The organism is Aeromonas sp. A35_P (genome assembly GCF_002259925.1).
Taxonomy (GTDB): domain Bacteria; phylum Pseudomonadota; class Gammaproteobacteria; order Enterobacterales; family Aeromonadaceae; genus Aeromonas; species Aeromonas dhakensis.
The window spans coordinates 1-43,659 of the sequence record NZ_NEVB01000099.1 but is presented as its reverse complement, the minus strand read 5'-3'; the positions used below and the strand labels follow the sequence as shown (position 1 = coordinate 43,659).

Genomic DNA, 43,659 nt, shown 5'->3' with positions numbered 1-43,659 from the left:
GGCTATATGAATGAAGTGCTACTGGCGATGGCAGCCGGCTTTATCGTTGGCTTGTTGTTTTCTTTCCTCAAATTGCCGATCCCGGCCCCGCCCGTACTGTCCGGGGTAATGGGGATCGTTGGAGTCTACCTGGGGGGCCTGGCATACTCCTGGATACTCACCCGTTTCTTCTCTTAACGCACTTTCCAGTACCGGATTTGCCAGATGTGAGGTACCTCTGAAAATGGCAAATCCGGCTTGCAAACAAGGGGTATCTCGGCTGAAATAGGCATTGCCAGCAGGGTGCTGGCATTGACTAATGCCCGATGAAATCGGGTGTTGGCGGTCAAATGGAATTGATTGGGAAGTCGGGTCAGACCTTGTCTGCCTTTCTCAAGTCTTCATGGAACCAAGTCCGCACTTTTGTAAGAAAGTGACAGGGCTCTTGCCTTATTTGCAGCCTATTGCCCGTGCAGTTGCGCTGCAATTCCATTCCCGTTTTTCCGGGAGTCGCGTCTTGCCGGTTGCGTTGCGACAGGCAGCACCATGCCCTGGAATTCGGACTACATCGAGACTTTGGAGAACAGAATGACTGATCTGAAACTGGCCGCCCAGCGCGCCCTGAATCTGATGGACCTGACCACCCTGAACGATGACGACACCGATCAGAAGGTGATCGACCTGTGCCGCAAGGCCAAGTCTCCGGCCGGCCTGACTGCCGCCGTCTGCATCTACCCCCGTTTCATCCCCATCGCTCGCAAGACCCTGCGTGAGATCGGCGCTGCCGACGTGCGCATTGCGACCGTGACCAACTTCCCGCACGGCAACGACGACATCGAGATCGCCGTGGCCGAAACCCGCGCCGCCGTGGCCTACGGTGCCGACGAAGTGGACGTGGTGTTCCCGTATCGCGCCTTCATGGCCGGCAATGAACAGGTCGGCTTCGATCTGGTCAAAGCTTGTAAGGAAGCCTGTGGCGCCAACGTGCTGCTGAAAGTGATCATCGAGACCGGCGAGCTGAAAGAGGAAGCGCTGATCCGCCGCGCCTCCGAAATCTCCATCGACGCCGGTGCCGACTTCATCAAGACCTCCACCGGCAAGGTGCCGGTCAATGCGACCCCGGAAGCGGCCCGCATCATGATGGAAGTGATCAAGGCCAAGAACCCGAAAGTCGGCTTCAAGCCGGCTGGTGGCGTGAAAGACGCCGCCGTGGCGGGCCAGTACCTGGCCATGGCCGAAGAGATCCTGGGCAAGGACTGGGTATCCGCCCGCACCTTCCGCTTTGGTGCATCCAGCCTGCTGGCCAGCCTGCTGGCCACGCTGGGGCATGGCGACAAGCCGGCCAACACCAGCGGTTACTAATAGGTTGATGAGAGGGCGGACCGCTGTCCGCCCTGTTGCGCCCCACCCGTGTGGGGTGCGGGCAAGGATTCAGACTTGTGTAACGCCAGCAATGGCGGAGGGAATGAAAGATGTTTTTGCCTCAAGAAATCATTCGCAAGAAGCGCAACGGTGAAGCGCTCAGTACCCAAGAGATTCAATTTTTCGTTCAGGGCATTACCAACAACACCATCGGCGAGGGCCAGATTGCAGCGCTGGCGATGGCGGTCTACTTCAAAGACATGACCATGGATGAGCGGGTTGCCCTGACCTGCGCCATGCGCGATTCCGGCATGGTGCTGACCTGGGACCACCTCAATCTGGGCGGCCCCATCGTCGACAAACACTCCACCGGCGGCGTGGGTGACGTCGTCTCCCTGATGCTTGGCCCCATGGTCGCGGCCTGTGGCGGTTTCGTGCCGATGATCTCCGGCCGTGGCCTGGGCCACACCGGCGGAACCCTGGACAAGCTGGATGCCATCCCCGGCTACCAGACCTCGGTCGACAACGACCGTTTCCTGAAAGTGGTGAAAGAGGCGGGTGTCGCCATCATCGGCCAGACTGGCGATCTCGCCCCGGCCGACAAGCGTATCTATGCAGTACGCGACATCACCGCCACCGTCGAATCCATCGCCATGATCACCGGCTCCATCCTCTCCAAGAAGCTCGCCTCCGGGCTGGAAGCGCTGGTGATGGACGTGAAAGTGGGCTCCGGTGCCTTCATGCCGACCTTTGAAGCATCCGAGGAGCTGGCCAAGAGCATAGTTGCGGTGGCCAACGGTGCCGGCTGCCGCACTTCAGCGCTCTTGACCGACATGAACCAGGTGCTGGCCTCCAGCGCCGGCAACGCGGTGGAAGTGCGCGAAGCGGTGCGCTACCTGACCGGTGAATACCGCAACCCGCGCATCCATGCCGTCACCATGGCGCTGTGCGCCGAGATGCTGATCTCCGCCGGCCTGGCCAGCGATGACAGCGATGCCCGCCGCAAACTGCAGGCGGTGCTGGACAACGGCAAGGCGGCCGAGATCTTCGGTCGCATGGTGACCGGCCTCGGTGGCCCGAGCGACTTCATGGCGCGCTACGATCATCACCTGCCCAAAGCCGCCATCGTGCGCCCCGTCTATGCCGCCAACAGCGGTTTTGTGATCGCCATGGACACCCGCGAACTGGGTCTGGCCGTGGTCGCCATGGGCGGTGGCCGTCGCGCTGCCGGTGACAAGCTTGATTATGCCGTCGGTCTGACCGACTTTATCCGCCTGGGTCAAAGTGTTGAGGCAGACAAGCCGCTCGCCCTGATCCACGCTCAAACTGAAGAGCAATTTGCTCAGGCCGCCAGCATGGTGCAGGCTGCCGTCAAGATCGGTGATACCCAACCGGAGGCGCTGCCCGAGGTTTACCGTCGCATCGGTCTGGCTGATTTGTAACAAGGGGAAGTCCCATGAAACGTACCTTTATTCTGATGATGGACTCTTTCGGCATTGGCGCAGCCGCCGACGCCGACAAGTTCGGCGATGTGGGCGCCAATACCCTTGGCCATATTGCCAAGGCCTGTGCCGCCGGCGAACTCGAGGGTCGTGGCGCCCTCAATCTGCCGAACCTCAGCAAGCTGGGTCTGGGCCACGCGGGTGAACTCGCCAGCGGCACCTTCCCGGCTGGCCTGAACAAGGATGTCGAGGTAGTCGGTGCCTACGGCTTTGCCCAGGAGCTCTCCTCCGGCAAGGACACCCCGTCCGGTCACTGGGAAATTGCCGGCGTGCCCGTGCTGTTCGAGTGGGGCTACTTCAAGGATCACCACAACAGCTTCCCGCAGGAGCTGCTGGACGCCATCGTCGAGAAGGCCGGTCTGCCAGGCTATCTGGGCAACTGCCACGCCTCCGGTACCCAGGTGCTGGACGATCTCGGCGAAGAGCACATGCGCACCGGCAAGCCGATCCTCTACACCTCTGCCGACTCCGTGTTCCAGATCGCCTGCCACGAAGAGACCTACGGCCTCGAGAAGCTCTATGAGCTGTGCCACATCGTGCGCGAACTGCTGGAGCCCTACAACATCGGCCGCGTCATCGCGCGTCCGTTCGTGGGCAGTGGCAAGGGCAACTTCAAGCGTACCGGCAACCGCCACGACTACTCCGTACTGCCGCCGGCACCGACCGTGCTGGATTACATGAAGGAAGCGGGCGGCCAGGTGGTTTCCATCGGCAAGATCGCCGACATCTATGCCCAGCAAGGCATCACCAAGCAGGTGAAGGGCACAGGTCTGACCGAGCTGTGGGACAGAACTCTGGAAGAGGTGAAAGCGGCCGGTGACCAGACCATCGTCTTCACCAACTTCGTCGACTTCGACTCCTCCTACGGTCACCGTCGCGACGTGAAGGGCTACGCCGATGCGCTGGAGTACTTTGACTCCCGCCTGCCGGAGCTGTTCGAGCTGATGCAGGATGGCGACGTGGTGGTGCTGACCGCCGACCACGGCTGTGACCCGACCTGGAGCGGCACCGACCACACCCGCGAGTACATCCCTGTGCTATTCTACGGCAAGCCGGTCAAGGCCGGTTCCGTCGGCCGTCGCGAGACCTTTGCCGACATCGGCCAGAGCATAGCGGCGTACCACGGACTGCCCAAACTGGCGTACGGTACCAGCTTCCTGTAAGTTACCCGCCCGTCGCCTCGGCGGCGGGTAACCAATAAAGACAATAAAACTCAACCTAGTGTGAAGGAATCAAGAGAATGGCAACTCCTCATATCAATGCGAAAGATGGCGCCTTTGCTGACACCGTGCTGATGCCGGGCGACCCCCTGCGCGCCAAGTACATCGCCGAAACCTTCCTGGAGAACGTCGAACAGGTGTGCGACGTGCGCAACATGTTCGGTTTCACCGGCACCTACAAGGGTCGTCGCATCTCCATCATGGGCCACGGCATGGGCATCCCGTCCTGCTCCATCTATGCAAAAGAGCTGATCACCGATTACGGCGTGAAGACCCTGATCCGCGTCGGCTCCTGCGGTGCCGTGCGTGAAGACGTGAAACTGCGTGACGTGGTGATCGGCATGGGTGCCTGCACCGACTCCAAGGTGAACCGTCTGCGCTTCAAGGATCACGACTTCGCCGCCATCGCCGACTTCGATCTGGTTGCCAATGCCGTACAGGCCGCCAAGAACAAGGGCGTTGCCGTGCGCGTCGGTAACATCTTCTCCGCCGACCTGTTCTACACCCCGGACCCCTCCATGTTCGACGTCATGGAAAAATACGGCATCCTGGGTGTCGAGATGGAAGCCGCCGGCATCTACGGTGTGGCCGCAGAGTACGGTGCTCGCGCACTGACCATCTGCACCGTCTCCGACCATATCCGTACCGGTGAGCAGACCACCTCCGAAGAGCGTCAGTTGACCTTCAACGACATGATCGAAATCGCGCTGGATTCCGTCCTGCTGGGCGACAACTAATCCCCCTCGCGCATGAATAATGAAAACGGCGGCCCTTGGGCCGCCGTTTTGCATTTCAAGGAGGGAAGATCAGAGGTCGAGGGCGAAGCGCCCCTTGCCGGCTTGTTTGGCCCGGTACATGGCGCTGTCGGCCCGGTGCAGCAGGTCGTCGATGTGACAATATTGGCCCGAATGGCAGAGCGCACCGCCGATGCTGCCGGCGAGGGGCAACAGGTGGCCGGCCACGTCGGCGGGTACCGCCATGGCCGCCAGCAGCCGCTTGCACAGGGCGGGCAGCTCCAGCTCCGGCTGGCGCAGGGCCGGCAGTATGATGGTGAACTCGTCGCCGGCCAGGCGCGCCACCATGTCGCCGGGGCGCACCTCGGCACTGAGCACGCTGGCAAAGCGCTGCAACAGGGCGTCGCCGACATGGTGGCCGAGCTGATCGTTGATCCGCTTGAAGCCGTCTAGGTCGAGAAACAGCAGGCCCAGGGTCTCGGCATTCTGACGTACTCGCTCCAGCTCACGGGAGAGACGCAGGGTGAAGGCGCGCCGGTTGGGCAGGCCGGTGAGGGGGTCGTGGGTCGCCTCGTGCTCCAGCTGGTTCTGCAGCGCCTTGAACTCGGTGATGTCGCTGCCGAGGATGTAGACCCCGGGCTCGTCGCCCCGACTCGGGATCATGGTGATCCTGAGATCCCGTGGACCTATGGGCAGCGCGAAGCGGTTCTCGAAGCTTACCTGCTCGCCGGCGAGGGCCCTCTCCAGCTGGGCGATGGCCCGGCCATAAGCCGCTTCGCCGATCACCTCCCGTACGCTCATCTCCCGCATCTGCTCGGGATCCAGCCCGAAGTAGCGGCAGTAGGCCTGGTTGGCAAACAGGTAGCGCCCCTCGGGCGAGACCATGCTGATGGTGACCGGCAGGCCATCGGTGATGGCCCGCAGCCGGGCCCGCCCGCGCTCAATCTCGGCCAGCACCTGGCGGCGGGCGCTGATGTCGTGCAGGAACAGGGCGAGGCGCACCTTGCCGTCGAACTGGTAGCGCTCGGCGCTCACCTCAACCGGGATCTGGCGACCGCTGCGGGTGCCGATGTCGCACTCCAGGCGGCGCTGTGCGCGCTCGGGATGGGTCAGCAGCGCCAGCAGAGGGTGAGCGCTGCCGAGCAGGGCGGGCAGGGTGCGCCCCAGCATCTCCTCGGGGTGCCAGCCGAGCAGGGTGGTGGAGGCCGGATTCCAGCCGGTGATGGCCAGCGCCTCGTCGAGCTCGAGGAAGGCGTTGCTGGTGTGCTCCAGCATGTGCTGCAGCCGGCGCTGCTCCTGCCACAGGCGCTGCTGCATGGCACCGCGCTCGCGCATCTCGCCATGCAGTTGCTCCACCGTGCTCGACAGCTCGCGGGTGCGCTCACGCACCTGCTGCTCGAGCCCCTGCTGCAATTGCAACAGCTCGGCCTCGACCTGCTTGCGCTCGGTGAGGTCGGCGAACACGGCGATCATGTGAGGTGCCATGGTGCGGCCCTGGCACAGGGTCACGCTGAGCTGCACCCAGCACAGGCTGCCATCGGCCCGGATCATCCGCTTCTCCAGCCGGTAGTCTTGCCGTTGCCCTGCGAGCAGGGCGTTGAACAAGGAGAGCTCGCGCGGCAGATCCTCGGGGTGGGTCATGGCGTGCCAGGTGCGTGTCAGCATCTCCTGTTCACGGTAGCCGAGCAGTCGCTCCAGCCCCGGGTTGGCTCGCAGCCAGCGACCTTCAACCGATGAGAGGGCCATGCCCACCGACGACTGGTTGAAGGTGAGGGTGAACAGGTGCTCCTTGTCCTCCAGCACCTGGTTGAGGCTGCGCACCTGATGGCGCCGCTCCAGATCGTGCAGGGTGTTCTCCACCAGGCGGCCGAAGTCGTCGAGGTCGCGACAGGCCTCCTCGTCGAGGTGGCGCGGCGCATGATCCACCAGACAGAGGGTGCCGAGCACCACGCCGTCCAGCGCCCGCAGTGGCCGGCCGGCATAGAAGACCACGTGGGGCTCGCCTGTCACCAGCGGGTTGTCGGCAAAGCGCGGGTCGAGCCTGGCATCCTGCACCTGCATGATGTCGGGGCGCAGGATGGCGTGACCGCAGAAGGAGTGCTCCCGGCTGATCTCGCACAGGGTGACCCCGGTGCGGGCGAGAAACCACTGCCGGTTCACGTCGGTCAGCGAGACCATGGCGATGGGCAGCGAGAAATGGCGGGTGATGAGCCGGGTCAGTCGATCCAGCTGATCGATGGGCTCGCGGTCAAGCAAGCCCAGGATGCGGAGCCGTTCCAGTCGGCTCTCTTCATCCAGAGGAAGAGGGGGGGCAATCATACAGCGCTCCTGCTGGTGGCATTGCCTGGGTTGTATACAAGGCGATGAGGTCGCACCGCCTTATTGCGGCTCGACCGGTTTGCTTTTCTTCTTGTGCTTGCGCACCCGCATGTAGTTGCGGCGTACCCCGTAGGAGATGAGCAGCCCCGCCAGCAGGGCGACCAGCAGCATCAGCCGCTGTTTCTCCTGCACCACCTTGAGGCGGGTGTCCTTGTCCGCCAGCATCTGCTGCTCTTCCAGGGTAATGCGCAGATAGCCCAGCGTCAGCTCCCCATCCAGGATCTCCTGCACGAACTGGATGCGCCCCTTGCCTTGTTCGGGAACCGATTTGTTGTTGTCGCCGATGGGCAGCAGGCTGTCCAGCGGCACTGCATTGTCCGACTGGGCGAGGGGAATGCCGCGTGCATCGTAGAGGGTGACATCGAGGATCTCGGGCTCGGCGGCCAGATCCCGGGCCAGCCGCTCCAGCTCGCTGTTTTTCTCCTCCTTGATCCAGCGTTTCATGTCCCTGGCGGCATAGGCCACCAGTGCCTGGGCCCGGTTGCGCGCCTCGCTGTGCAACGAGGCCTGGCTCTCGCTCTGCATATGAATGAGCACGGCAAGCACCCAGAGTCCGAGCAGGACACCGGCGCCCAGACTGAGCACACGTTTGATGGGGAGATGACGCAAGCGTTGAGCCTTTTGCTGACAAGGGGTGGCGGGATCTTGGCGCTTGCCTGTACAAAAAGCAATACGCTACTCTGGGCCAGCTTTGTTAACCCCATGATCACCAAGGAAGGCGTTATCCCTATGTTGTTGTCCCAATTGCCCGCAGAGATTTCAGAGTGGCCCGAGTGCCTGTCCGGCGCCCCCTGGTGGGAGGCGACGCCGCAGGCGCTGCTGCCCGCCGCCAGTGCGCTGGATGGCGCCTGGCTGGTGCTGTTCGGTCGGACCCTTGGCGGCCACCATCTCGGCCGGCTGGCCGGGCTGCTGGCGCGGCACGGGCTGCAGGCACGGCTCTATCCACCCGCCATGCCGGCCGGGGTACCCTTGCTGCTGCTGGGCACGGATCGCTTCTCACCCGCTCTGGTACAGACGCTCAAGGGGGAGGAGTGGGACATCGATCTGTGTCATCTGCCAGCCCTGCCCAGCCTGGCCGAGCCCGGCCTGCTGGTGATGGACATGGACTCCACCGCCATCCGCATCGAGTGCATCGACGAAATTGCCCGTTTGGCCGGGGTCGGCGAGCAGGTGGCGGCGGTCACGGCGGCTGCCATGCAGGGCCAGCTGGAGTTTTCCGACAGCCTGCGGGCCAGGGTCGCCCTGCTGGAGGGGGCACCGGTCACCATTCTCGACCAGGTGGCGGCCAACATGCCCTGGATGCCGGGCCTGCAACTGATGGTCGATACCCTCAAGCAGGCTGGCTGGAAGGTGGCGATCGCCTCCGGAGGTTTCACCCGTTTTGCCGGCCAGTTGCAGCGGGAGCTGGGGCTGGACGCCATCTTCGCCAACGAGCTGGCGGTGGAGGGGCAACGGCTGACCGGCAAGGTGAGCGGGCGCATCGTCGATGCTGCCGTCAAGGCCGAGGTGCTGCAGCAGCTGGCCCTTGAGTACGGCATCGCCATTGGCCAGACCGTGGCTGTCGGCGATGGTGCCAACGATCTCAAGATGATGGGGGTGGCCGGGCTCGGCATCGCCATCCACGCCAAACCGCTGGTGCGGGCCCAGGCGGCGGCCACCCTCAACCATCACGATCTGGAAGGGGTGATCTGCCTGCTCGGCGCCCTGGCCTGCCGCCAGCAGCGCTGGGATCGGTGCTGAGCCCATCGGGCTGGACTCAACCCCACGTCACGGAGGACGTAGTCTCAAAATGGAACTGCTACAGCAATCCCTGTTTATTCCCTGCGGCGAACATCGGCTGCACGTGCGCCACATTCAGCCGCGGGTCGCGGTACATGGCGAGCCGATCCTGATGGTGCACGGCGCCATCGAGAACGGCCGCATCTTCTATACCGAGTCGGGCAAGGGGCTGGCCTGTTTTCTGGCCCGCCATGGCTATCAGGTCTATGTGGCCGATCTGCGGGGACGGGGGCTCAGCACGCCAGCCATCGCCGAGCAGGCCGAACATGGCCAGCACGAGCTCATTACCGAGGATCTGCCGGCCCTGCACCGCTGGATTGCCGCCCGTCATGCCGGCTTCAAGCTGCACTGGATGGCACACTCCTGGGGCGGCGTCATCATGGCGTCGACCCTGGTGCGCTTTCCCGAGCTGGCGGCGCAGGTAGCCAGCCTGGTGTTCTTTGGCACCAAGCGCGGCGTGTCGGTACAAAATCCGGAGCGCTGGCTGAAGGTGGATCTGATCTGGAACCGGCTGGCCCCCTGGCTGGCCAGCCGCAACGGCTTCCTGGCTGCCCGCAGATTGAAGATAGGGGCGGATGACGAGCCGCTGCGCTACCTGCAGGAGACTATCCCCTGGGTCAAGTGTGGCCCCTGGCAGGATCCCAGCGACGGGTTCGCCTATGACGAGGCGGCCGTCCGGGTCAACTGGCCACCGCTCTGGATGATCTCGGCCAAGGCGGACAAGGTGCTGGGTCACCCGACCGACGTGCGCCGCTTCAGCGCCGAGATGGGCTCGGCCGCACGCCATACCCGGCTCGGCCGGGACAACGGCAACCGGCTCGATTACGACCACATCAACATGCTGACTGCACCCCAGGCGCAGGAGGATCACTTCCCGCAGATCCTCGAATGGCTGCTCAATCCGCAGGCGGCCTGATGGGGGAACCCCGGGGGGCTGGTAACCGCAAGAATGCGAAAAAAAATGGCGGACCCAGGGTCCGCCATTGCTTGTTGCTTGGTATAGCGCCGCCTCGAGTCGGCGCCCTCTTCTTTACTTGATGGGCGCCGTGATGCCGAGCCGGAACAGAGTTGCCTGGCTGGTATCGGTCAGCTCGCCAACCCCCACCACGCTCCACAGCTCCTCTTCCAGCTTCTTGGCCTTGTGAATGGCGAACTTGGCAATGTAGTCCAGCTCGTTGGCGATGAAGTTGGTATCTGGGCGACCGGTACGGGATATGCCGACCAGCACCGAGTAGAACTCCCCCTGGCGCAGCGCCTGCTCGATGAAGCTGCGCTTCTCCGCCACGTTCTGGAAGCTGCTGGCGAGGCGGCTGGTGAAGATGGGCAGGCCGGTCGCCGTCTGCAGACTGGCGATATAGACCTCCTCCTCCTGAGGCTGATCCTCCCGCTCGATGGCCCGCAGCGGGTTCATGATGAGCTGCTTGAGCAACTCCCCCTGGAACAGCGGGTAGAGGTTGTCCTGATCGCCCTGTTCGGCACAGGCCTTGAGCAGCCGCGACAGGCTGCGTGGCTGCGGCGCATGGCCGACCGAGGCCGGCTTGGGGGCCCCCTTGAGCTTGTTGATGTAGACCGGGGTGCAGAAGACGTGGTGGGTGTAGATGTTGCGCAGCGCCCGCGCCATACCGCGATAGCGGCGCTGCTCCTGGGCCGCTTTGAGCTTGTTCTGGTTGCTCTCGATCAGCAGCTTGAAGAACTGGCGGCCGGTGTGGCGCTCGGGATCCCCCTCGATGCACAGGTGCAGCACGGTGCGGGTCAGGTTGATGCTGACCAGCCGGTAGGGGAGGCGTTGCAGATCCATGCTCTTGGAGAGTTCCTGCAGGCGCGGCAGGGCGATGGTGACTATGTCGTCCTTCGCCCCCTCGAACGGCTCTTCCAGCTCGATTTGCATGCCGTGGGCCGAGATGTCGCGGGTCCAGCCAAGCCAGGCCCGGCCATTGTGCTTGATGGCGACGGCGGTCTTGTGGATGTAGCGAGCCTCCTTGCGCAGCTGGACATAGTGCAGCGTCTCGATCTCGAAGGGGGCGGCACTGCTGTCGTGACCGAAGCGCTGCAGCTCGTTGGCGTTGTGCTGGCTGCTGGCGTCGAACTGGAACTCTTCCCGCTGGCTGTCGAGACCTATCTGCTGCAGCAGACCGACGTAGCTTATCTGCTTGAGCCGCTCCTGCAGCAACATGTCCTGTAGCTGGGGGCTATCCTTGCCCTGCTGGCTGGCCAGGTCGGCCTCGTGCAGGTCGCAGCGCTCCAGACTGAACTTGTAGACGCGCCAGCTGGGACGCCGGGCTCCCACCTGGAAGAAGAGCGACATCAGGCCGCTTTGCAGCAGCTCTTCCCGGGTGGCGGAGAAGAAGTAGAGGTGGCTGCGCACCGAGTGGGTAAAGCAGTAGATCAGGGTCTCTTTCACTTCTCCCTTCGCCGGCAACAGGGCCTGCATGCGGGTGGCCGAGAACAGGCTGGCGAGCATGTCGCGGTTCTTGGCGTCGCGCCAATACTCCAGGATGTGCTGGTTGTTCTCGGTACGCAGGGCGATCTCGAGGCTGGGGCTGTCGCCCGAGCCGAAGAACAGTGGCATGCCGGTCATGCGGGGCAGGTAGAACTGCTCATACCCCTTGATGATGGCAGCGGAGAGCAGGTAGTCGACGCTGACCCGATAGCGGCTCTTGTTGCTCTCGATGAAGTCATTCAAAAACTGGTCGAAATTGGGATGTTCGCCGGTCTTGATCAGCCTGAGCCAGTATTTCCCCTCCTTGCTCTCTTCCCCGAGGATCTGGTAGCTGACCGAATGGTGCAGGACGGGGTTGGGGTGATCCCGCTCCAGCCCGGTGAAGAACACCTCGACCTGAGCGCCGGTCTGGTAGTTGGGCAGATAGGGCACCAAGACCCGGATCCCGCCCAGAGAGAGATCGGAACTCTTGGCGAACAGCTTGTCGCCATCGGCGAACTTGATCACCACGGGGGAGCTGAAGTGCATCCGCTCCTGGCGCCGGCCATAGTAGCTGGCAAAGGTGATGGGATTGACGTCGTATTGGCGAAAGGGGCTGACGGGGGGCTGGAGCTGGCCATCGTTCTTGCCATGCTGGTATTTTTGCCAGTATTGCAGCGCTTCGTAGACCCCCAGGGTGTAGTCATCCTTGTAGAGGTAGCACTGGGACTGGAACAGGCCGATGGCCTCTGCCGGCATGAAATGGGTGATCCCTTCGAACTCGTGCACCAGGCACTCATCGCCCAGCTCGTCGCGCATGTCGATGACCCGGCGGCAGGGGGTGCATTTGCGTTTGAGCTCCATCTTGATCAGAAAACGGCTGTTGCTGTTCTCGTCCTGGGTCAGGCGATTAAAGATGTCATCAAAATCCTTTTCTCTGAGCAGAGGAATAAGTTGTTCAATCAGGTGCTGTTGTTGTTCTGATTCCATGTGTTCCTGCCACGGAAAGTCACTTTTCCGATTCTGGGTTTGATCTGTCGGTCGCAAACAAGTATATCAAGCAGGAATTCATCCTGTCCCCGAGTTATCCATGGCCAAAAACAAAACTGCCTATGTTTGTACCGAATGTGGCGCCGACTTCACACGCTGGCAGGGCCAGTGCAGTGAGTGCAAGGAGTGGAACACCATCAGCGAGGTGCGCCTCGGCTCGGTGACCCCGGGCAAGAGCGCCCGCTACAGCGGCTATGCCGGCGCCGTCGGCAGCCAAGTCCAGACGCTGGCGGAGATCGCCACCACCGAAATCCCCCGTTTCTCCTCCGGCTTCAAGGAGCTGGATCGGGTGCTTGGCGGCGGCGTGGTGCCGGGGTCGGCCATCCTGATCGGTGGCAACCCGGGGGCGGGCAAGTCGACCCTGTTGCTGCAGACCATGTGTGGCCTGGCCGAGCGGATGAAGACCCTCTATGTGACCGGCGAGGAGTCGTTGCAGCAGGTGGCGATGCGGGCATCGCGCCTCGGCCTGCCCACCGACAAGCTGCGCATGCTGTCGGAGACCTCGGTCGAGCAGATCTGCCTGATTGCCCAGCAGGAGCAGCCGCAGATCATGGTCATCGACTCCATTCAGGTGATGCACGTGGCGGATGTGCAGTCGGCGCCGGGGTCCGTCTCCCAGGTGCGGGAAGCGGCCGCCCTGCTGACCCGCTATGCCAAGCAGAATCACGTCGCCATCTTCATGGTGGGCCACGTGACCAAGGATGGCACCCTGGCCGGTCCCAAGGTGCTGGAGCACTGCATCGACTGTTCCGTGCTGCTCGACGGCAGCCACGACTCCCGCTTTCGCACCCTGCGCTCCCACAAGAACCGCTTCGGGGCGGTCAACGAACTGGGGGTCTTCGCCATGACCGGGCAGGGGATGCGGGAAGTAAGCAACCCTTCCGCCATCTTCCTCAGCCGCGGTGAGGAGCAGGCGCCCGGCTCCATCGTGATGGTGATCTGGGAGGGCACGCGTCCGCTGCTGGTGGAGTTGCAGGCGCTGGTGGACTACTCCCAGCTATCCAATCCGCGCCGGGTGGCGGTGGGGATGGATCACAACCGGCTCGCCATGCTGCTGGCAGTGCTGCATCGCCACGGTGGGTTGCAGATGGCGGATCAGGATGTCTTCATCAACGTGGTCGGCGGGGTCAAGGTAGAGGAGACCAGTGCGGATCTGGCCCTGTTGCTGGCCATGGTCTCCAGTTTTCGCGATCACTCCCTGCCCAAGGATCTGGTGGTGTTCGGCGAGGTGGGGTTGTCCGGCGAGATCCGACCCGTGCCGTCCGGCCAGGAGCGCTTGCAGGAGGCGGCCAAGCATGGTTTCCGTCGGGCCATAGTGCCGCACGCCAACGCGCCCAAGCATCCCATCGATGGCATGGAAGTTGTGCCGGTCAAGAAGCTGGCCGATGCGCTGGAGGCGCTGTAAGCAGAACAGGGTTGGCGGACGGGCAACAAAAAGGAGCGCAACGGGCGCTCCTTTTTGTTGGGTGATTTGAGCAGTGGTTCAGGGGTGGGGGTGTTCGAGATGCTCGCTCAGCAGCTGTTCCAGCTCCCGGTGCAGCAACTCTTCATCGCCGACGTTGAGCTCTATCATCCGCTTGAGATGGGTGGCGCTGTCAATGTCGATATGGTGGCAGTAGAACCCAAGTTTCTTGCTGGCTTCGTGGGTCAGCATGACCTGCATCTTGATCTCGATGTCACTGCCGCTCAGCACGAAGCTGAGTGAATACTCTTTGTTGTCGTGACTTTCCCAGTCATCGGGCCGGATCAGCAGGGCGCCTTGCAGGGAAATATCGACCAGCTGGGTCCGCCATTTTTTATCGCCCTGGACGAGATCGGCCATGGTCAAGTAAAGGATCCGTGAAAAACGGCGACGCTCGGACATTCTCATCTCCTGTCAGCAATAGGTACGGGTGCTAGAGGTCATGACATAGAGTGTAATGCACCTTGCACATCAGGATCTTGAACTGGCTCCGAAATTGGATATCAAACCTGCTGGGCGCTGAGTGACTCTACTACCTGCAGTGCCTTGATCAGCCGATCTTCCTGCTTGAAACGATCTTCCAGCACGGGGCCCAGCTGGTTCAAGTCTTCATCCAGCAGCAGCATCTGGGCCTCGTCCGCGTTGCTGTACTTGTCGTTGAACTCCAGCGCAAACTCGGTGCAGGCGCGGATATGGGGGTAGATGCGCTTGGCCAGCTCCAGCTTGTCGCCGCTGGCCTGTTCGAAAGCGGTTACCACATGGTGGTAGATCTCGAAGTGGCCAGCGCTGACGTAGTCGACCAGCTGCTCGCAGAAACGTTGCAATTCCACATGACCCGGGAGCGAACGCTGCTTGCTGTTGCGGGTGGGTTTCAAGCCGGCAAGGCGCATGTACTCGACCAGCAGTGCCTGTCTGGCGTCCAGCCAGTCATCGATAGCTCTGTGCTTTCCTGCCAATGCGCGTTTGGTTTGTTCCAGTTCAGTTAACATACTCCCTCCGTGGGGCATAGGCATGGAGTGCTATCGTGACAGGCCTCCGGCCTTTTTATGGACTGACGACACCTCCCTATAACTAGGGAAAATCCGGTTGACCGTCAATAGGGGCATGGGGATATTGTTACACCGGGTGGTGTTTTGGTTACAAGGCGCCATCATTTGCTCTCCTCTTCCCGTCAATTACGATCACGAAGGGGCGAGATATGTGACTATTTCCGCAGATCTTGATGAAAACCCCAGCATTCAAGCCAATCCGGCTGATAAAGCCTTTGCCTGAGTGTTTTTTTTTGAATAGAGTGGCCCGGTGCTAAATGCCCGATCATAAAGGAAATGTTATGAACAAAGCTCAACTTGTCGATGCAATTGCAGCCAAAGCAGATCTGAGCAAAGCTCAGGCCAAAGTTGCTCTGGAAGAGATCATCAATGGTATTACCCAGAGCCTGAAAGAAGGTGATGTTGTGCAGTTGGTGGGTTTTGGTACCTTCAAGGTGAACCATCGCGCTGGCCGTACCGGTCGCAATCCGCAAACTGGTAAAGAGATCCAGATTGCAGCCGCGAATGTGCCGTCCTTTGTGGCAGGCAAGGCGCTCAAAGACGCCGTCAAGTAATCCCCCAAAACCCGGCGCCAGCCGGGTTTTTTATTGCCATCGTCAGCGGAAATTGTTTCAGATACACTCAAGATATGGCGTGCGCTGTAGTGAGGTGGATGATGGAACAGAAAAATGCCATTCGGCAGGTTGCCGTACCTTGGGCTCCGTCCCGCCAACTCCCCCCGGGCCTGGTCGTGGCCGAACTTCATCAGGATATCTGGAGCGATTCCCTCACCATCATGCTGGGCAGGGCCCGCAGCATCGATCTGCCGCCGCAGATCCTGTGCCGGGTCTATTTCCGGCATATCTTCGCGGTGCGGGTCATGGAGGATTGCGATCTGGCCGAGGGCAAGGATAGTCATGCCATCGAGGAGCAGATCCAGCTCATCACCCCGTCCCGGTTTGCCAGCTGGTTCCATCAGGAGTCGGACGGCCTGCACCTGGATGAAGATCTGCAGCACTATCGCATTTCGACCTGGGATTACTGCGCCGATGTGCTGACCTCTAGGGCGCCCGAGCTGCAGTTTGTGGAGAAGGGGGAGTAGCGTCACTCTCTGCAGCATAAAAAACCGGCAACACCCAGTGTTGCCGGTTTTTTATTGGTCGAGGCGGGTGAGTTCAGCCGAGCAGCTGATCCCGATGCAGCCCCAGCACGATGAGCAAGCCGATGAAGTAGAAGGCGCTGAGCTTGACGCCCAGGATGGCGAGCAGACCGGCGCAGAGTCGGACGATGGCCTTGTGCAGCCAGGAACCGGTGAAGCGGTACATGGTTACTCCGCTGCCTCGGTGGCGGCGAATTCCGGCACCTTGGCCATGGCATCCAGCACCACCTGGATATCTGCTCCCGGCTTGCAGGCATTTTCGCTCAGGTGACGGCGCCAGGCGCGGGCCCCCTGCATGTTCTGGAACAGCCCCAGCATGTGGCGGGTCATGTGGGAGAGATAGTTGCCCTTGGCCAGCTCCTGTTCGATATAGGGCAGCATCATCCGCACCACCTCGTGGCGACTCGGCACGGCGTTGTTCTGGCCGAATACCAAATTGTCCACCTGCGCCAGAATGTAGGGGTTCTGATAGGCCTCGCGCCCCATCATGACGCCATCCAGGTGTTGCAGGTGCTCGAGGGTCTGCTCCAGGGAGGTGACGCCGCCGTTGATGGCGATGGTGAGGTCCGGGTAATCCTGTTTGACCCGGTAGACGCGGGGGTAGTCGAGCGGGGGGATCTCGCGGTTCTCCTTGGGGCTCAGACCGCTCAGCCAGGCCTTGCGGGCATGGACGATGAAGGTATCGCAACCGGCGTCGCGCACCTGCTCGATGAAGGCCTGCAGAAATTCGTAGGAGTCTTGATCATCGATGCCGATGCGGGTCTTCACCGTCACCGGAATGTCGACCAGATCGCGCATCGCCTTGACGCAGTCGGCCACCAGTGCGGGCTCGCCCATCAGGCAGGCACCGAAGCGGCCGTTCTGTACCCGATCGGAGGGGCAGCCAACGTTGATGTTCACCTCGTCATAGCCACGCTCCTCGGCCAGCTTGGCGCAGCGTGCGAGATCGGCCGGATTGCTGCCACCCAGTTGCAGGGAGATGGGATGTTCCTGCTCGCTGTACCCCAGGTAATCCCCCTTGCCGTGGATGATGGCGCCAGTGGTCACCATCTCGGTATAGAGCAAGGTCTGGCGAGTCATCAGACGATGGAAATAACGGCAATGCCGATCGGTCCAGTCCAGCATGGGGGCGATGGAAAAACGCTGCGCCTGCATAAAAATCATCCGGGTTGGCTAAACAAAGGGGGCGGATTTTACCACAACGTGAGGCAGCCCCAGAAAATGAATTTTGTCACCGCGCCAAAGGGGGCCCTGTGATAGTATCCGGCTAATAAAAAGGGTAATTGCGTGATCATGAATCAAGACCAACTTTTACAACGAGCCGAACGACTCTGCGAACAACGCGGGATCCGCTTCACCCCTACCCGACGTCAGGTGTTCAGGCTGCTGGCTGCCCATGGCAATGCCATCAGCGCCTATGATTTGTTGGCCCAGTTGCAACAAACCGAGGCCCACGCCAAGCCGCCGACCGTTTATCGGGCGCTCGATTTTCTGCTCGAACAGGGTTTTGCCCACAAGGTGGAGTCGCTCAACGCCTTCATATTCTGCTGTCACTTCGACCATGCCCACCCGATGCAGTTGCTCATCTGTGACCAGTGCGGCGAGGTGGTCGAGTTGCATGATCCGGCGATCGATGGCGCGTTTTCCGAGCAAGCCAAGTTGCATGGCTTTACTATTACCAATAAGACGATTGAGGCACATGGCCAATGTGCTCGCTGTACGCCCACTGTAGGAAGTCAACATGAAGGCTGATTTTGTAAACCCGTTCCTGCTCTCCCTGCTCAATGTGCTCTCCACCATGGCACAGCTTGAGCTCAAGCCGGGCAAACCCAAGCGCAAGATGGACGAGCTGGCGCGCGGCGATGTCTCCGGCCTCATCGGCATGGTCGGCCCGCAGACCCGGGGATCTCTCTCCATCAGCTTCGAGAAGGGGTTGGCGCTGGAGATCATGCGCCGCATGCTGGGCGAGGCGCCGGCCACCATCAATGAAGAGGTGACCGACATGGTGGGCGAGATCACCAACATGGTGACCGGCGGTGCCAAGCGCATGCTGGGGGAGAAGGGGTATGAATTCGACATGGCGACTCCCATCATCGTTTCCGGTCTCAACCACACCATCACCCATCGTGCCGACGGCACCAAGATCATGATGCCGTTTGAATCAGATTTCGGTCGGGCCACCATCGAAATCTGCTTCGAGTAACCCTATGTGGAAAGCGCTGAAATGGTTCTTCATCGGCTGGGCCCTGCTGCTTATTCTCTCTGATATCGAGATTTCCACCTCGCTCTACAAGTATGAAGACAACCGGGTACTCGTGAATTTTCCGCGCTGGCAGGCAGCACAGCCCTGGGGCACCTTTGAGTGGCATGCCGGACGGGTGGAGACCCACTGGTACGGATTGGCCGGCAAACCCAAACCGGATCCGTTGCTGTAACGGTCGTGGCAGCACAATGAAAAAGGCCAGCTGATGCTGGCCTTTTTCATTGCTGGCTTGCTGGTTAGGCGGTTTCTGCCGCCAGCGCCTGACGAGGGCGGAGCAACATGCCGAGGCCGCAGGTCAGCAGGGTTGGCAGCAACCAGGCCAGTCCCTTGTCGAACAGCGGCAGGAAGGCGAATGCATTCATCTGCATGCCGGCGGCTCCCAGCCCGTCCAGACAGCCAAACAGGAAGGCGACCAGCAGCACGGCGCGAAACGCCAGCCGTGGGCGGCCGAAATAGCCTTGTACAAAGGTCACCAGCACCAGTGCGATGGCGACCGGGTAGATGGCGACCAGCACCGGGATGGAGAGGCTGATGAGCTGACTCAGCCCGATGTTGGCAACCAGGATGGAGACGCATCCCATCAGCAGTACCCATTTGCGGTATGTCCAGCCGGCCAGACCGTGGAAGTAGTCGGCGCTGGCGCAGAGCAGGCCGACCGCGCTGGTGAAGCAGGCCAGGGTAATGATGGCGGCCAGGATCAACTGACCGGAGTGGCCAAACAGGCTCAGCACATAGGCGTTGACGATGGCGCCGCCATTGTCGACGCTGGTCACCACGCCTGCTGCGCTGTTGCCGAGGTAGAACAGGGAGATGTAGACCGCCGAGAGACCAACCGCCGAGATGAGCCCTGCGATGGTCAGGTACTTGAACTGGCTCGGATAGTCCTCGATCCCCCGGCGTTGCAGCAGGCCGATGATGAGGGCACCGAACATCAGGGAGCCGAGGGTATCCATGGTGTTATACCCCTCCAGCATGCCCTTGATGAGTGGCGTCTCCGTATAGTCGCCGCTGGCCTCTGGCTGGGTGCCTTGCGGGTCAATCAGGACCCCGACCGCCAGGATCAGCAGCATCACCATCAAGACAGGGGTCATGTATTTGCCCACTGCATCGAGCAGCCTGCCCCGATCCAGCGATACCAGGATCACCAGCGTAAAGAAGAGCAGGCTGTAGAGCAGCAGCCCGTGTTGGCCGGCATCACCCAGCCAGGGCTTGAGCCCCATTTCATAAGCCACCAACCCGGTACGGGGGGTGGCAAAGGCCGGCCCCATGATGATGTAGATGGCGACGGCCAGCGCCGTGGCCGCCCAGGTCGGCAGATAACGGGTCATCGCCGTCCAGCCACTGCTGCCTTGCCCGGCGCTGCCTCTGGCAACGGCGACCAGCGTCAGCAGGGGTAGACCCACCGCCGTCAGCAGAAAGCCGACCATGGCGGCCGTCAGATGCTCACCGGCCATGAAGCCGGCCAGCGGTGGAAAAATGATGTTGCCTGCCCCCAGATAGAAAGCAAACGTCATAAAACCCAGTCCGAATATGTCGGACAACTTCAATGATTTCGTCAAACCTAACCTCATCTGCCTTATCAGCTTGTTCTTGTTGATTGCACCCACTGCCTGGCAGATAACCGGATAACAATGCTTCCCTCTCCTCCACGATGCGCACATCGACGAAGGAGTACCATCTTGAGCATAAAGAAGAGATATTTGATCTCAGTCACACATTAATATCTTGAAACAATTTATTTGACCAGAATAAATCACCGACCAATCTGAGGAAGCCAGCACAAGGGGCGGGAGACAGAGTCGCTTTGTCGATATGGGGTTGATAACCAGGGGACAAAAAAGCGCTGACAGCCATACAAACAAAAGAGCCTGCACAAGGCAGGCTCTTTAACGATGGGCGGGGCGAGATCAGGCGGCTTCGGCAGCCAGTTTCTCGCCGGAGCGTACCAGCATCCCGAGGCCACAGGCCAGCAGGGTCGGCAGCAACCAGGCCAGGCCTTTGTCGAACAGCGGCAGGAAGGCGAAGGCATCCATCTTCATGCCGGCGGCACCCAGGCCGTCCAGGCAGCCAAACAGGAAGGCAACCATCAACACGCCACGGAACACCAGGCGCGGGCGACCGAAGTAACCTTTCAGGAAGGTGACCAGCACCAGCGCCACGGCGACCGGGTAGATGGCGACCAGTACCGGAATGGAGAGGCTGATGAGCTGGCTCAGGCCCACGTTGGCTACCACGGCGCAGATGGCACCCAGCAGTACGACCAGCTTCTTGTAGCTCATGCCGGTAAGGTTGTGGAAGAAGTCGGAGCAGGCGGAGATCAGACCCACGGCAGTGGTGAAGCAGGCCAGGGTGATGATGGCGGCCAGGATGAACTGACCCGGCTGGCCAAACAGGCTCAGTACGTAGGCGTTGACGATGGCGCCGCCGTTGCTGACGTCGGTGGCGACGCCGGCAGCCGTATTGCCCAGCTGGAACAGGGAGACATAGACCACGGACAGACCGATGGCGGAGATGATGCCGGCAATGGCCAGGTACTTGAACTGGCTACGGTAGTCCTGGATGCCTTTCTGGCGCAGCAGGTCGACGATCAGGGCGCCAAACATCAGGGACGCCAGGGTGTCCATGGTGTTGTAGCCTTCCAGGATCCCTTTCACGAAGGGGCCGTTCTGATAGTCGCCGGAAGAGACCGGCATGGAGCCTTGGGGTGCCACGAATACACCGATGGCCAGAGTCAGCAGCAACAGCATCAGCAGCGGGGTCAGGTATTTGCCGATGGCGTCCATCAGCTTGCCCTGATTCAGGGAGACCAAGATGGCAACCCCGAAGAACACCACAGTGTAGGCAAACAGGCCGGCTTGGCCCATGTCACCGAGGAAGGGCTTGAGGCCCATTTCGTAGGCTACCAGACCGGTACGGGGGGCGGCAAAGGCCGGACCAATGATGATGTAGATGGCGACAGCCAGCGCGGTGGCCACGCCGGCCGGCAGCAGCTTGGTCATGCCGGCCCAGCCGTTGCCAGCCTTGGCGACGGCGATGATGGTGATGAGGGGCAGACCCACGGCGGTCACCAGGAAGCCCAGCATGGCCAGAGAGAGGTGTTCACCTGCCATGTAGCCGGCCAGTGGCGGGAAGATGATGTTACCGGCGCCCAGATAGAACGCGAAGGTCATGAAGCCCAGTCCGAGTACGTCGGACAATGTGAGTGATTTCGTCAAGTTCAACCTCGTCTGTCTTGTAAACTATTGCTTGTTATAGTTTTTTATTGGTCGGTGACCGGCGTTGTTCAGGGTAAAAAAAAGGAGCCCCGCTTGTTTTTTCATCGCAACCAGTGGTTTGAGCTGGTCTGGAGCGGGCGCTCGTTTAGGAGTCAGCATAATGGCGTGAAAAAATAGTTCAAGACGAAATTTACATCTTCAAATAGAAGGGGCTGGTCAGTTGGATATATCTGTCGGAATAGGTTCCCTCAGCAGAATGGATCACAATTTCACCCCTATCACACCTGTTTAATCCTCTGCCAAGTAGCAATAAAACACGATTTGCCTCTTTTCCAGCTCTGGTTATAACAGCTGTGTAACAAACGGCATGCAGATCATAATCCGCCGAAATGCATAAAATTTCATCGGCCATGGCCGTTGGCACGACCAGTGCGACCTGGCCATCGGGGGCCAGCAAGCGGTCGCAGGCGGCCAGCAGAGCATGGCTGTCGAGGGTGCCGGTATGGCGGGCCATCGCCCTGGCCGGATCGCGAAATGACTGGCCCGCCACGAAGTAGGGGGGGTTGGCGACGATGAGATCGTAAGGGTCGGCCTGATACCCCTGAATGGCGCTCTCTATGATGGTGACTCGCAGCGGCCAGGGGGAGGCGGTCGCGTTCTCGCGGGCCTGTTGCGCCGCATGCTTATCCAGCTCCACCGCATCTATGCGGCAGTCGGCGTGGCTGCGTTGGGCCAGCATCAGGGCGATGAGGCCGCTGCCGGTGCCAATGTCGAGGATCCTGCGGGCCTTGCCGAGCGGTGCCCAGGCGCCCAGCAGAATGCCGTCGGTGCCCACCTTCATGGCGCAGCGATCGTGCTCGACGTGAAACTGTTTGAAGGTAAAACCGTTCTTTAGTGCCATCCAACTCCCGTCCTGTGCCCGCCTCGCAGAAAATGGTCGGCGATTATAGCGGCTAAGGCACAGTCACCATAGGAGCCGACGACATAATCGCCTATAATCTGCCGTTTCCTTAATGACCGAGTATTGCCATGAGCCAGTCCTTTGATGATTTCGACCTGAATCCAGCCCTCAACCGGGCCTTGGCCGAGATGGGTTTCACCCGCCCCACCACCATCCAGCAGATGGTGCTGGAGCCAGCCCTGGACGGCCGCGATATTCTGGCATCCGCCCCGACCGGTACCGGCAAGACCGCCGCCTTCCTGTTGCCGGCGCTCCAGCATCTGCTGGACTTCCCGCGCCGCAAGCCGGGCCCCTGCCGCATGCTGGTGCTGACCCCGACCCGCGAGCTGGCGCTGCAGGTGACCGCTCACGCCAAGGCGCTGGCTGCCCACACCAATCTCAGCATCGAGACCATCATCGGCGGCGTCAGCCACGAAGAGCAGCTGCCGGCCCTGACCAAGACCACCGACATAGTGGTCGCCACCCCGGGCCGTCTGCTCGAGTACATCGAGAAAGAGGAGTTCGAGAGCCACGATATCGAGGTGCTGGTGCTGGATGAAGCGGACCGCATGCTGGACATGGGCTTCATCAAGGACGTGAACCGTATCGTGGAAGAGGCGCGCTATCGCAAGCACACCATGCTGTTCTCCGCCACCCTGGAAGGGGCTGGCCTCGAGAAGTTCGCCAGCGAGATCCTCAAGGATCCGGTGGAGCTGCACGCCGAGCCGCCGCGCAGCGAGCGTCGCCCGATCACCCAGTGGGTTCACCTGGCCGACGACGCTGCCCACAAGCTGGCCCTACTGGTGCACATCCTGAAGAACCCGGAAACCCAGAAGGCCATCATCTTCGTCAAGACCCGCGAGCGGCTGGCGGAGCTCTCCGGTCAGCTGCAGGCGGCGGGCGTGCCCTGCGCCTGGATCCGTGGCGAGATGGAGCAGGCCAAGCGCATCGAGTCGATCCGCAAGTTCCATGAAGGGGAGGTGCCTTTCCTTATCGCCACCGACGTTGCCGCCCGCGGCATCGACCTGCCCAACGTCAGCCATGTCATCAACTACGACATGCCTTACGGCGCCGATGTTTACGTTCACCGTATCGGCCGTACCGGCCGCGCCGGCAACCGCGGTTGCGCCATCAGCCTGGTGGAGGCCCACGACATGGCCATGGTGGCCAAGATCGAACGCTACACCGAAGAGCGCCTCAAGCGCCGGGTGATCGACGAGCTGCGTCCCAAGCACAAGGAGGCGCGGGTGCCGGTGAAGAAGAAAAAGCCGAAGGACGACAAGAAGAAGTCTGCCAAGAAGAAAAAGAAGTAAGCCTGCCCGCCACAACGGCCATCCCCGGATGGCCGTTGTGCTTTTTGGCGTTTGATGGGTCGGATGTCGGGCAGAAAAAAGCCGACGTATAAACGTCGGCCAATAAAAAGTGCTTACAACAGAGGATTCACCTATTCAGACTGGAGGATCCTGAAATTGGTTCCCTCGGGTCGTAATTAATTTTCAGCGCGTTTGAACATCAGGGTGTTGGCGTCGGACTCTTCCGCTACGAAGTAATAGCCGTCGGCATTGAATCCGGTCAGCTGCTCCACCTTGGTGAGTCTGTGCTTGATGATGTGACGGGCCATCATGCCGCGTGCCTTCTTGGCGTAGAAGCTGATGATCTTGAACTGGCCGTTCTTCTCGTCCTTGAACACTGGCGTGATGATGCGCCCCTGCAGGGCCTTGGGGCGTACCGACTTGAAGTACTCGTCGGAGGCGAGATTGATCAGTACCTCGTCCCCCTGGGCGGCCAGCGCCTTGTTCAGGTGTTCGGTGATGATGTCGCCCCAGAACTGGTAGATATCCTTGCCGCGCGCGTTGTCGAGACGGATCCCCATCTCCAGCCGGTAGGGCATCATCAGATCGAGCGGACGCAGCACCCCGTAGAGACCGGAGAGCATGCGCAGGTGGGCCTGGGCGAAGTCGAGATCCGCCTCGCTGAAATCTTCCACCGCCAGCCCCGTGTAGACATCCCCCTTGAACGCAAGCAGTGCCTGACGGGCGTTGGCCGGGGTGAAATCAGGCTGCCAGTCGGCAAAACGGGCGGCGTTGAGGCCGGCCAGCTTGTCGCTGATCTTCATCAGGCTGGCGATCTGGTCCGGGCTCAGCTGGCGGGCCCGGCCGATCAGTTCGGCGGAGTGGTCCAGCAGCTCGGGTTGGGTGAAACGGGAAGTCACCAGCGGCGACTCGTAGTCCAGCGTCTTGGCCGGGGAAACCACAATCAGCATAACGATCCTTTATAGCGGTGACGCACGCCCCTCATTCATCCAGGGTGACGTTGTCGAGTGTGCCTGAACCCAGCTGCTCTCGGCCAGACAGCTTGATCAGCAGTCGCAGGTCGTTGGCGGAGTCGGCATGGGCAAGGGCCTCACTGTAGCCAATTTGGCCGGCACAGAACAGGGCGAACAGCGCCTGATCGAAGGTCTGCATGCCGAGTTCGGTGGACTTGGTCATCACCTCCTTGAGCCGGTGCATCTCCCCCTTGCGGATGATATCGGTGATGAGCGGGGTGTTGAGCAATACTTCGAAGGCGGCAAAACGACGCCGTCCATCCGGGCTGGGCAGCAGTTGCTGGGCCACGATGGCGCGCAGATTGAAGGAGAGATCGAACAGGAACTGACGGTGTTTCTCCTGAGGCACCAGGTGCAGGATGCGATCCAGCGCCTGGTTGGCGTTGTTGGCGTGCAGGGTGGCGAGGCAGAGATGACCGGTCTCGGCGAACTGCAGGGCAAACTCCATGGTCTCCTGGCTGCGGATTTCGCCGATCAGGATCACGTCCGGCGCCTGACGCAGTGAGCTCTTCAGCGCCACGTCGAACGACGCTGTGTCTATGCCCACCTCGCGCTGGGTGATCAGGCTGCGGCCGTGCTGATGCACGAACTCCACCGGATCTTCTACCGTCAGGATGTGGCCGTCCACATGCTGGTTGCGATAGCCGATCATGGCCGCCTGGGTGGTGGATTTGCCGGCGCCGGTGGCACCGACGAACAGCACCAGCCCGCGCTTGGCCAGGGCGATCTCCTGCAATATGGGGGGCAGCGCCAGCTCGTCGAAGGTGGAGATGCGGGTCTCGATACGGCGCAGCACCATGCCGGGCAGCTCCTGCTGCCAGAAGGCACTGACCCGAAAGCGGCCAAGCTCCTCTCGGTGGATGGCGTAGTTGGCCTCCTTGGTGCGCAGGTAGCGCTCGAAGTGATCCTGACTCAGGGTCTCTTTGACCAGCGCCAGTGCCCTTGCCTTGTCGAGGGGCGCTTCTGCCAGCGACTGCAGGTGGCCGTTGACCTTGAGGGTCGGCGGCGTGCCGACCGTGATGAACAGATCCGAACCTTTGCGGGCAACCAGTTCGGCCAGCAGGGCATCCAGATTCATAACGACTCCTTCCCTAGATTCGTCGTGGTTAGATGGTGTTGGGGTCGACCGCCTTGGCCTTGGCATCCAGTGCCGCCACCATGCCGCGGCTCACCAGCTGCTTGAGGCTCTGATCCATGGTCTGCATGCCGTGGGTCATCCCGGTCTGGATCACCGAGTAGAGCTGGGCGATCTTGTCCTCCCGGATGAGGTTACGCACGGCGGGAATACCCATCATGATCTCGTGTGCCGCCACCCGGCCGCCACCGATGCGCTTGAGCAGGGTCTGGGAGATGACCGCCCGCAGCGACTCGGAGAGCATGGAGCGCACCATGTCTTTTTCCGCTCCGGGGAAGACGTCGATGATCCGGTCGATGGTCTTGGCCGCCGACGAGGTGTGCAGGGTGCCGAACACCAGGTGGCCGGTCTCGGCCGCGGTCATGGCAAGGCGAATGGTCTCGAGGTCGCGCATTTCACCCACCAGTATGATGTCCGGGTCTTCCCGCAGCGCCGAGCGCAAGGCGTTGCTGAAGCTCTTGGTATCGCGGTGTACTTCCCGCTGGTTCACCAGGCAGCGCTTGTTCTCGTGCACGAATTCGATGGGATCCTCGATGGTGAGGATGTGGTGATGGAAGTTCTCGTTGATGTAGTTGACCATGGCCGCCAGGGTGGTGGACTTGCCCGAGCCGGTTGGGCCGGTCACCAGCACCAGGCCGCGGGGGTATTCGGCAATCTTGCGGAAGATCTCCGGGGCGTCCAGATCCTCCAGACTCAGCACTGTGCTGGGGATGGTCCGGAATACCGCGCCGGAGCCGCGTGCCTGCTGGAAGGCGTTGACCCGGAAGCGGGCCAGGTTCGGCACCTCGAACGAGAAGTCCACCTCGAAGTTCTCTTCCAGTTCCTTGCGCTGGTGGTCGTTCATGATGTCATAGATGAGGGCGTGTACTTCCCGGTGCTCCAGGGCGGGCAAATTGATCTTGCGAACCTCGCCATCAACCCTGATCATCGGGGGAACCCCGGCCGAGAGGTGTAGATCCGAGGCTTTATGTTTTACACTGAAAGCCAATAACTCTGTGATATCCATAGATTTGTCATTCTCCCATCACTAGATCACGAACGAAACATGAGCCAGATTGCCGAGCACCTGCTTCAGGTAAAGGAACGTATTGTACAAGCCGCCAGCCGGGCTGGCCGACGCAGCGATCACATCCAGCTGCTGGCGGTCAGCAAGACCAAACCGCTGGAGGCCGTTTGCGAGGTCTATGCCGCCGGTCAGCGCCGCTTCGGCGAATCCTACGCCCAGGAAGCGGCCACCAAGATAGATACCCTGCGTGAGCAAGGGACCTGTACAGACATAGAGTGGCACTTTATCGGCCCGCTGCAATCGAACAAGTCCAAGCTGGTGGCCGAGCGGTTCGACTGGGTACAGAGCGTGGACAGAGAGAAGCTGATCGAACGCCTCAACAACCAGCGCCCGGTTGAGCTCGCTCCGCTAAATGTCTGTCTGCAAATCAATATTAGCGGAGAGAGCAGTAAATCCGGAACGTCGGAGCAAGAGATTTTCCGTCTGGCCGAGCTGGTCTCCCGCTGCGAGCGGCTGCGGCTGCGCGGTCTGATGGCCATTCCGGAGCATACCAGCGACGAGGCGGTACTGGCCGCCCAGATGGTGCGCATGCAGACTCTGTTCACCGAGCTTGCGCGACAATACCCGGGCGTGGACACCCTTTCGATGGGGATGACCGAGGATCTCGAACTGGCGATCGGCCACGGCAGCACCATGGTGCGGGTCGGTACCGCCATCTTCGGTGCCCGCGACTATTCATGAGCAGGAGCCCGTGATGCCGTGCATGCGGGCTCTGCTTTCTTCAGATCACAGGAGTGTTTGATGCAGTACAGAACCCTCGCCTTTATCGGGGCAGGCAACATGAGCCGCAGCATCATTGCCGGCCTGGTTCAGGCGGGCTACCCGGCTGACCGGATCATTGCCGCCAACCCCAGTCGGCCCAAGCTGGATGCGCTGGCCGGCGACTACGGCATTCGCGTCACCCAGGACAACGCCGAGGCGGCCCGGGCGGCCGAAGTGATCGTGCTGGCGGTCAAGCCGCAGCTGATGGCGGCCATGCTGAGTGCGCTGGTGACGGCGCTGGGCACGCTGGAGGGCAAGCTGCTCATCTCCATCGCCGCCGGCATCAAGGTGGCACGGCTGGCGGAGATGGCGGGCGGCCACGGCCGGATCATCCGCACCATGCCGAACACCCCGTCTCTGCTGGGACTGGGCATGACCGGGCTGTACGCCCCGCCCGGCATCGAGCAGGCCGATCGTGAGTTGGCCGAGCAGATGATGCAGGCGGTGGGCAAAACCCTCTGGGTGGAGCAGGAGTCCGGCATCAACGGCGTCATCGCCGCGGCCGGCAGCGCGCCTGCCTACTTCTTCCTGTTCATGCAGGCCATCGCCGAGGAGGCCGAGGCCATGGGCTTCTCCCCCGAGCAGGCCCGCCTGCTGGTGCAGCAGACCGCTCTTGGTGCGGCCGCTATGGTCGAGCAGAATCCCGAGCTGTCGCTGCAGACCCTGCGCGAGCAGGTGACCAGCAAGGGCGGCACCACCGCCGAAGCGATCAAGACCTTCCAGCAGCAGGGGCTGATGCCGCTGACTGCACATGCCATGCAGGCGGCCGTTGCCCGGGCCGGCGAAATGGAAACCCTGTTCTGAACCCGATTTTCGTTACTCTCAGCTGCAACCTGGAGCCCAGATGAACACTGCTTACTTTCTGATTAACACGATTTTTGACCTCTATCTCATGGTGGTGCTGTTGCGCGTCTGGCTGCAGTGGGCCCGTGCCGACTTCTACAACCCCATGAGCCAGATGGTGGTCAAGCTGACCAATCCGCTGGTGGTGCCGCTGCGCCGGGTCATTCCCGGGCTGGGCGGGCTGGATCTGGCCTCGGTGCTGCTGGCCATCATCATCGCCTTTGCCAAGCTGGCGCTGCTCAAGAGCATGAACGTGCTGCTGGCCGACTGGCTCACCCTCAGCCTGTTTGCCGGGCTGACTGTGCTGAAGAAGGCCGGCTCCATGATCTTCTGGGTGCTGCTGATCCGCGCCATCCTGAGCTGGGTCAGTCAGGGTCGCAACCCCATCGAGTACGTGATGCACCAGCTGACCGAGCCCTTCCTGGCCCCCATCCGTCGCATTCTGCCGGCGCTGGGCGGGCTGGATCTCTCCGTGCTGGTCGCCTTTATCGGGCTGCAGGCCATAAACTATCTGTTGGGGGATCTGTTCGGCCAGCTGTGGTGGATGATTTGATGGCAGCCGTCCTGCGGGAAGGGGATGAGCTGATAATGCATCTGATGATCCAGCCCAAGGCGAGTCGGGATCAGATCGTCGGGTTGCACGGAGAAGAGTTGAAAGTGGCCATCACGGCGCCGCCGGTGGATGGTCAGGCCAACAGCCACTTGATCAAGTATCTGGCCAAGCAGTTCAAGGTGGCCAAGGGGCAGGTTCGCATCGTGCGGGGGGAGCTGGGGCGGCACAAGACGGTCGCCATCGAGGCGCCCAGACAGATCCCCGCCGAGGTCAGTGCCCTGCTGGACAATCAGGGTTAACACGAGAAGGATGACACCATGAAAACAGCCTGGATAAGCTGCCTGCTGGCACTGTTGCTGACCTTGCCCCTGCGGGCCGAACAGATGAAGGAGCTGGGCCCCTGGCAGGTGCACTACAGCGCCTTCAACTCCAGCTTCCTCACCCCCGAGGTGGCCAAGGCCTATGGTCTGGAGCGCAGTCGCTACAACGGCATCGTCAACATCGCGGTGCAGAACAAGCAGGGGGTGGCCCAGGCGGTGGGGATCACCGGCGAGGCCAAGAACCTCACCGGCACCATCCGCAACCTGACCTTTCAGGAGGTCAAGGAGGGCAACGCCATCTACTATCTGGCGGTGCTGCCCTATCGCAACGAGGATACCTACCAGTTCACCCTGAAGATCATGGGGGAGGGGCAGCAGCAGACGCTGACCTTCCAGCAAACCTTCTACGTCGACTGATGCCGGCACCCACCTTGCTCTGAAAAAAAGCCCCGAACGCAGGTCCGGGGCTTTTTTATGACGTTATGACGGCGAGTCGGTCGGCGGCGTGAAGTCGTGGATCTCCCCCAGTCGCGGGGTGAAGCGAGGATCCTGATCCCGGTTGTGTTCCACCCACTCCATGGCCTGGCAGAAGCTCTCCCGCTTCGAGAATTCGCTGCGCACCTGATCGATGGCCCGCTCCGCGCTGCGCCGCTCCATCTTGCTGGCCTTGCGGTCGCTGAACTGTTGCTGCTGGGCCAGCATCCATTCGGTGAAGGCCTGGCGGCACTGTGTTTCGCTGGCCGCCTGGGCGGGCAGGGTCAGTAGCAGAGAGATCATCAATACAAAACGCATAACAAACCGGTGATTGAGGGGGCGGTTGCCTTAAAGGGCGGCATTTTATGCCGAAAACTTGAGCATGAACAGGGGGCGATGGCAGAAGATTGGGGCCGGCATGGCCGGCCCCAGGCAGGATCAGTGCTTGACCAGGTAGAGCTGGCGGCTGTAGGCCACGTCTTCCGGATTGTTGATGGGGTAGCCCTTGAGCCAGGGCTTGATCAGCCGGGCGTTGGTGTATTGATAGATGGGGGCGATCGGCGCCTCCTCCTGCAGTACGGCCTCGGCCTCATCGAACAGGCGGGCCCGTTCACGGGGATCCTGACTGTTGGCCGCCTTGGCCAGCAGGGAATCGTAGCCGGCGTTGGCGAAGCGGGCCATGTTGCCGCTGTGGTGGGAGCCCCACAGGCCGAGGAAGGCTGATGGATCGTTGTAATCGGCCACCCAGGAGGAGCGGATCACCTCGAACTGGCCGCTCTGACGGCTGTCGAGATAACTCTTCCACTCCTGATTGGTGAGTTCGACCTGGGCCCCCAGCTTCTGTTTCCACAGGTTGGCGATGGCCAGCGCCATCTTCTTGTGCACCTCGGCCGTGTTGTAGAGCAGGGTCAGCTTGAGCGGGTTGGCCGGGCCGTAGCCCGCCTCCTTGAGCAGGGTTCTGGCCTTGTCGTCGAGGACCTGCTGGCTGCTGCTGGAGAGCAGGTTGGCCTTGGGCTCGAAGCCGGCGACCACATCCGGGGTGAAGTGATAGGCCGGTTTCTCACCCGTGCCCAGGATCTTGTTGGCGATGAGGCCCCGATCGATGGTGTAGGAGAGCGCCTTGCGCACCCGCACATCGTTGAGAGGGGCGCGCTGGGTGTTGAAGGCGTAGTAGTAGGTGCCGAGCTGATCCGGGGTATAGACCTCGCCCGGGATCTGCTCCATCAGCTTGTGATACTGCTCCTTGGGGAAGGACTCGGTGATGTGCAGGTCGCCGGCCAGGTAGCGGTTGGTGGCCGCACTCTCCTGGTTGATGGGCACGAAGGTGACCTTGGTCAGCACGGTATGGGCGCGATCCCAGTAGTAGGGATTGGGGGTCAGCTCCAGCTTCTCGTTCACCACCCGGTGACTCAGCACGAAGGCCCCGTTGCCGACCAGCTTGCCGGGCTGGGTCCACTGGTTGCCGTATTGCTCCATGCTGGCACGATGCAGCGGCGACAGACTGGGGTGGGTCAGCAGGCTTAGGAAGTAGGGCACCGGCTGGGAGAGGGTCACCTGCAGGGTATGCTGGTCGAGGGCCTTCACGCCGAGTTCCTCGGGGGGCAGCTTGCCGGCTACTATGTCGTCCACCTTGTCGAAGCGGGCTAGCTGGGCGAACCAGGCAAAGGTGGCGGCCTCTTTGGGATCGACCAGTTTGCGCCAGCCGTAGACGAAGTCGGCGGCCTGCACTGGATCGCCGTTCGACCAGCGGGCGTCCGGGCGCAGATGGAAGGTGAAGCGCTGATTGCCCTGGTTGTCCCAGCTGGCGGCCACCCCGGGCTGCACCTTGCCGTCCGGCCCCTGGGTCAGCAGCCCCTCGTAGAGATCCCGCAGTACCTGTAGTTCGGGCAGGCCGACCAGCTTGAGCGGACTCAGGCTCGCCGGCTCGTCTTTCAGATGACGCACGACGGCCTGTTCGGCGGCGAGCTGGGTGCCGGGCGGAACATCGGCAGCCTGGACACAGGCACTGCCCAGCAGGGCCAGCAGAAGACTCCATCCTTTCATGGTTAATCCTTCAAATAGTGTGAAGCGGGGAGAAAACTCGGCGATAAGTGGTCGCCGACAGACGGGAAATCATGATATCCCGTTTGCTGGTCAGACCGCCAGTATGAGTCCCTCGGCAGGGGACGCTGGCGCCCACGTTGACCCCCAATCCGGGGCGAGGAGCAAGCGATGAGAACATGGATCCTGTTGGCCCTGGCCATCAGTCAGGGGGCCTGGGCGCTGGCGCCGTGCGAGCGGCAGAGCAAGGTCGGCAGCTGGTGCGAGGCAAACATCGCCGCGCTGCACCCCACCCAGGGAGGCGTGGGCCAGATCCAGGTCGACAACACCCAGGCCGAGCTGGCGGGCAAGAGCGCAAAACAGCTCGACAAGGTGATGAAAAAGAAAGAGATCCCCATCGTCATCGCACCCGATGGCGGCTACTGGCAGGTGGACAGACACCATCTGACCAAGGCGCTGTGGCAACTCGGGGTGAAGCAGGTGCGGGTCAAGGTGATCGCCAGGCTGCAGGACAAAGCCAGCTTCTGGAGCCAGATGCAGGGCAATCATTGGGCCTGGCTCAAGGACGAGCGGGGGCAGCCCCTCACGCCGGAACAGTTGCCGAGCCGCATCGACCTGCTACCCGACTACCCCTATCGCACCCTGGCCGGGTTGCTGCAGGATGCGGGCTATTTTGACAAGCGGGAGCAGGTCTACTTCGTCGAGTTCGCCTGGGCCAGCTGGCTTGGCCGGCAGATGGACTGGCTGCCGATCGACAGCGCCAACCTGGCGGATCGCCTCTATCAGGCCAAACGGCTGGCGTGCAGCAACAAGGCGGCCGATCTGCCCGGCTATCCCGGCAAGCAGTGTCGGGTCAATCCGCCCGATAGCGACAACTGAGTGACAGGATGAAAGCGGGGGGCCATGGCCCCCCGCTGCATCATGGTCGGGTCTCGCCCCAGCGGGCGGCAGCCTGTTCCAGCAGGGCCACCTCGCCTTGCTGGATCAGTGGCAGCAGGGCCTGCACCTGTTCATCTGGCCACTCCCACCAGGCCAGCGCCTGCAAACGGGCAATCTCGTCCTCAGCAAAGCGCATCCTGATAACCTTGGCCGGCGTACCGGCCACCATGGCATAGGGCGGCACATCCTGATTGACCAGGGCACGAGCCGCTATGATGGCGCCGTCGCCGATGGTGACCCCCGGCATGATCATGACGTCCATGCCGAGCCAGACATCGTTGCCGATGCGGGTGTCGCCGGCCGGGCGATAGCTGCGCCGGAGCGCTTCCACATCTGAAAACGGATAGGTGCTGATGAAGGCCGTGTTGTGGGTCTGGTTGCCACCCATGATGATCTTCACCCCGGCGGCTATTTGTACATAGTCGCCGATATGGAGCTGATCGATGTGCCAGAGCGGCTCCCAGCCCCTCTCCTGGCTGCGGCTGAAACGGTCGCCGTGCAGATAGCGCACGACATGCTCTTCAAAGGGGCCGTCCCAGGCGCCGGAGTAGTAGCTGTGCCGTCCCTCTCCTGGCTGCGGCTGAAACGGTCGCCGTGCAGATAGCGCACGACATGCTCTTCAAAGGGGCCGTCCCAGGCGCCGGAGTAGTAGCTGTGCCGTCCCTTGAGATGGATGTTGGGGTTGCTCACCGTCAGATGCAGGTATTCGACCTGCGACCAGTGTTGGCAGGGTTTCATGGCTGTTTCCTCGTTCAAATGGATAGGGGGGATGACGCGAGGAGCGCAGCTAATAGATCCAGACCAGCAGGCGGGGCACGCACAGGGTCGAGCAGCCCAGCGCCTGGGGTAAACGGGGTCGCAGCATGGGAAGAGGGATCCTGAAGGATGAGCGCCCATGGTAAGCCATGCGGTGGCGGGAGCCAAGGCGTGCACCGCCAGCTGGTCAAAACCTGCACAAAATATCGGGTTGATATTCATTCTCAACTGGGCATGATAAAAGTCCCACCCATCAACCTGGGAGATCGGCATGACCCATCAAATCTGGCAGCGTTACATGCTGGAGGCTGAAAATGCGCTGGGCGCCGGCGCGCTCGGCACCGCCATCTGCCTCTATCAACAGGCCCTCGCCGAGGTGTATGAACTGAGTGACGGCGATCTGGATGAACTGGCCAGCATGCGGGTGGCGACCTGCCACCGACTGGCCGACTTCTGGCGCGCCATGGAGGAGCCGGCCTACGAGCTGCGCTACCTCAAGCTGGCTTCGGAGCTGGTCACTGCGCTGGTGCCCCAGTGTCCGAACCGGGAGTGTGAATCCCTCATCAGTGAACTGGGCTGCTGCCGGGCGGCGCTGCTCTCTTTCCTCAAGCGCCACCCCAATCCCGATATCGCCCGCCTGATCCAGTTGCAGGATCAGGTGCAGGGCTGCGAGCTGATCGGCCGTTTTCGCCTCAACTGAGGATCATTTACGGCCCTTGAGGCGCTGGGCGATCCGCATCTGTGCCTCTTCCCCCTGTAGGGCGAGGGAGAAGGCGCGCGCCTCCAGATCGATGACGAAGTGCACCGCCTGCCTGAGCTCTTGCTTGAGCAGCGCCTTGCTCTTTTGCAGCGCCCCGGGCGCCTTGGCCGCCAGTTTCAGACCCTGCTCCCTGGCAAAGGGGAGCAGGGCTTCGGCCGTCAGCACCCGGTTGGCAAGGCCGAGTCGCAGCGCCTCGTCGGCATCGATGGCTTCGGCCAGCAGCAACAGCTCCGCCGCCTTCAGGTGGCCCACGCTGCGTGGCAGCAGCAGGCTGGAGGCAAACTCCGGCACCAGCCCCAGCTCGACGAAGGGCAGTTGCAGACGGGCATTGTCGGCCAGATAGACCAGATCGCAATGCAGCAGCAGGGTGGTGCCGATGCCGACCGCCGCGCCGCCGACCGCGGCGATCACCGGTTTGGGGAAGTCGGCCAGGGTGTGCAGAAATTGCAGGATGGGGTCGTCGGGATCCAGCCCCGTCTTGCCCATGAAGTCGGCCAGATCATTGCCGGCGGTGAAGCAGTCGGGCTGCCCCTGAATGAGCAGGGCATGGATGGCGTCATCCGCCGTCGCTTGCCGCAATGCCTCGGTGAGCGCACGATACATGGCGGTATTGAGGGCATTGCGCTTGTCGGGACGATTGAGGGTCAAGGTGAGCAAGCCATCCTGCTGCTCGGCAATGATAATGGGGTCCATGTCTAAATCCTTGTTATTGCTGGCTGTCAAAGGGTTACCACTGCGGTAAGCTTTGTTGCGTTTAACAACATCATAAAAGGATTTCAACCATGTTTAAACGTGCGTTCTATTCCCTCTTGGCCCTGGGACTGGCCGCTCCCGCCCTGGCCAAGGTCGAGGCCGTCGATGGTTATGTGCGCCTGCTGCCGCCGGGCTCTCCCAATACCGCCGCCTTCCTGGTGCTGAAGAATGATGCCGATCAGCCGGTCAAGCTGGTGGCCGCCGCCTCGCCCGAGGTGGGCCGCGCCGAGCTGCACACCCATCTGCACGAGAACGGCGTGATGAGGATGCGCCAGGTCGAGAGCATAGAGGTGCCGGCCAAGGGGGAAGTGGCGCTCAAGCCCGGCAGTTTCCACATCATGCTGTTCGAGGTGCGCGAGCTCTCCCAGGGCACCCCTTTCCCGCTGACGCTGACCATGGATGATGGCCAGCAGCTGGAGCTGAGTCTGCCGGTGAAGCCGGTTGAACCCATGGCAGGCATGCAGCACTGACATTAATGGACGCTTGTTCAGCTTTTTACACTGTGTATTCCCGTCGCTCTGGGTAAAATGATGGCCTTTCCAGTCCAACAAGAGAGTAACGTGATGAAGAAGACCTTGATTGCCGGTTGTGTGCTGGCCCTGTTCAGCCAGGCTGCCATGGCTGCCGATGACTGGCGTTTTGCCGCCGGTACCGATGTATGGAATGCCCAGGGCAGCGGCCAGATCAACGGTGTCGGGGCCAACGGCAGCTACGACGAGAACTACAACTGGAGCGGCTACCTGCAACTGGAGCACGGCATCATCCTGCTGCCCAACGCCAAGTTCGAGATCTCCGATTTCGGCACCAGTGGCGGCGCCCTCAACAACGATCTGATGGCCTATGACCTGAGCCTCTACTATCGCCTGTTCAACAACGATCTGTTCCAGATCGACCTGGGTCTGACCGGTCGTCGCTACGATGGCGATTTCAACACCCAGCACTACTCCTATGACAAGGACGTGCTGATGGCCTACACCGGCGCCGAAGTGCGTATCCCTGGTACCGGCTTTGCCGCCTTCGGCGATGCCCGCGTGCAGGATGCCGACAACTACGACTACCGTCTCGGTGGCTCCTACAAATTCGCGACCGTACCGCTCAAGGTGCGTGCCGGCTGGCGTGATGCGAGCATGGACTTCGATCGCGTTGACCAGCGGGTAGACGGCTGGTTCATCGGTGGCGAATTCACCTTCTAAATTCCGGCAATCTCTGGTGACGATGCCCTCATCATCCCGATGGCGGCATCCGGCGAGGAACGAACATGGGTCATATCATAGTGACGGGGGCGGGGTCCGGCTTGGGCCGCGCCTTGACCATAGGTCTGGTTGAACGGGGCCATCAGGTTTCCATGATGGGGCATCGTTATCAGAAGCTGCAGGAGCAGGAAGCCTTGTTCGGCAAGGCGGTGATCGGCATTGCCGCCGATCTGGCGCACCACGAGGAAGTGGATGTCGCCTTTGCCGCCGCGGTGGAGTGGGGCGGCCTGCCCGAGCTGGTGCTGCATTGTGCCGGCGTGGGCGAATTCGGCCCGGTCGGCGTCTATACCGCCGAGCAGATCCGCCGGGTGGTGGAGAGCAACCTCATCTCCACCATTCTGGTGGCCCAGCAGACGGTGCGCCTCATCGGCGACAAGGGCGGGGTGCTGGCCAATGTGCTCTCTTCCGCCGCCCAGGTGGGCAAGGCCAACGAGAGCCTCTACTGCGCCTCCAAATGGGGGATGCGCGGCTTTCTCGAATCCTTGCGGGCCGAGCTTAAGGGCTCGCCGCTGCGGCTGGTGAACCTCTATCCGAGCGGGATCCGCAGTGAATTCTGGGACAACTCGGATCACGTGGACAGCAGCGGCTTCATGACCCCGGAAGATGCCGCCGCCTACATGCTGGATGCACTGGAAGCCAGAAGCAGCTGCCACGTGACCGATCTCTTTATCGGTCGCAATCCCTGACAAAAGGCCGCCGTCATCCGGTTGCCGTCGTCAGAAGAGAGAAACAAAAAGCGCGCCATCGGCGCGCTTTTTTTATACCAGCGAGGGGCGGGATTAACGGCCCAGCTTGGCCTTGAGCATGGCGACGATGTCGCTGATGGCCACTTCCTGCTTCTCGCCGGTGCGGCGGCACTTGTACTCCACCACGCCGTTGTCCATGCCGCGCTCACCGATGACGATGCCGTGGGGCACGCCCAGCAGCTCCATGTCGGCGAACATCACGCCCGGACGCTCTTTACGGTCGTCGAACAGCACGTCGACACCGGCGGCCTTCAGCTCGGCGTAGAACTGCTCGGCCAGCTCGGCGACACGCACGGACTTGTGCATGTTCATCGGTACGATGGCCACTTCGAACGGGGCGATGGCGTCCGGCCAGATGATGCCGTACTGGTCGTTGTTCTGCTCGATGGCGGCAGCCACCAGGCGGGAGACCCCGATGCCGTAGCAACCCATCTCCATGGTGACGGACTTGCCGCCTTCGTTCAGCACGCTCGCCTTCATGGCCTCGGAGTACTTGGTACCCAGCTGGAAGATGTGGCCCACTTCTATGCCGCGTTTGAGCAGCAGCTTGCCCTGGCCGCACGGGCTCGGGTCGCCTTCCACCACGTTGCGCAGGTCGGCAACTTCATAGGTGGCGATGTCGCGATCCCAGTTGGCACCGGTCAGGTGGAAGCCGGTCTCGTTGGCGCCACAGACGAAGTCAGCCAGGTGGGCGGCGCTGCGATCGGCGATGATGCGACCGGCAAAGCCGACCGGGCCGATGGAGCCAGCATCACAGCCGGCGGCTGCCTTGATCTGCTCGTCGTTGGCGAAGGCCAGCGGGTTGGCGACACCCGGCAGCTTCTCGGCCTTGATTTCGTTCAGCTCGTGGTCGCCACGCAGTACCAGCGCGATGACCGCCTGGTTGCCGTGCTCGTCCGCTTCGCCCAGCACCAGCAGGGTCTTGGCGACGGCGCTCGGGGCCACGCTCAGGAAGGCGGCCACTTCATCGATGGTGTGGACGTTCGGGGTCGCAACCTTGGTCAGGGCTGCGGTGGCAGCGGCGCGCTCACCGGCCGGCGCCAAGGCTTCGGCCATCTCGATGTTGGCGGCGTAGTCGGAGCTGTCGGAGAAGGCGATCAGGTCTTCACCGCTCTCGGCCAGCACCTGGAATTCGTGGGAGCCGGTACCACCGATGGAGCCGGTATCGGCCTGCACCGGACGGAAGTTCAGACCCATGCGGGTGAACGCCTTGCAGTAGGCGGCGTGCATCTTCTCGTAGGTATCGACCAGGGAGGCTTTGTCGATGTGGAAGGAGTAGGCGTCCTTCATCAGGAACTCGCGGCCACGCATCACGCCGAAACGGGGGCGAACTTCGTCGCGGAACTTGGTCTGGATCTGGTACAGATTCAGCGGCAGCTGCTTGTAGCTGTTCACCTCGTAACGGATCAACGCGGTGATCACCTCTTCGTGGGTCGGGCCCAGCACGAAGGGACGGTTGTGACGGTCGGTCAGACGGCACAGTTCGGGACCGTAGTCATCCCAGCGGCCGGACTCCTGCCACAGCTCGGCGGGCTGAACCACCGGCATGGAGACTTCGATGGCACCAGCATTGTTCATCTCTTCGCGAACAATGTTCTCGATTTTTTTCAGAACCCGCAGACCGGACGGCAGCCAGGCATACATGCCGGAGGCCAGTTTGCGGATCATGCCGGCGCGCAGCATCAGCTGATGGCTGATGATCTCGGCGTCGGACGGGGTTTCCTTGAGAGTGGAAAGCAGATATTGGCTGGTACGCATCGCGGTAGACCTTAGCTAAGACGGGCGGCGGGGCCCTGGATAATTTCAAGAGCGGAATTTTAACAGGACGGGCCCTGCGGCCCAAGGGCTAAATTCGTACGATGGGAGAAAGCGGGGGCGTCGCCCCCGCTGCGGTCAGACCCGAAATTGCGACAGCAACCGCTGTTGCAGCAGGCTGGCCTGATGGAGAGAGGAGGCCAGTTGCAGACACTCCTGCGCCTCCTGCTCGCCGGTCTGGGCCTGCTGGCTGATGCCGGAGACCTTGTCCGAGGTGTGGCTCAGGGTATGGGAGAGCTGGCCGGTGGCGTCCGCCACCTGCTGCACCATGTCCGCCAGGTGGTCGATGGCGCCTTCCACCTTGAACAGGATCTGCTTGGTGTTGTCGGAATCCGCCATGCCCGACTCCACCGTCTTCAGGTTGCGCTGCATCATCAGGTAGGCGGTTTCGGTCTGTTGCTGGATGCTGTTGATCACCTCGTTGATCTCGGCGCTGGAGGAGGCGGTGCGATTGGCCAGGGTGCGCACCTCGTCGGCCACCACCGCAAAGCCGCGGCCCATCTCGCCGGCCCGGGCGGCCTCGATGGCGGCGTTGAGCGCCAGCAGGTTGGTCTGCTCGGAAATGCCGCTGATGGTGGAGATGATCTGGCCTATCTGACTGGCCTGCTCCTTGAGGGCGTTGATGGCGGTGGCGCATTCGCCCACCTCCATCACCACCCGCTGCATGCCCGCACTGGCGGAGGAGACATACTGACTGCTCTCGGTGGTGAGCTGGCGCACCTCGTTGGCGTTTTGCGCCGCCAGGCTGCAGTTGTCCGAGATGGTGGTGGCCACCTGCACCATCTGCTCGCTGTCATGGTGCAGCGCCTGGGCATGTTCGGCCGTCTGGCGGCTGCTCTGGCTGATGGCCTGAACCCGGTTGACCGAGGTGTGCACGTGCTCGCTGATGTGCTGGTTGTTGTCCATGGTGGAGCTGATCATCTTCTGCAGCTTCTCGATGAAGCGATCCACGCTGCCGGCCAGCGAGCCGATCTCGTCGTCACGCCTGAGGTTGATGCGGGCGTTGAGATCCCCTTCGCCGGCCGCGATGTCCTGCATCCGCCGATTGACCTGCAGCAGGGGCCGCACGATGGCGCGCACCAGCCAGAAGCCGCACAGGGTCACGATCAGCAGGCTGAACAACAGGCCGCCCAGGATCAGACTCTTGGTATGGTTGATGATGGCGTTGAGCTGACCCACCTGATCCTCGACCGTGGCATCGCCCTTGGCCTCCACCTCGACCAGCAATTTCTTGAGCTGATCGGCGCTCTGTTCGTAGCTGGTCAGCTGGCGTTGATATTCGCCAAGAGCCGCCATCCACTGCACCATCAACTGCTGAACCTCGGTTTCCAGCGCCCGATATTGGGTTGCCAGCGACTGGCCGGCAAACTCCCCCTCAGCAGGCACATCAAACAGCCCGCTGGCCAGCATGGCGTCGACCGCCTCCCGGTAGAAGCGGGTCGCCTCCTCCATCTCGCTCTGGATGGCGGGGGTGAGACCTTCACTCTGCATCTTCTCCAGCGCATAGAGCTGACGCAGGAAGCCTATATTGGCCTCCATGCCGCCATCAGCCGCGTGCCAGCGGGTCGCCAGGCCGCCATTCCAGCTGATGGCCTGATCCGGTGATTGGGTGAGGCTTTCGACCGCGCCGTCCCCCACCACCTCGAGCTGGGTCGAGAGACGGGACATGCGTTCCGAGCTGGCGCGCAGCGCCTGATCGAGGCGGATAAAAGCCTGGTAGAGCGCGAGCAGCTGTTCCTGCTGTTGTTGGTAGACCTGGTGTTGCTGGTTCATGGTGTTGATGGCCGCATCATCGATGAGCCGACCTTCGCCCACCCGGCGCATGGCGTCGGCGGTGGCGGTTCTGGCCTGTTGCAGCTCCTGCTCGTCGAGGGACATGCCTCGGAGCATTTTCTGGATGTAGAGCGACTGGTTGCCGAGCTCGATGGAACCCTCCATGGCGCCATCCGCGGTCTGCCAGGCGGCACCCAGCACGTAGGAGAGCAGATCCGCCAGTCGCTGGCTGCCATACCAACCGACGACGCCCATGCCCAGCGTGCAGCTGAGCAGAATGGCCAGCCCCAGATTCGATGTGGTGACGATTTTCATGATGAAGGACCTTCCTTGGTTCCAAATAAACCCAATTTAGTGTTTTGTCAGTAGCGACAAATTGCCATGCCAGATGGAAAATAAAGTTGCTGTCCGGTTCGGATCCAAGCATGGCTTGGAACGGGAGAATGTGCCGAAAATCCGCTGCGGTCCCGCCGCCCTATGCTGGATACTTATCCAGTTATTCTTTATGCTATGAGCCAATTTACAGATAGCTGGTTTGGCGAGGAGAGAGCCGTGATTGGTCGCTTGAGAGGCGTAGTCATTGAGAAACAACCCCCTGAGGTATTGCTGGAGGTCGGGGGCGTGGGCTATGAGGTACACATGCCCATGAGCTGCTTCTATGATCTGCCCGAGATCGGCAAGGAAGCGATCATTCACACCCACTTCGTGGTGCGGGAAGACGCCCAGCTGCTGTACGGCTTCAATCACAAGCAGGAGCGGGCGCTGTTTCGCGAGCTGATCAAGACCAACGGGGTCGGCCCCAAGCTGGCGCTGGCCGTTCTCTCCGGCATGACTGCCACCCAGTTCGTGCTGAGCGTCGAGCGCGAGGAGATAAGCTCCCTGGTCAAGTTGCCTGGGGTGGGCAAGAAGACCGCCGAACGGCTGGTGGTGGAGATGAAAGACAGGCTCAAGGGCTGGGTCAGCCACGATCTCTTCTCGCCGGCCGAGATCAGTCTGCCTGCCAAGGAGAGTGCCCTGCGGGCGCCGGATTCGAGCGAAGAGGCCGCCAGTGCGCTGGTGGCACTCGGTTACAAGCCGCAGCAGGCCAGCCAGATCGTCAGCAAGGTCGCGGTGGATGGCATGTCGGTGGAAGATATCATCCGTGAAGCGCTGCGCAGCCTGGTGTGAGGTAGAGAATGATTGAAGCGGATCGCCTCATTTCCGCCGCTGGCGGGCGTGAGGAAGAAGTCATCGATCGGGCCATCCGGCCCAAGCTGCTGGCCGATTACACCGGTCAGGATCCTGTCTGCGAACAGATGGAGATCTTCATCGCGGCGGCGCGCCAGCGCGGCGAGGCGCTCGATCATCTGCTGATCTTCGGCCCGCCCGGGCTTGGCAAGACCACGCTCGCCAATATTGTGGCCAATGAGATGGGGGTCAACATCAAGACCACCTCGGGCCCGGTGCTGGAGAAGGCCGGTGATCTGGCGGCGCTACTCACCAACCTCGAGCCAAACGACGTGCTGTTCATCGACGAGATCCACCGCCTTAGTCCAGTGGTGGAGGAGGTGCTCTACCCGGCGATGGAGGATTACCAGCTCGACATCATGATCGGGGAGGGGCCGGCGGCTCGCTCCATCAAGCTCGACCTTCCCCCCTTCACCCTGATCGGCGCGACGACCCGGGCCGGCTCTCTCACCAGCCCGCTGCGGGATCGCTTCGGTATCGTGCAGCGCCTCGAGTTCTACAACGTCAGGGATCTGACCGACATCGTTGCCCGCAGCGCCCGTTGCCTCGGGCTCGACATGACGGAGGACGGCGCGCTGGAGGTGGCACGTCGTTCGCGCGGTACGCCGCGAATTGCTAACCGTTTGTTGCGCCGGGTACGGGATTTTGCCCAGGTGAAATCCGATGGCCGGATTGATGGGCCCATCGCAGCTCGTGCCATGGACATGCTGGACGTGGATAACGAAGGGTTCGACTTCATGGACCGCAAGCTATTGTTGGCTGTCATAGACAAGTTTCTGGGGGGGCCGGTAGGGCTCGACAACCTGGCGGCCGCCATCGGCGAGGAGAAGGACACCATCGAAGATGTACTCGAACCCTATCTGATCCAGCAGGGCTTCCTGCAACGTACACCCAGAGGGCGGATCGCGACTCCAAGAGCTTATGCGCATTTTGGCCTGCAACGGCCAGATGAAGGGTAGAAACAGCTGATTGAACAAAAAACCGCCCCAGGAGGCGGTTTTTTGTTATCCGGGCAAAAAAAAGCCCACTGCGGATGCGGTGGGCAAAGACAATTCAGGATGGATGTTCACAGACAGTGAGTGCGTCTGGAGACAGACCGGTAAAAAACGGAGTGAGCCGTCGCGAGGCCTCAGAGTCGGTTCATTTGATAGAGCTGAACGAACGAAAGCTTGTAGTAACGGATGGTTTTAGCAACAAACTTTTTCATCTTTAATTCCAATAGACAGGTTCGAAATGTTCATCGAATACGTACCGGGAACCCAGATTGACCGGCCTGTATCCAAGGGTATGCCCTCACTGCGAGGCGCATTGTAGGAGCTCTATCTGGCTCGGACAAACAAGAAAAATTACCCATCTCAGATTAGATTAACTAATCATTTCATGGGTTTGTCGAATTAGCATGGATATGCGCTTTTGTTGGTTTTTAATTAGTTTTATTCAGGGGCGGAACAAGTAGGGGAAACATGATGAAAACACCCTTGCGAGTTGTTTTTTAACAGAAGCATTACTTATTTGCCTCAACAGGAAAATTGATTTAAATCAATGATTTGTGGTTTGTGTTTTTTTGTGACCCAGCTCTCTAAAATAATTGGCAAGGGTCGTGAAAATGCCTTTGAAAGGCATGTAT

At 61.4% G+C, this 43,659-nt stretch carries 45 protein-coding genes and 1 pseudogene; 27 read left to right on the top strand and 19 right to left on the bottom strand.

Annotated elements, in window-relative coordinates; all coding sequences use genetic code 11:
• Nucleotides 1-6 precede the first annotated feature (6 nt).
• From CAK78_RS07365 to deoD, 5 genes are all read left to right on the top strand, one after another.
• The gene (locus CAK78_RS07365; protein WP_005305103.1) at nt 7-177 is read left to right on the top strand and encodes a XapX domain-containing protein; all 171 of its coding nucleotides are present in this window, start codon (nt 7-9) and stop codon (nt 175-177) included.
• Nucleotides 178-567: 390 nt separating this feature from the next.
• On the top strand, nt 568-1,341 hold the full coding sequence (gene deoC / locus CAK78_RS07360) for a deoxyribose-phosphate aldolase (RefSeq protein WP_019838916.1): 774 nt from the start codon (nt 568-570) through the stop codon (nt 1,339-1,341).
• A 110-nt stretch (nt 1,342-1,451) separates the two neighbouring features.
• Nucleotides 1,452-2,783: a thymidine phosphorylase gene (gene deoA, locus CAK78_RS07355; RefSeq protein ID WP_094696857.1), complete on the top strand. Its 1,332-nt coding sequence runs from the start codon at nt 1,452-1,454 to the stop codon at nt 2,781-2,783.
• A 14-nt stretch (nt 2,784-2,797) separates the two neighbouring features.
• Nucleotides 2,798-4,006, top strand: coding sequence for a phosphopentomutase (locus tag CAK78_RS07350; RefSeq protein WP_010636141.1), 1,209 nt, complete (start codon nt 2,798-2,800; stop codon nt 4,004-4,006).
• A 77-nt stretch (nt 4,007-4,083) separates the two neighbouring features.
• Entirely contained in the window at nt 4,084-4,800 is a 717-nt protein-coding gene (gene deoD / locus CAK78_RS07345; RefSeq protein WP_005305092.1) for a purine-nucleoside phosphorylase, read from the top strand.
• 69 nt (nt 4,801-4,869) lie between these two features.
• Here deoD and CAK78_RS07340 read toward each other — a convergent pair whose 3' ends face one another.
• Entirely contained in the window at nt 4,870-7,116 is a 2,247-nt protein-coding gene (locus CAK78_RS07340) for a sensor domain-containing diguanylate cyclase (protein WP_094696856.1), read from the bottom strand.
• 60 nt (nt 7,117-7,176) lie between these two features.
• Complete coding sequence (locus CAK78_RS07335) at nt 7,177-7,785, bottom strand: AhpA/YtjB family protein (RefSeq protein WP_094696855.1); 609 nt, start codon at nt 7,783-7,785, stop codon at nt 7,177-7,179.
• 120 nt (nt 7,786-7,905) lie between these two features.
• On the opposite strand from CAK78_RS07335, the gene serB reads away from it, so the two are divergent.
• Both serB and CAK78_RS07325 read left to right on the top strand, forming a co-directional pair.
• Nucleotides 7,906-8,916 (top strand): phosphoserine phosphatase SerB, encoded by a 1,011-nt coding sequence (gene serB / locus CAK78_RS07330; RefSeq protein ID WP_094696854.1) that lies wholly within the window; start codon nt 7,906-7,908, stop codon nt 8,914-8,916.
• Nucleotides 8,917-8,965: 49 nt separating this feature from the next.
• Nucleotides 8,966-9,871: an alpha/beta fold hydrolase gene (locus CAK78_RS07325; protein ID WP_094696853.1), complete on the top strand. Its 906-nt coding sequence runs from the start codon at nt 8,966-8,968 to the stop codon at nt 9,869-9,871.
• Nucleotides 9,872-9,985: 114 nt separating this feature from the next.
• Here CAK78_RS07325 and CAK78_RS07320 read toward each other — a convergent pair whose 3' ends face one another.
• On the bottom strand, nt 9,986-12,364 hold the full coding sequence (locus CAK78_RS07320) for a PilZ domain-containing protein (RefSeq protein WP_094696852.1): 2,379 nt from the start codon (nt 12,362-12,364) through the stop codon (nt 9,986-9,988).
• A gap of 100 nt (nt 12,365-12,464) precedes the next feature.
• On the opposite strand from CAK78_RS07320, the gene radA reads away from it, so the two are divergent.
• Nucleotides 12,465-13,829 carry a DNA repair protein RadA gene (radA, locus tag CAK78_RS07315; protein WP_094696851.1) on the top strand — a complete coding sequence of 455 codons (1,365 nt, stop codon included), beginning with the start codon at nt 12,465-12,467 and terminating at the stop codon, nt 13,827-13,829.
• Between the two features lie 78 nt (nt 13,830-13,907).
• Here the strand turns inward: radA and CAK78_RS07310 are convergent, their stop codons facing one another.
• Nucleotides 13,908-14,288, bottom strand: a complete 381-nt coding sequence (locus CAK78_RS07310; RefSeq protein ID WP_094696850.1) for a PilZ domain-containing protein — start codon at nt 14,286-14,288, stop codon at nt 13,908-13,910.
• 101 nt (nt 14,289-14,389) lie between these two features.
• A complete protein-coding gene (locus CAK78_RS07305) occupies nt 14,390-14,875 on the bottom strand; it encodes an Rsd/AlgQ family anti-sigma factor (RefSeq protein WP_017780450.1) in 486 nt (161 codons plus the stop codon).
• Nucleotides 14,876-14,972: 97 nt separating this feature from the next.
• On the opposite strand from CAK78_RS07305, the gene CAK78_RS22630 reads away from it, so the two are divergent.
• The 3 genes from CAK78_RS22630 to CAK78_RS07295 all read left to right on the top strand — a co-directional run bounded on the left by CAK78_RS22630 (nt 14,973) and on the right by CAK78_RS07295 (nt 16,016).
• Entirely contained in the window at nt 14,973-15,158 is a 186-nt protein-coding gene (locus CAK78_RS22630; protein ID WP_128830359.1) for a hypothetical protein, read from the top strand.
• 58 nt (nt 15,159-15,216) lie between these two features.
• Nucleotides 15,217-15,489, top strand: a complete 273-nt coding sequence (gene hupA / locus CAK78_RS07300; protein WP_094696849.1) for a nucleoid-associated protein HU-alpha — start codon at nt 15,217-15,219, stop codon at nt 15,487-15,489.
• A gap of 101 nt (nt 15,490-15,590) precedes the next feature.
• Nucleotides 15,591-16,016 carry a hypothetical protein gene (locus tag CAK78_RS07295; protein ID WP_005305052.1) on the top strand — a complete coding sequence of 142 codons (426 nt, stop codon included), beginning with the start codon at nt 15,591-15,593 and terminating at the stop codon, nt 16,014-16,016.
• Between the two features lie 73 nt (nt 16,017-16,089).
• Here the strand turns inward: CAK78_RS07295 and CAK78_RS07290 are convergent, their stop codons facing one another.
• Together CAK78_RS07290 and dusA are read right to left on the bottom strand one after the other, a co-directional pair.
• Nucleotides 16,090-16,239: a hypothetical protein gene (locus tag CAK78_RS07290; RefSeq protein ID WP_005305049.1), complete on the bottom strand. Its 150-nt coding sequence runs from the start codon at nt 16,237-16,239 to the stop codon at nt 16,090-16,092.
• Between the two features lie 2 nt (nt 16,240-16,241).
• Nucleotides 16,242-17,228 (bottom strand): tRNA dihydrouridine(20/20a) synthase DusA, encoded by a 987-nt coding sequence (gene dusA / locus CAK78_RS07285; RefSeq protein WP_024943335.1) that lies wholly within the window; start codon nt 17,226-17,228, stop codon nt 16,242-16,244.
• A gap of 138 nt (nt 17,229-17,366) precedes the next feature.
• Here dusA and zur point away from each other — a divergent pair, with 138 nt between their 5' ends.
• From zur to CAK78_RS07270, 3 genes are read left to right on the top strand one after another with little or no spacing between them, the layout of a single operon-like run.
• Entirely contained in the window at nt 17,367-17,825 is a 459-nt protein-coding gene (gene zur, locus CAK78_RS07280) for a zinc uptake transcriptional repressor Zur (protein WP_005305041.1), read from the top strand.
• Nucleotides 17,815-18,276: a chemotaxis protein CheX gene (locus CAK78_RS07275; RefSeq protein WP_094696848.1), complete on the top strand. Its 462-nt coding sequence runs from the start codon at nt 17,815-17,817 to the stop codon at nt 18,274-18,276. Before zur ends, CAK78_RS07275 begins: the two co-directional genes overlap by 11 nt.
• A 4-nt stretch (nt 18,277-18,280) precedes the next feature.
• Nucleotides 18,281-18,508 carry a hypothetical protein gene (locus CAK78_RS07270; RefSeq protein WP_010636173.1) on the top strand — a complete coding sequence of 76 codons (228 nt, stop codon included), beginning with the start codon at nt 18,281-18,283 and terminating at the stop codon, nt 18,506-18,508.
• Nucleotides 18,509-18,572: 64 nt separating this feature from the next.
• On the opposite strand, the gene brnQ (CAK78_RS07265) is transcribed toward CAK78_RS07270, so the two are convergent.
• From brnQ (CAK78_RS07265) to CAK78_RS07255, 3 genes are all read right to left on the bottom strand, one after another.
• Entirely contained in the window at nt 18,573-19,850 is a 1,278-nt protein-coding gene (gene brnQ, locus CAK78_RS07265; protein ID WP_254924727.1) for a branched-chain amino acid transport system II carrier protein, read from the bottom strand.
• A 393-nt stretch (nt 19,851-20,243) separates the two neighbouring features.
• Complete coding sequence (gene brnQ, locus CAK78_RS07260; protein WP_094696858.1) at nt 20,244-21,551, bottom strand: branched-chain amino acid transport system II carrier protein; 1,308 nt, start codon at nt 21,549-21,551, stop codon at nt 20,244-20,246.
• A gap of 190 nt (nt 21,552-21,741) precedes the next feature.
• Nucleotides 21,742-22,452 carry a tRNA1(Val) (adenine(37)-N6)-methyltransferase gene (locus CAK78_RS07255; RefSeq protein ID WP_094696847.1) on the bottom strand — a complete coding sequence of 237 codons (711 nt, stop codon included), beginning with the start codon at nt 22,450-22,452 and terminating at the stop codon, nt 21,742-21,744.
• Nucleotides 22,453-22,580: 128 nt separating this feature from the next.
• On the opposite strand from CAK78_RS07255, the gene srmB reads away from it, so the two are divergent.
• A complete protein-coding gene (srmB, locus tag CAK78_RS07250) occupies nt 22,581-23,804 on the top strand; it encodes an ATP-dependent RNA helicase SrmB (protein ID WP_017783071.1) in 1,224 nt (407 codons plus the stop codon).
• Between the two features lie 176 nt (nt 23,805-23,980).
• Here the strand turns inward: srmB and yaaA are convergent, their stop codons facing one another.
• Genes yaaA through tapT form a run of 3 tightly spaced genes read right to left on the bottom strand, consistent with a single transcriptional unit; the run spans nt 23,981 to nt 26,958 of the window.
• Nucleotides 23,981-24,754 (bottom strand): peroxide stress protein YaaA, encoded by a 774-nt coding sequence (gene yaaA / locus CAK78_RS07245; RefSeq protein ID WP_094696846.1) that lies wholly within the window; start codon nt 24,752-24,754, stop codon nt 23,981-23,983.
• Nucleotides 24,755-24,785: 31 nt separating this feature from the next.
• Nucleotides 24,786-25,895: a type IVa pilus ATPase TapU gene (gene tapU / locus CAK78_RS07240; protein ID WP_094696845.1), complete on the bottom strand. Its 1,110-nt coding sequence runs from the start codon at nt 25,893-25,895 to the stop codon at nt 24,786-24,788.
• Nucleotides 25,896-25,923: 28 nt separating this feature from the next.
• Nucleotides 25,924-26,958 (bottom strand): type IVa pilus ATPase TapT, encoded by a 1,035-nt coding sequence (tapT, locus tag CAK78_RS07235; RefSeq protein WP_005305010.1) that lies wholly within the window; start codon nt 26,956-26,958, stop codon nt 25,924-25,926.
• Between the two features lie 39 nt (nt 26,959-26,997).
• Here tapT and CAK78_RS07230 point away from each other — a divergent pair, with 39 nt between their 5' ends.
• From CAK78_RS07230 to CAK78_RS07210, 5 genes are read left to right on the top strand one after another with little or no spacing between them, the layout of a single operon-like run.
• Nucleotides 26,998-27,699: a YggS family pyridoxal phosphate-dependent enzyme gene (locus CAK78_RS07230; RefSeq protein ID WP_094696844.1), complete on the top strand. Its 702-nt coding sequence runs from the start codon at nt 26,998-27,000 to the stop codon at nt 27,697-27,699.
• A 60-nt stretch (nt 27,700-27,759) separates the two neighbouring features.
• Complete coding sequence (proC, locus tag CAK78_RS07225; protein WP_005305003.1) at nt 27,760-28,584, top strand: pyrroline-5-carboxylate reductase; 825 nt, start codon at nt 27,760-27,762, stop codon at nt 28,582-28,584.
• Nucleotides 28,585-28,624: 40 nt separating this feature from the next.
• Nucleotides 28,625-29,176 (top strand): YggT family protein, encoded by a 552-nt coding sequence (locus CAK78_RS07220; protein ID WP_094696843.1) that lies wholly within the window; start codon nt 28,625-28,627, stop codon nt 29,174-29,176.
• On the top strand, nt 29,176-29,475 hold the full coding sequence (gene yggU / locus CAK78_RS07215; RefSeq protein ID WP_011707385.1) for a DUF167 family protein YggU: 300 nt from the start codon (nt 29,176-29,178) through the stop codon (nt 29,473-29,475). The genes CAK78_RS07220 and yggU overlap by 1 nt, the downstream gene beginning before the upstream one ends.
• 18 nt (nt 29,476-29,493) lie before the next feature.
• On the top strand, nt 29,494-29,913 hold the full coding sequence (locus CAK78_RS07210) for a DUF4426 domain-containing protein (protein WP_005304995.1): 420 nt from the start codon (nt 29,494-29,496) through the stop codon (nt 29,911-29,913).
• A gap of 63 nt (nt 29,914-29,976) precedes the next feature.
• Here the strand turns inward: CAK78_RS07210 and CAK78_RS07205 are convergent, their stop codons facing one another.
• Both CAK78_RS07205 and CAK78_RS07200 read right to left on the bottom strand, forming a co-directional pair.
• A complete protein-coding gene (locus tag CAK78_RS07205) occupies nt 29,977-30,288 on the bottom strand; it encodes a hypothetical protein (protein ID WP_005304992.1) in 312 nt (103 codons plus the stop codon).
• Nucleotides 30,289-30,408: 120 nt separating this feature from the next.
• Nucleotides 30,409-32,013 (bottom strand): peptide ABC transporter substrate-binding protein, encoded by a 1,605-nt coding sequence (locus CAK78_RS07200; RefSeq protein ID WP_094696842.1) that lies wholly within the window; start codon nt 32,011-32,013, stop codon nt 30,409-30,411.
• A gap of 168 nt (nt 32,014-32,181) precedes the next feature.
• On the opposite strand from CAK78_RS07200, the gene CAK78_RS07195 reads away from it, so the two are divergent.
• Nucleotides 32,182-32,889: a ParB-like protein gene (locus CAK78_RS07195; protein WP_094696841.1), complete on the top strand. Its 708-nt coding sequence runs from the start codon at nt 32,182-32,184 to the stop codon at nt 32,887-32,889.
• A gap of 40 nt (nt 32,890-32,929) precedes the next feature.
• On the opposite strand, the pseudogene CAK78_RS07190 reads toward CAK78_RS07195, so the two are convergent.
• Nucleotides 32,930-33,687: pseudogene (locus CAK78_RS07190) on the bottom strand (CatB-related O-acetyltransferase).
• A gap of 289 nt (nt 33,688-33,976) precedes the next feature.
• On the opposite strand from CAK78_RS07190, the gene CAK78_RS07185 reads away from it, so the two are divergent.
• Nucleotides 33,977-34,405, top strand: a complete 429-nt coding sequence (locus CAK78_RS07185) for a DUF2753 family protein (protein ID WP_005304979.1) — start codon at nt 33,977-33,979, stop codon at nt 34,403-34,405.
• A 3-nt stretch (nt 34,406-34,408) separates the two neighbouring features.
• Here the strand turns inward: CAK78_RS07185 and CAK78_RS07180 are convergent, their stop codons facing one another.
• Complete coding sequence (locus tag CAK78_RS07180) at nt 34,409-35,158, bottom strand: enoyl-CoA hydratase-related protein (RefSeq protein WP_043171424.1); 750 nt, start codon at nt 35,156-35,158, stop codon at nt 34,409-34,411.
• Between the two features lie 89 nt (nt 35,159-35,247).
• On the opposite strand from CAK78_RS07180, the gene CAK78_RS07175 reads away from it, so the two are divergent.
• From CAK78_RS07175 to CAK78_RS07165, 3 genes are all read left to right on the top strand, one after another.
• Entirely contained in the window at nt 35,248-35,688 is a 441-nt protein-coding gene (locus CAK78_RS07175) for a copper chaperone PCu(A)C (protein ID WP_010636187.1), read from the top strand.
• 93 nt (nt 35,689-35,781) lie between these two features.
• Nucleotides 35,782-36,411, top strand: a complete 630-nt coding sequence (locus CAK78_RS07170; protein WP_011707376.1) for a TIGR04219 family outer membrane beta-barrel protein — start codon at nt 35,782-35,784, stop codon at nt 36,409-36,411.
• A gap of 65 nt (nt 36,412-36,476) precedes the next feature.
• A complete protein-coding gene (locus CAK78_RS07165) occupies nt 36,477-37,157 on the top strand; it encodes an SDR family oxidoreductase (RefSeq protein ID WP_094696840.1) in 681 nt (226 codons plus the stop codon).
• A 93-nt stretch (nt 37,158-37,250) separates the two neighbouring features.
• Here the strand turns inward: CAK78_RS07165 and CAK78_RS07160 are convergent, their stop codons facing one another.
• Both CAK78_RS07160 and CAK78_RS07155 read right to left on the bottom strand, forming a co-directional pair.
• Complete coding sequence (locus CAK78_RS07160; RefSeq protein WP_094696839.1) at nt 37,251-38,975, bottom strand: proline--tRNA ligase; 1,725 nt, start codon at nt 38,973-38,975, stop codon at nt 37,251-37,253.
• A gap of 135 nt (nt 38,976-39,110) precedes the next feature.
• On the bottom strand, nt 39,111-41,120 hold the full coding sequence (locus tag CAK78_RS07155; protein WP_094696838.1) for a methyl-accepting chemotaxis protein: 2,010 nt from the start codon (nt 41,118-41,120) through the stop codon (nt 39,111-39,113).
• Between the two features lie 237 nt (nt 41,121-41,357).
• Here CAK78_RS07155 and ruvA point away from each other — a divergent pair, with 237 nt between their 5' ends.
• Together ruvA and ruvB are read left to right on the top strand one after the other, a co-directional pair.
• Nucleotides 41,358-41,972: a Holliday junction branch migration protein RuvA gene (gene ruvA, locus CAK78_RS07150; protein ID WP_094696837.1), complete on the top strand. Its 615-nt coding sequence runs from the start codon at nt 41,358-41,360 to the stop codon at nt 41,970-41,972.
• A gap of 8 nt (nt 41,973-41,980) precedes the next feature.
• A complete protein-coding gene (ruvB, locus tag CAK78_RS07145) occupies nt 41,981-42,991 on the top strand; it encodes a Holliday junction branch migration DNA helicase RuvB (protein ID WP_005304949.1) in 1,011 nt (336 codons plus the stop codon).
• The last annotated feature ends 668 nt before the right edge of the window (nt 42,992-43,659 follow it).

Coding starts and splice junctions, on each gene's coding strand:
- CAK78_RS07365 (WP_005305103.1), top strand. CDS start 7: ATGAATGAAGTGCTACTGGCGATGGCAGCCGGCTTTATCGTTGGCTTG.
- deoC (WP_019838916.1), top strand. CDS start 568: ATGACTGATCTGAAACTGGCCGCCCAGCGCGCCCTGAATCTGATGGAC.
- deoA (WP_094696857.1), top strand. CDS start 1,452: ATGTTTTTGCCTCAAGAAATCATTCGCAAGAAGCGCAACGGTGAAGCG.
- CAK78_RS07350 (WP_010636141.1), top strand. CDS start 2,798: ATGAAACGTACCTTTATTCTGATGATGGACTCTTTCGGCATTGGCGCA.
- deoD (WP_005305092.1), top strand. CDS start 4,084: ATGGCAACTCCTCATATCAATGCGAAAGATGGCGCCTTTGCTGACACC.
- CAK78_RS07340 (WP_094696856.1), bottom strand. CDS start 7,116: ATGATTGCCCCCCCTCTTCCTCTGGATGAAGAGAGCCGACTGGAACGG.
- serB (WP_094696854.1), top strand. CDS start 7,906: ATGTTGTTGTCCCAATTGCCCGCAGAGATTTCAGAGTGGCCCGAGTGC.
- CAK78_RS07325 (WP_094696853.1), top strand. CDS start 8,966: ATGGAACTGCTACAGCAATCCCTGTTTATTCCCTGCGGCGAACATCGG.
- CAK78_RS07320 (WP_094696852.1), bottom strand. CDS start 12,364: ATGGAATCAGAACAACAACAGCACCTGATTGAACAACTTATTCCTCTG.
- radA (WP_094696851.1), top strand. CDS start 12,465: ATGGCCAAAAACAAAACTGCCTATGTTTGTACCGAATGTGGCGCCGAC.
- CAK78_RS07310 (WP_094696850.1), bottom strand. CDS start 14,288: ATGTCCGAGCGTCGCCGTTTTTCACGGATCCTTTACTTGACCATGGCC.
- CAK78_RS07305 (WP_017780450.1), bottom strand. CDS start 14,875: ATGTTAACTGAACTGGAACAAACCAAACGCGCATTGGCAGGAAAGCAC.
- hupA (WP_094696849.1), top strand. CDS start 15,217: ATGAACAAAGCTCAACTTGTCGATGCAATTGCAGCCAAAGCAGATCTG.
- CAK78_RS07295 (WP_005305052.1), top strand. CDS start 15,591: ATGGAACAGAAAAATGCCATTCGGCAGGTTGCCGTACCTTGGGCTCCG.
- CAK78_RS07290 (WP_005305049.1), bottom strand. CDS start 16,239: ATGTACCGCTTCACCGGTTCCTGGCTGCACAAGGCCATCGTCCGACTC.
- dusA (WP_024943335.1), bottom strand. CDS start 17,228: ATGCAGGCGCAGCGTTTTTCCATCGCCCCCATGCTGGACTGGACCGAT.
- zur (WP_005305041.1), top strand. CDS start 17,367: ATGAATCAAGACCAACTTTTACAACGAGCCGAACGACTCTGCGAACAA.
- CAK78_RS07275 (WP_094696848.1), top strand. CDS start 17,815: ATGAAGGCTGATTTTGTAAACCCGTTCCTGCTCTCCCTGCTCAATGTG.
- CAK78_RS07270 (WP_010636173.1), top strand. CDS start 18,281: ATGTGGAAAGCGCTGAAATGGTTCTTCATCGGCTGGGCCCTGCTGCTT.
- brnQ (WP_254924727.1), bottom strand. CDS start 19,850: ATGACGTTTGCTTTCTATCTGGGGGCAGGCAACATCATTTTTCCACCG.
- CAK78_RS07255 (WP_094696847.1), bottom strand. CDS start 22,452: ATGGCACTAAAGAACGGTTTTACCTTCAAACAGTTTCACGTCGAGCAC.
- srmB (WP_017783071.1), top strand. CDS start 22,581: ATGAGCCAGTCCTTTGATGATTTCGACCTGAATCCAGCCCTCAACCGG.
- yaaA (WP_094696846.1), bottom strand. CDS start 24,754: ATGCTGATTGTGGTTTCCCCGGCCAAGACGCTGGACTACGAGTCGCCG.
- tapU (WP_094696845.1), bottom strand. CDS start 25,895: ATGAATCTGGATGCCCTGCTGGCCGAACTGGTTGCCCGCAAAGGTTCG.
- tapT (WP_005305010.1), bottom strand. CDS start 26,958: ATGGATATCACAGAGTTATTGGCTTTCAGTGTAAAACATAAAGCCTCG.
- CAK78_RS07230 (WP_094696844.1), top strand. CDS start 26,998: ATGAGCCAGATTGCCGAGCACCTGCTTCAGGTAAAGGAACGTATTGTA.
- proC (WP_005305003.1), top strand. CDS start 27,760: ATGCAGTACAGAACCCTCGCCTTTATCGGGGCAGGCAACATGAGCCGC.
- CAK78_RS07220 (WP_094696843.1), top strand. CDS start 28,625: ATGAACACTGCTTACTTTCTGATTAACACGATTTTTGACCTCTATCTC.
- yggU (WP_011707385.1), top strand. CDS start 29,176: ATGGCAGCCGTCCTGCGGGAAGGGGATGAGCTGATAATGCATCTGATG.
- CAK78_RS07210 (WP_005304995.1), top strand. CDS start 29,494: ATGAAAACAGCCTGGATAAGCTGCCTGCTGGCACTGTTGCTGACCTTG.
- CAK78_RS07205 (WP_005304992.1), bottom strand. CDS start 30,288: ATGCGTTTTGTATTGATGATCTCTCTGCTACTGACCCTGCCCGCCCAG.
- CAK78_RS07200 (WP_094696842.1), bottom strand. CDS start 32,013: ATGAAAGGATGGAGTCTTCTGCTGGCCCTGCTGGGCAGTGCCTGTGTC.
- CAK78_RS07195 (WP_094696841.1), top strand. CDS start 32,182: ATGAGAACATGGATCCTGTTGGCCCTGGCCATCAGTCAGGGGGCCTGG.
- CAK78_RS07185 (WP_005304979.1), top strand. CDS start 33,977: ATGACCCATCAAATCTGGCAGCGTTACATGCTGGAGGCTGAAAATGCG.
- CAK78_RS07180 (WP_043171424.1), bottom strand. CDS start 35,158: ATGGACCCCATTATCATTGCCGAGCAGCAGGATGGCTTGCTCACCTTG.
- CAK78_RS07175 (WP_010636187.1), top strand. CDS start 35,248: ATGTTTAAACGTGCGTTCTATTCCCTCTTGGCCCTGGGACTGGCCGCT.
- CAK78_RS07170 (WP_011707376.1), top strand. CDS start 35,782: ATGAAGAAGACCTTGATTGCCGGTTGTGTGCTGGCCCTGTTCAGCCAG.
- CAK78_RS07165 (WP_094696840.1), top strand. CDS start 36,477: ATGGGTCATATCATAGTGACGGGGGCGGGGTCCGGCTTGGGCCGCGCC.
- CAK78_RS07160 (WP_094696839.1), bottom strand. CDS start 38,975: ATGCGTACCAGCCAATATCTGCTTTCCACTCTCAAGGAAACCCCGTCC.
- CAK78_RS07155 (WP_094696838.1), bottom strand. CDS start 41,120: ATGAAAATCGTCACCACATCGAATCTGGGGCTGGCCATTCTGCTCAGC.
- ruvB (WP_005304949.1), top strand. CDS start 41,981: ATGATTGAAGCGGATCGCCTCATTTCCGCCGCTGGCGGGCGTGAGGAA.